At 48.4% G+C, this 57671-nt stretch carries 53 protein-coding genes (2 of these 53 cut by a window edge); 35 read left to right on the top strand and 18 right to left on the bottom strand.

Annotation, left to right across the window (positions count from 1 at the left end; all coding sequences use genetic code 11):
* Together AC50YG_RS19855 and AC50YG_RS19850 are read left to right on the top strand one after the other, a co-directional pair.
* Nucleotides 1–221: the 3' portion of a DUF423 domain-containing protein gene (locus tag AC50YG_RS19855; RefSeq protein ID WP_473761952.1), read on the top strand. It extends 166 nt beyond the left edge of the window; only the last 221 of its 387 coding nucleotides appear in the window; the start codon falls outside the window, past its left edge; its stop codon occupies nucleotides 219–221.
* 88 nt (nucleotides 222–309) lie between these two features.
* Nucleotides 310–2223: a putative bifunctional diguanylate cyclase/phosphodiesterase gene (locus AC50YG_RS19850; protein ID WP_494828950.1), complete on the top strand. Its 1914-nt coding sequence runs from the start codon at nucleotides 310–312 to the stop codon at nucleotides 2221–2223.
* Between the two features lie 77 nt (nucleotides 2224–2300).
* Here the strand turns inward: AC50YG_RS19850 and AC50YG_RS19845 are convergent, their stop codons facing one another.
* The gene (locus tag AC50YG_RS19845) at nucleotides 2301–2858 is read right to left on the bottom strand and encodes a hypothetical protein (protein WP_473761947.1); all 558 of its coding nucleotides are present in this window, start codon (nucleotides 2856–2858) and stop codon (nucleotides 2301–2303) included.
* A 174-nt stretch (nucleotides 2859–3032) separates the two neighbouring features.
* On the opposite strand from AC50YG_RS19845, the gene AC50YG_RS19840 reads away from it, so the two are divergent.
* The gene (locus tag AC50YG_RS19840) at nucleotides 3033–3338 is read left to right on the top strand and encodes a YunC family protein (protein WP_494828948.1); all 306 of its coding nucleotides are present in this window, start codon (nucleotides 3033–3035) and stop codon (nucleotides 3336–3338) included.
* A 60-nt stretch (nucleotides 3339–3398) separates the two neighbouring features.
* Here AC50YG_RS19840 and mtnA read toward each other — a convergent pair whose 3' ends face one another.
* Together mtnA and mtnK are read right to left on the bottom strand one after the other, a co-directional pair.
* Entirely contained in the window at nucleotides 3399–4454 is a 1056-nt protein-coding gene (mtnA, locus tag AC50YG_RS19835) for an S-methyl-5-thioribose-1-phosphate isomerase (protein ID WP_494828946.1), read from the bottom strand.
* A 40-nt stretch (nucleotides 4455–4494) separates the two neighbouring features.
* Nucleotides 4495–5712, bottom strand: coding sequence for an S-methyl-5-thioribose kinase (gene mtnK, locus AC50YG_RS19830; protein ID WP_473762378.1), 1218 nt, complete (start codon nucleotides 5710–5712; stop codon nucleotides 4495–4497).
* Between the two features lie 195 nt (nucleotides 5713–5907).
* Between mtnK and AC50YG_RS19825 the strand changes: the two genes are divergently transcribed.
* The 6 genes from AC50YG_RS19825 to sufB all read left to right on the top strand — a co-directional run bounded on the left by AC50YG_RS19825 (nucleotide 5908) and on the right by sufB (nucleotide 11852).
* A complete protein-coding gene (locus AC50YG_RS19825) occupies nucleotides 5908–6495 on the top strand; it encodes a DUF1802 family protein (protein WP_494828944.1) in 588 nt (195 codons plus the stop codon).
* A 186-nt stretch (nucleotides 6496–6681) separates the two neighbouring features.
* The gene (sufC, locus tag AC50YG_RS19820; RefSeq protein WP_046228741.1) at nucleotides 6682–7461 is read left to right on the top strand and encodes a Fe-S cluster assembly ATPase SufC; all 780 of its coding nucleotides are present in this window, start codon (nucleotides 6682–6684) and stop codon (nucleotides 7459–7461) included.
* 21 nt (nucleotides 7462–7482) lie between these two features.
* The gene (gene sufD / locus AC50YG_RS19815) at nucleotides 7483–8790 is read left to right on the top strand and encodes a Fe-S cluster assembly protein SufD (protein ID WP_473761940.1); all 1308 of its coding nucleotides are present in this window, start codon (nucleotides 7483–7485) and stop codon (nucleotides 8788–8790) included.
* A complete protein-coding gene (locus AC50YG_RS19810) occupies nucleotides 8787–10013 on the top strand; it encodes a cysteine desulfurase (RefSeq protein WP_473761937.1) in 1227 nt (408 codons plus the stop codon). Before sufD ends, AC50YG_RS19810 begins: the two co-directional genes overlap by 4 nt.
* Nucleotides 10000–10425, top strand: coding sequence for a Fe-S cluster assembly sulfur transfer protein SufU (gene sufU / locus AC50YG_RS19805; RefSeq protein WP_341281669.1), 426 nt, complete (start codon nucleotides 10000–10002; stop codon nucleotides 10423–10425). The genes AC50YG_RS19810 and sufU overlap by 14 nt, the downstream gene beginning before the upstream one ends.
* A 29-nt stretch (nucleotides 10426–10454) precedes the next feature.
* Nucleotides 10455–11852, top strand: coding sequence for a Fe-S cluster assembly protein SufB (gene sufB / locus AC50YG_RS19800; protein WP_473761935.1), 1398 nt, complete (start codon nucleotides 10455–10457; stop codon nucleotides 11850–11852).
* 92 nt (nucleotides 11853–11944) lie between these two features.
* On the opposite strand, the gene AC50YG_RS19795 is transcribed toward sufB, so the two are convergent.
* The gene (locus AC50YG_RS19795; RefSeq protein WP_494828940.1) at nucleotides 11945–13000 is read right to left on the bottom strand and encodes an HD-GYP domain-containing protein; all 1056 of its coding nucleotides are present in this window, start codon (nucleotides 12998–13000) and stop codon (nucleotides 11945–11947) included.
* Between the two features lie 206 nt (nucleotides 13001–13206).
* On the bottom strand, nucleotides 13207–13959 hold the full coding sequence (locus AC50YG_RS19790; RefSeq protein WP_494829370.1) for a molybdenum cofactor biosynthesis protein: 753 nt from the start codon (nucleotides 13957–13959) through the stop codon (nucleotides 13207–13209).
* 140 nt (nucleotides 13960–14099) lie between these two features.
* Between AC50YG_RS19790 and AC50YG_RS19785 the strand changes: the two genes are divergently transcribed.
* From AC50YG_RS19785 to yfkAB, 3 genes are all read left to right on the top strand, one after another.
* On the top strand, nucleotides 14100–15554 hold the full coding sequence (locus AC50YG_RS19785; protein WP_494828938.1) for a bifunctional metallophosphatase/5'-nucleotidase: 1455 nt from the start codon (nucleotides 14100–14102) through the stop codon (nucleotides 15552–15554).
* A gap of 68 nt (nucleotides 15555–15622) precedes the next feature.
* Nucleotides 15623–16747, top strand: coding sequence for an HD-GYP domain-containing protein (locus AC50YG_RS19780; RefSeq protein ID WP_473761931.1), 1125 nt, complete (start codon nucleotides 15623–15625; stop codon nucleotides 16745–16747).
* A 134-nt stretch (nucleotides 16748–16881) separates the two neighbouring features.
* On the top strand, nucleotides 16882–18045 hold the full coding sequence (gene yfkAB, locus AC50YG_RS19775; protein ID WP_473761928.1) for a radical SAM/CxCxxxxC motif protein YfkAB: 1164 nt from the start codon (nucleotides 16882–16884) through the stop codon (nucleotides 18043–18045).
* A 903-nt stretch (nucleotides 18046–18948) separates the two neighbouring features.
* On the opposite strand, the gene AC50YG_RS19770 is transcribed toward yfkAB, so the two are convergent.
* Nucleotides 18949–19824: a transposase gene (locus AC50YG_RS19770; RefSeq protein ID WP_494828935.1), complete on the bottom strand. Its 876-nt coding sequence runs from the start codon at nucleotides 19822–19824 to the stop codon at nucleotides 18949–18951.
* Nucleotides 19825–20084: 260 nt separating this feature from the next.
* Here AC50YG_RS19770 and AC50YG_RS19765 point away from each other — a divergent pair, with 260 nt between their 5' ends.
* Entirely contained in the window at nucleotides 20085–20765 is a 681-nt protein-coding gene (locus tag AC50YG_RS19765; protein ID WP_473761923.1) for an HAD family hydrolase, read from the top strand.
* 75 nt (nucleotides 20766–20840) lie between these two features.
* On the opposite strand, the gene AC50YG_RS19760 is transcribed toward AC50YG_RS19765, so the two are convergent.
* The 6 genes from AC50YG_RS19760 to AC50YG_RS19735 are packed head-to-tail and all read right to left on the bottom strand — an operon-like array spanning nucleotide 20841 to nucleotide 27584.
* On the bottom strand, nucleotides 20841–22028 hold the full coding sequence (locus AC50YG_RS19760) for a YheC/YheD family endospore coat-associated protein (RefSeq protein ID WP_494828933.1): 1188 nt from the start codon (nucleotides 22026–22028) through the stop codon (nucleotides 20841–20843).
* Nucleotides 21985–22494: a GNAT family N-acetyltransferase gene (locus AC50YG_RS19755; RefSeq protein WP_494828931.1), complete on the bottom strand. Its 510-nt coding sequence runs from the start codon at nucleotides 22492–22494 to the stop codon at nucleotides 21985–21987. Before AC50YG_RS19755 ends, AC50YG_RS19760 begins: the two co-directional genes overlap by 44 nt.
* Nucleotides 22494–23648 (bottom strand): YheC/YheD family endospore coat-associated protein, encoded by a 1155-nt coding sequence (locus AC50YG_RS19750; protein WP_494828929.1) that lies wholly within the window; start codon nucleotides 23646–23648, stop codon nucleotides 22494–22496. The genes AC50YG_RS19755 and AC50YG_RS19750 overlap by 1 nt, the downstream gene beginning before the upstream one ends.
* Nucleotides 23648–25024, bottom strand: a complete 1377-nt coding sequence (locus tag AC50YG_RS19745; RefSeq protein WP_494828927.1) for a YheC/YheD family endospore coat-associated protein — start codon at nucleotides 25022–25024, stop codon at nucleotides 23648–23650. Before AC50YG_RS19745 ends, AC50YG_RS19750 begins: the two co-directional genes overlap by 1 nt.
* Complete coding sequence (locus AC50YG_RS19740; protein ID WP_494828925.1) at nucleotides 25021–26208, bottom strand: YheC/YheD family endospore coat-associated protein; 1188 nt, start codon at nucleotides 26206–26208, stop codon at nucleotides 25021–25023. Before AC50YG_RS19740 ends, AC50YG_RS19745 begins: the two co-directional genes overlap by 4 nt.
* 11 nt (nucleotides 26209–26219) lie before the next feature.
* Nucleotides 26220–27584 (bottom strand): YheC/YheD family endospore coat-associated protein, encoded by a 1365-nt coding sequence (locus tag AC50YG_RS19735; protein WP_494828923.1) that lies wholly within the window; start codon nucleotides 27582–27584, stop codon nucleotides 26220–26222.
* Between the two features lie 149 nt (nucleotides 27585–27733).
* On the opposite strand from AC50YG_RS19735, the gene AC50YG_RS19730 reads away from it, so the two are divergent.
* The gene (locus tag AC50YG_RS19730; protein WP_494828921.1) at nucleotides 27734–28069 is read left to right on the top strand and encodes a YlbF/YmcA family competence regulator; all 336 of its coding nucleotides are present in this window, start codon (nucleotides 27734–27736) and stop codon (nucleotides 28067–28069) included.
* A 68-nt stretch (nucleotides 28070–28137) separates the two neighbouring features.
* Nucleotides 28138–28419: a hypothetical protein gene (locus AC50YG_RS19725; protein WP_473761903.1), complete on the top strand. Its 282-nt coding sequence runs from the start codon at nucleotides 28138–28140 to the stop codon at nucleotides 28417–28419.
* Between the two features lie 70 nt (nucleotides 28420–28489).
* Here the strand turns inward: AC50YG_RS19725 and AC50YG_RS19720 are convergent, their stop codons facing one another.
* Nucleotides 28490–28837, bottom strand: a complete 348-nt coding sequence (locus AC50YG_RS19720) for a helix-turn-helix domain-containing protein (protein WP_341281684.1) — start codon at nucleotides 28835–28837, stop codon at nucleotides 28490–28492.
* A gap of 180 nt (nucleotides 28838–29017) precedes the next feature.
* Here AC50YG_RS19720 and AC50YG_RS19715 point away from each other — a divergent pair, with 180 nt between their 5' ends.
* A complete protein-coding gene (locus AC50YG_RS19715; RefSeq protein ID WP_473761899.1) occupies nucleotides 29018–29506 on the top strand; it encodes a hypothetical protein in 489 nt (162 codons plus the stop codon).
* Nucleotides 29507–29540: 34 nt separating this feature from the next.
* Nucleotides 29541–30881 carry a DRTGG domain-containing protein gene (locus AC50YG_RS19710; protein ID WP_473761897.1) on the top strand — a complete coding sequence of 447 codons (1341 nt, stop codon included), beginning with the start codon at nucleotides 29541–29543 and terminating at the stop codon, nucleotides 30879–30881.
* 89 nt (nucleotides 30882–30970) lie between these two features.
* Here the strand turns inward: AC50YG_RS19710 and AC50YG_RS19705 are convergent, their stop codons facing one another.
* From AC50YG_RS19705 to AC50YG_RS19695, 3 genes are all read right to left on the bottom strand, one after another.
* On the bottom strand, nucleotides 30971–31267 hold the full coding sequence (locus AC50YG_RS19705) for a YtpI family protein (protein ID WP_430153993.1): 297 nt from the start codon (nucleotides 31265–31267) through the stop codon (nucleotides 30971–30973).
* Nucleotides 31268–31473: 206 nt separating this feature from the next.
* A complete protein-coding gene (locus AC50YG_RS19700) occupies nucleotides 31474–31989 on the bottom strand; it encodes a sporulation membrane protein YtrI (protein WP_473761895.1) in 516 nt (171 codons plus the stop codon).
* A 3-nt stretch (nucleotides 31990–31992) separates the two neighbouring features.
* The gene (locus AC50YG_RS19695; RefSeq protein ID WP_338556630.1) at nucleotides 31993–32319 is read right to left on the bottom strand and encodes a YtrH family sporulation protein; all 327 of its coding nucleotides are present in this window, start codon (nucleotides 32317–32319) and stop codon (nucleotides 31993–31995) included.
* Between the two features lie 126 nt (nucleotides 32320–32445).
* Between AC50YG_RS19695 and AC50YG_RS19690 the strand changes: the two genes are divergently transcribed.
* The 9 genes from AC50YG_RS19690 (at nucleotide 32446) to ppk1 (ending at nucleotide 44423) form a co-directional block, all read left to right on the top strand.
* Nucleotides 32446–36111, top strand: coding sequence for a DNA polymerase III subunit alpha (locus AC50YG_RS19690; protein ID WP_494828917.1), 3666 nt, complete (start codon nucleotides 32446–32448; stop codon nucleotides 36109–36111).
* Between the two features lie 310 nt (nucleotides 36112–36421).
* Entirely contained in the window at nucleotides 36422–36922 is a 501-nt protein-coding gene (locus tag AC50YG_RS19685) for a phosphatidylglycerophosphatase A family protein (RefSeq protein WP_341281690.1), read from the top strand.
* A 98-nt stretch (nucleotides 36923–37020) separates the two neighbouring features.
* On the top strand, nucleotides 37021–37209 hold the full coding sequence (locus AC50YG_RS19680; RefSeq protein WP_046229439.1) for a hypothetical protein: 189 nt from the start codon (nucleotides 37021–37023) through the stop codon (nucleotides 37207–37209).
* Nucleotides 37210–37249: 40 nt separating this feature from the next.
* Nucleotides 37250–38122, top strand: a complete 873-nt coding sequence (gene accD / locus AC50YG_RS19675; protein ID WP_099516502.1) for an acetyl-CoA carboxylase, carboxyltransferase subunit beta — start codon at nucleotides 37250–37252, stop codon at nucleotides 38120–38122.
* On the top strand, nucleotides 38112–39188 hold the full coding sequence (locus AC50YG_RS19670) for an acetyl-CoA carboxylase carboxyltransferase subunit alpha (RefSeq protein ID WP_494828914.1): 1077 nt from the start codon (nucleotides 38112–38114) through the stop codon (nucleotides 39186–39188). Before accD ends, AC50YG_RS19670 begins: the two co-directional genes overlap by 11 nt.
* 321 nt (nucleotides 39189–39509) lie before the next feature.
* Nucleotides 39510–41264 carry a pyruvate kinase gene (gene pyk / locus AC50YG_RS19665; RefSeq protein WP_473761887.1) on the top strand — a complete coding sequence of 585 codons (1755 nt, stop codon included), beginning with the start codon at nucleotides 39510–39512 and terminating at the stop codon, nucleotides 41262–41264.
* A 96-nt stretch (nucleotides 41265–41360) separates the two neighbouring features.
* Complete coding sequence (locus AC50YG_RS19660) at nucleotides 41361–41837, top strand: acyl-CoA thioesterase (RefSeq protein ID WP_494828912.1); 477 nt, start codon at nucleotides 41361–41363, stop codon at nucleotides 41835–41837.
* 46 nt (nucleotides 41838–41883) lie between these two features.
* Nucleotides 41884–42276 carry an FxsA family protein gene (locus tag AC50YG_RS19655; RefSeq protein WP_473761884.1) on the top strand — a complete coding sequence of 131 codons (393 nt, stop codon included), beginning with the start codon at nucleotides 41884–41886 and terminating at the stop codon, nucleotides 42274–42276.
* 86 nt (nucleotides 42277–42362) lie between these two features.
* On the top strand, nucleotides 42363–44423 hold the full coding sequence (gene ppk1 / locus AC50YG_RS19650; RefSeq protein ID WP_494828910.1) for a polyphosphate kinase 1: 2061 nt from the start codon (nucleotides 42363–42365) through the stop codon (nucleotides 44421–44423).
* 89 nt (nucleotides 44424–44512) lie between these two features.
* Here ppk1 and ppx read toward each other — a convergent pair whose 3' ends face one another.
* Complete coding sequence (gene ppx, locus AC50YG_RS19645; RefSeq protein WP_494828908.1) at nucleotides 44513–46042, bottom strand: exopolyphosphatase; 1530 nt, start codon at nucleotides 46040–46042, stop codon at nucleotides 44513–44515.
* Between the two features lie 297 nt (nucleotides 46043–46339).
* On the opposite strand from ppx, the gene AC50YG_RS19640 reads away from it, so the two are divergent.
* The 9 genes from AC50YG_RS19640 (at nucleotide 46340) to AC50YG_RS19600 (ending at nucleotide 56107) form a co-directional block, all read left to right on the top strand.
* Entirely contained in the window at nucleotides 46340–46678 is a 339-nt protein-coding gene (locus tag AC50YG_RS19640; protein ID WP_494828906.1) for a hypothetical protein, read from the top strand.
* A gap of 387 nt (nucleotides 46679–47065) precedes the next feature.
* Nucleotides 47066–48178: a citrate synthase gene (gene citZ / locus AC50YG_RS19635; protein ID WP_341281697.1), complete on the top strand. Its 1113-nt coding sequence runs from the start codon at nucleotides 47066–47068 to the stop codon at nucleotides 48176–48178.
* A gap of 48 nt (nucleotides 48179–48226) precedes the next feature.
* Nucleotides 48227–49522 carry an NADP-dependent isocitrate dehydrogenase gene (gene icd, locus AC50YG_RS19630; protein WP_473761874.1) on the top strand — a complete coding sequence of 432 codons (1296 nt, stop codon included), beginning with the start codon at nucleotides 48227–48229 and terminating at the stop codon, nucleotides 49520–49522.
* 29 nt (nucleotides 49523–49551) lie between these two features.
* Entirely contained in the window at nucleotides 49552–50493 is a 942-nt protein-coding gene (gene mdh, locus AC50YG_RS19625; protein ID WP_338555211.1) for a malate dehydrogenase, read from the top strand.
* A gap of 184 nt (nucleotides 50494–50677) precedes the next feature.
* On the top strand, nucleotides 50678–52885 hold the full coding sequence (gene recQ / locus AC50YG_RS19620; RefSeq protein WP_494828903.1) for a DNA helicase RecQ: 2208 nt from the start codon (nucleotides 50678–50680) through the stop codon (nucleotides 52883–52885).
* Nucleotides 52886–53123: 238 nt separating this feature from the next.
* On the top strand, nucleotides 53124–53555 hold the full coding sequence (locus tag AC50YG_RS19615) for a hypothetical protein (RefSeq protein ID WP_473761869.1): 432 nt from the start codon (nucleotides 53124–53126) through the stop codon (nucleotides 53553–53555).
* A gap of 80 nt (nucleotides 53556–53635) precedes the next feature.
* Nucleotides 53636–54592: a sugar kinase gene (locus AC50YG_RS19610; protein WP_341281701.1), complete on the top strand. Its 957-nt coding sequence runs from the start codon at nucleotides 53636–53638 to the stop codon at nucleotides 54590–54592.
* Nucleotides 54593–54594: 2 nt separating this feature from the next.
* Nucleotides 54595–55392 (top strand): DeoR/GlpR family DNA-binding transcription regulator, encoded by a 798-nt coding sequence (locus AC50YG_RS19605; protein WP_341281702.1) that lies wholly within the window; start codon nucleotides 54595–54597, stop codon nucleotides 55390–55392.
* Between the two features lie 142 nt (nucleotides 55393–55534).
* A complete protein-coding gene (locus AC50YG_RS19600; protein ID WP_494828900.1) occupies nucleotides 55535–56107 on the top strand; it encodes a TetR/AcrR family transcriptional regulator in 573 nt (190 codons plus the stop codon).
* Between the two features lie 131 nt (nucleotides 56108–56238).
* Here AC50YG_RS19600 and AC50YG_RS19595 read toward each other — a convergent pair whose 3' ends face one another.
* Nucleotides 56239–57671 carry the 3' portion of a glycosyltransferase family 39 protein gene (locus AC50YG_RS19595; RefSeq protein ID WP_494828898.1) on the bottom strand. 67 nt of this gene lie beyond the right edge of the window, so the window shows 1433 of its 1500 coding nt (coding positions 68–1500); its start codon lies off the right edge, out of view; the stop codon is at nucleotides 56239–56241.

Genomic DNA, 57671 nt, shown 5'->3' with positions numbered 1-57671 from the left:
TCGCTCTGCTTGCGGATCGCTTGGGCGAGAGCAAATTGCTGCTTTCAGGAGCAAGGCTGCTGCTTGCTGGCATCGTTATTTTCAGCGGCAGTCTCTATATCCTTGCATTAAGCGATATTCGCATGCTGGGAGCAATTACACCAATTGGCGGCGTGGCTTTTCTTGCTGGCTGGGTTTGCGTCATCGTCGCCACCCTAAAGTCTCGAAAAAAAGCCGTTTGATTTGCATAATATTTCTATGCCGAAACGGCGGTTTCGATTATAATAAGTCTAACCTTATTGGATTCGAACGAAGGAAGGAAGTTAGTGCGTGACGAAACGAACGTTTGGTCGGCCTGATAGACCGCCACGTGACGCGCTTACACAATGGTTGTCCAAGTTGTGGAATCCGTGGCTGCAAGGCAGCTTGCTGCTCATTATCGTAGGAGTATGGGTGGCAGCGATGATAGTAACAGCAATACCTTCGCTTTTTATTTGGCTAGCTTCTTGTTTGACTGTGGCATTCCTTATAGGAAACTTCGTCCTAATGGTCAGGCAGACCAAGACATCGAATACGCTCAGCTATCATAAACCAATGGTTGAGGCGCTGCTTCGCTCGGAAGCGGTCCCGCTGGCTATCATTGATCCACAGGGCGTTATAATGGAATTGAATGAAGGCGCAGAGCGCACTTTTGGCTATGAACGCGCGGAGTTAATGGGGAATTGGCTGGCCTCTATCGTAGATGCAGGCAGCCGCGATGCCTTACATACGATGCTGGAGCATTCGCTTACCGGTTGTCCGAAGCAGGGAAACATTCATATTATACACCGGTCAGGCTATCCGCTTGAGCTGCATCTCGTATGTTCTCCCATGGTGCAGGATGAGGAGGTCATCGGAACGCTGGTGGTGAGTCATGACTTAAGCGATCGCAAGCGAAATGTGGAACGGATTCGTTATATGGCCTACTACGACGATAGAACGGGATTGCCGAATCGAACGCTTTTTCAAGTGAGGTTGAATGAAAGCCTTGCTTTTGCCCACGATCATAACCAGCTTGTTGGGCTGTGTTATATGGACTTGGACCGCTTTAAGCTCGTCAACGCTTCCTTCGGCCGCGAATTTGGCGATATGCTGCTCATGCAGGTGGCAGAGCGCTTTACAAGTGTCATGTACGAGCAGGATTTTGCCGCCAGGATGGAAGGCGATGAGTTCGCTCTGTTGTTTAAGGATCTGGAGTCGGAGGAGCAGCTGCTGAGCCGTGCCCGCACGGTGCTGCAGGCGATTGAGGAGCCTTTCGAGCTTAAAGGCTTTCCGATCCAAATTACAGCAAGCATAGGTGCGGTCACGAGCCGTCTGGTCGAGGATGATGATTATGCGCTGCTTAATAAAGCGGATATGGCGTTAATGAAGGTGAAGCAGAATGGCAGAAACGATGCGCTGCTTTATTCCGAAAGCTGGAGCAATTATTCGTTTGAGCATTTGTCGATGCAGCATGAAATGTATCGTGCTATTCAGCGCAAGGAGTTCATTTTATACTATCAGCCGCAATATGATATGATTTCTGGCGGTATGATCGGCGTCGAGGCGCTGGTGCGCTGGAAGCATCCGATCCGGGGAATGATCCCTCCGGGCGATTTTATTCCTTTGGCTGAGGAGAGCGGTATGATTGTGCAAATTGGCGATTGGGTGCTGGAGGAGGCTTGCCGCCAAAATAAATGCTGGCAGGAATCAGGCTTGCCGCCTATGCCGGTTTCGGTTAACCTCTCCATCAGGCAGTTTGTCCAGCATGATTTGGCTAGCAAGGTGGCAGACGTTCTGGCCCGCACCGGTCTTGAATCGCAATATTTGGATTTGGAAATTACGGAGTCGATGACGATGGATGTGAACCATGTGTCGCGCTGCCTGCTGGATTTGACGGCGCTTGGCGTTGGCATAAGCATTGACGATTTTGGCACAGGCTACAGCTCTTTTCATTATTTGAAAAATTTCCCGATCGACCGGCTCAAAATCGACCGTTCCTTCGTCCGTGACATCCAGCAGGACCCAAGCGATGCGGAAATTGTAGCAGCTATTATTGCTATGGCCCATAATCTTAATATTCAGGTTATTGCAGAGGGCGTGGAGACGCAGGAGCAAATTGAATTTTTGCGCAAGCACAACTGCGACGAAATGCAGGGGTATTTCTGGAGTGCGCCAGTTCCAAGCGACAATATTGAGCAAATGCTGGGCGGCTATTACATGTAGAAAAAAGGTCTGTTTGAATGGCTGGGAACGCACCCGGCTCATTCAAACGGACCTTTTCAATTTGTGCTGCTTCATAATTAGGACGTATAGTCTTCTATTTCATTAAGCTTGAAGGTGTAGACTTGCTTCTCATCCACGTGGTAGACCGTAATCATGCTCGTTGCATCATCCACATTTAAAATACGGCATGGAATGCTGAGCGTAATGCCAAGCCCCTTGTTTACAATAAGACGAATGAGTTTATTGCTTTTCATAAATCCGCGAATGTCTGCAAATCCGTCATAAGGATCGGAGAGTGAAGGCTCAACAACCTTAGGTTTAGCGGCTTTAACAGGTGGTACGTCTTTTTCTTTGACAGACTGTGAAGGCTTGCTAGCTGCAGATTTATTGCTTTGTGCTTGTTTTTCATTCTGCGCAGGCGCTTTATTATCGATTTCCATAGGAACTTGAACAGCAGCATCAGCTTTGCGTTGATCGATAACTTGTCCCAGCTGAACACCTGATAAAATCCGATAATCCACAAATCCGCCAGCATTTAAGGCATGAATGACCTGCTCCAAGGCAGCAGCGTTGCTAACGTTCTCTACTAGCAATTCTACTTGGAGTACGTATGACTGTTTTTGTGTATTTTCCATCTGCTCTATAGTTCCTCCGACCTAATGTTAATTTTTGCATAACTACTATACCATTAATCAGATGGGATATATAGTGCTAAATTTTGCTAATCGTCCAATTCGATAAAAACTTTTTTGCATATAATGCTTTGGCAGCTTTGGCAGCTAATTGATGGCAAAGGAGGTGAGCGTATAATGATGCGAATGGTTCCTGCCACACTGCAAAATGGGCTGACCGTGATAGGTATTGAGGTAAAGCTTCCTAAGACGACATTGCTTGCTTGGACGACAGATAAAGGATATATCATGTGTGGTGCGCTTGATGTTGGCCTGCTGAATGAACGATTGCTTAATCGCGGGATTATCGCCGGAAGAGCCGTTGGCGTACGCACATTAGAGGAGCTGCTTGTTGCACCTTTGGAATCGGTTACGACAACAGCGGAAGGTATGGGAATTCATGCCGGAATGAAAGGAACAGATGCTCTTACCTTAATGGCATAATACAAAAGAGCCTTTATCCTTATCTTTTGGAAAGATGGGATATAGGCTCTTGATTTATATTTATTGGTTAAAAAGCTTTTTGAGATTGACATCATAAGGAGCTTGGACGATGCCTTTTTCCGTAATAATAGCTGTTACATATTCATTCGGTGTAATATCGAAGGCCGGGTTGTACACTTTCACACCTTGTGGTGCTGTGCGTTTGCCAAACCCTTCGGTAATTTCCTCGGCGCTGCGCTCCTCAATCGGAATTTCTGCGCCAGTCGGCGTATTGAGGTCAATCGTGGACAATGGGCAAGCAACATATACGGGAATGCCATGAGCCTTGGCAAGGACAGCAACGCTATAGGTGCCGATTTTGTTGGCGACATCTCCATTAGCGGCTACGCGGTCCGTTCCAACAATGACAGCCTGAATCCAGCCTTTGGACATGACCATGCCTGCCATATTGTCACAAATCAAAGTGACATCGACGCCAGCCTGCTGCAGCTCAAAAGCGGTTAGTCTAGCGCCTTGCAGCACAGGACGTGTCTCATCGGCGAATACACGCAGCGACATGCCGCGCTCAAGCGCAAGATAGAACGGCGCCAGCGCTGTACCGTATTTAGCAGTTGCAAGTCCGCCAGCGTTGCAGTGCGTGAGGACGCCCATGCCATCTTCAAACAACGTGAGCGCATGCTCGCCGATTAAACGGTTGGTCTCTTCATCTTCACTGTGAATGGCCAGCGCTTCATTAAGCAGAGCCTGCTTCACTTCATCGAGTGATAAATCGGCTGCAGCAAGCTGCTCCGCACAGGCTTTCATACGATCAAGAGCCCAGAATAAGTTGACAGCGGTCGGCCGTGAGGTGGCCAAATATTCAGCCTGGTTCAGCACTTCTTCAAGCCAGCGCTTAGGGGTTGTTTCATTTCGGCTGCCAAGCACGACGCCATATGCAGCCGAAATGCCGATTGCCGGGGCGCCTCTCACTTTCAAATGGCGAATCGCTTCCCATACATCCTCCGAAGTAACAAGCGGCAAATATACGATTTCTTCAGGCAAAAGCCGTTGATCCAGCAAATCCAGGCGATCTTCCGCCCAAATCAAGGATTGCAATGGGGCATTCTGGCTAGTCATTATGCAAATTCCTTTCTTCTCGAAACATAAGGATTTATTTTTAAGCGTGTTTTGCCGTTGCGGACAAAACAATATCAATTGCTTGCTCTATTGTAATCGCCTGGCGGTTCAGGTGAATGAGCGAGGTGCCGATTTCGAGTGCCAGGCGCTGTGCTTTCTCGCGCTCCGCAGCATTCTCAATGCGGTCGATATCCGCAACATGGGCAAGGCCTACAATGCGTCGTACCATTTTGCAGCCAGCGAAGCCGATCGAGTCCTGAAGCAGCTTGTTCATGTAATATTGCTTGTAGCCTGGTGCGCTTGATGCTAGTCGATCCACGTTATGCTCATCCCACAAAGCGCCAAATTTGTTCTCAAATTTGGTCCAAATCTCGCGTACGCTGCCAAGCAGGTAGCTGCGGAAATCGGCAAGCTCTGCCTCGTCTTTGATCCAGTGGGCTTGTCCCGCATAATTGAGCAGCAGGTTGGCAATAACTGCACCTACGTCAAAGCCAATAGGACCGTAATAAGCAAATTCAGGATCGATCACTTTCGTGGACTGTGCTGTAACAAATACGCTGCCGGTATGTAGATCGCCGTGGAGCAGCGCCTGGGCATTCGTCAAAAACTTGCTGCGCAAAATAGCGACTTCAAGATGAAGGGCATCATCCGTGCGAAGTGCTTCAGCGGCATCAGCGATCGCTGCTTCAAAGTTATTGTTTGGCGAATCGGTATAAGGATCATCAAAAATCAAATCTTCGGTTATTTTGCACAAATCAGGGTTAATAAATGCTTTGACGCGTTCTTTCTTATCCTGCTGGTTCATGCCCAAATCGGAAGTGTAAAAGAGTGTATTCGCCATAAAGGTGGAAATGTCCTCGGCAAATTTCGGATATTGGTTGCCGTCTACGAGGCCCTGGCGCATAATCACGTGGTCGCTGAGATCCTCCATTACCGTAAGGGCAAGCTCTGCGTCATATTGATAGACGGTTGGCACAAGTCCCGGAGCTAGCTCATTTTGCAAAATCAGCGCTTCGCTCTCAATGCGCGCCCGGTCAAGCGTAAGCGGCCATGATTCTCCGACAACCTTAGCGTAAGGGAGCGCTTGTTTGACAATCAGCCCTTTACCGCTTGCTGGATCGGTAATGTGGAATACCAAATTCAAATTGCCATCGCCGATCTCACGGGACGCAAGCTCAGCCCCAGCAGGGAAAAAGTCAGGTATGGAGCGGGAAAATTCAATAGCTTCTTGCTCGGTTAAAGGATGATAAGCAGACAGTTTGTCCACCTCCGACTGTATTTTTCAAAATATAAGCATTTCTATATGCTTAGTATATCGAATATTATTTCGACTTGGAATACCTACAAATGATAACAAATGATATAATGTTACGTAAAGTAGGCAAGGATTTTGTCCGCTAAGCGCGAATGGCAACGAAGGGATTGGCGGATCTGCTGGAGTGGAGGAATTGGCATGAGTAACAGCATGACGCGGGAGCCGGTCGCTCTGAAGGAGTGGGCTGTAACCGTTAACGCATTGCGTGATGGCGAGCTTATTATGGTTTTGCGCAAAGGCGGAATTGAAGAGGAAACACGTGATTTTCAATTGGTTAGCAAAGGCTTCTACTTAATGCCTGCATATGAGCATCAGAAGGAGCATCTGCTTAAGGCGCCGTATCAAGGCAGGATCGAAGGTATAATGGAAGGCTGGTCGCCTGATATGGATAGCATTACGCTTGGCGCCTATGCGGAAGCCATTCATGATATCGAGATCAACGATCAGGAAACGCTTGACCGGCTGCGGGAATTTCATATTTGGACGGATAAATTTTCCGAAGAAAGGCTAAAATGGAAGCGGACGAAGCCGTTGCATTTGCTGCTGCTTCGCGTATACCGGCTTGCAGAGCCTGCTGAATTAGAAATGTTCCCTGCCTATACGGGCTGCAAATCTTGGGTAAAGCTTGAAAGGGATCTAGCTGATGCTGCAATGGTTCCCGTATTATCCGATGAGGAATTTGCGTCGCAAGTGGCCCAAATTCAAGCTGCGCTGTGCCAGCAATAGAGATAAAGGCCGATTTATGGCGGTTTCTTGTACATTGAGTGGTCTTAGCGTTGCTTTATAACAAAACTTATAATAAAATGATTATTGAGAAGACATTGAGAATTATATTGAATCACATTATAATAGAAGCTTTTTTGATTATAGGTGATTAGGTAAATAGACCAACCATGGAGGGATCAGCATATTATGGCAACGCATTTTGTCATTGATGGCCTGAAAGCGGCTATCGAAGGAAAAGAGATTTTGAAAGGCATTAACCTTGAAATCAAAGGCGGAGAAATCCACGCGATTATGGGACCAAACGGTACTGGTAAAAGTACGCTGGCTTCCGCTTTGATGGGCCACCCGAAATATGAAGTAACAGAAGGCAGCGCATTTTTGGATGGAGAAGACCTGCTTGAAATGGGCGTAGATGAGAGAGCACGCGCAGGGCTGTTCCTTGCTATGCAATATCCAAGCGAAATTCCTGGCGTAACGAATTCCGATTTCTTGCGCAGTGCGATTAACGCTCGTCGTGAGGAAGGCAGCGAGATTTCCCTCATTAAATTCATTCGCCAAATGGAAGGCAAAATGAAAGCTTTGGAAATGAACCCTGAGTTTGCACATCGTTACCTGAACGAAGGCTTCTCGGGCGGCGAGAAAAAACGTAATGAGATTTTGCAAATGACGCTGCTTGATCCGAAAATCGTCGTTCTTGACGAGATTGACTCGGGTCTTGACATCGATGCCTTGAAAATCGTATCCAAAGGCGTTAACGAAATGCGCTCCGAAGATCGCGGTTTCCTAATTATTACTCACTATCAGCGTTTGCTGAACTATATTACACCTGATTTTGTACACGTAATGATGCAAGGCCGCATTGTGAAGTCCGGTGGTCCTGAGCTTGCTGAGCGTTTGGAAAATGAAGGTTATGACTGGGTTAAAGAAGAACTGGGCATCGTGGACGAAACGGTTGGCCAGGCCTAAGCGGAGAAAGGGGTATAACGGATGAGTACACAACTATCGACTCCGACGGACCGCCAATCTGCAGAAGCTTTGTCCCGTAGCAAAAACGAGCCTAATTGGCTGGTTGATTTGCGCGGCGAAGCAGCTGAGCTTGCTGGTACATTAGAATGGCCAAAGCCGGAGAAAGTCAAAATTGAACGCTGGAACCTGACAGCTGTAGGCAGCTACGATCAGGCAGCTCCAGCAAATGCACTAACCGATTTGCCAGAAGTTGTACGTGAATTGGTTTCTGAAGGCACTGAAAACCTCGTTATTCAGCAAAACTCAAGTCCGGTATGGACGCAGCTATCTGCTGAACTGGCAGCTAAGGGCGTTATTTTTACCGATTTGGAGACAGCTTGCAAGGAGCATGGCGATCTTGTGAAGCCTTACTTGTTCCAAGCGGTTGCCAAGGATGAGGACAAATTAACAGCTTTGCATGCAGCATTGTGGAATGGCGGCGTATTCGTATACGTTCCTCGCAATGTAGAGGTGGAAATTCCACTGCAGGCTATTCTATTTAATACAAAAGCAGAGGCTTCCTTTGCACCGCATATCGTAATCGTAGCAGAGAGCAACAGCCGCGTTACTTATGTCGATTATGTCGTTACTGAGCCAGGTGCTGTTACTGAGCCTTTCGTCTACCACTCCGTAGTCGAGGTTTATGTAAAAGCAGGCGCTCACGTTCGTTTCGGTTCCATTCATCATCTTGGTGGCAGCGGAGTGGATCTGACCGTTCGCCGCGCTATTATTGAAAATGATGGCGTGATGGAATGGGTACTCGGCGATTTGAGCGATGGCTCTACGCTTTCAGATACGAAGTCCGTGCTGAAAGGCAACGGTTCGCAGTCTGATGCTAAAGTAATCAGCATCGGCAAAAACGCTCAGCAAATGAGCTTGACGACGCAGGCTGTACATTTTGGCCTTCGTTCGGACAGCAACATGGTTACACGTGCAGTGATGAAGGATTCGGCTTCGGCAATTATTAACGGCATCACTAAAATCGAGAAGGGCGCTACGAAAGCTAATGGCGTTCAAACCGAAAAAGTGTTGATGCTTAGCCCGAAAGCACGCGGTGACGCGAACCCGATTTTGCTAATTGATGAAGATGATGTTACAGCAGGCCATGCAGCGAGCGTTGGGCAGGTCAATCCTGAGCAGGTTTATTATCTGATGTCGCGCGGTATTAGCAAGCAGAATGCGGAACGCCTTGTAATCTACGGCTTCCTTGCACCTGTAGTATCTGAAATTCCGATCGATGCGGTACGCGAACAGCTTGAGAAATTGCTTGTGCGGAAGCTCGAAGGATGAATATAGCAGCAATTCGGGAGCAGTTCCCGATTTTGCATCAAGAGATAAATGGGCATCCGCTCGTTTATCTGGACAGCGCGGCATCTTCCCAGAAGCCGCGCTCCGTCATTGATGCGATTAATCGCTATTATGAGATGGACCACTCCAATGTGCATAGAGGCGTTCATACGCTTGGTTCGCGGGCGACTGACGCTTATGAGGGCGCAAGGGAGAAAGTGGCTTCTTTTCTGAACGCGGCACTGCCGGAAGAAATTATTTTTACGCGGGGTACGACAACCGCGCTGAATTTAGTTGCTTCAAGCTATGCCAGAAACGTATGTAAACCTGGCGACGAAATCGTTATTACGCAAATGGAGCATCACAGCAATCTCATCCCGTGGCAGCAGGTTGCGAAAGCAACCGGCGCGACGCTGAAATATATTCCGCTTCAGCCAGATGGTTCATTCACGCTGGCCGATGCTGAGCTATCGATTACAGCGAATACGAAGGTCGTTGCGATGACTTATGTATCGAATGTGCTTGGCATCGTCAACCCCGTTAAGGAGGTTGCAGCTATTGCGCATCGCAATGGCGCCGTAATGGTTGTGGATGGCGCACAAAGCACGCCGCATATGCGTGTGGATGTACGTGATTTAGATTGTGATTTTTATGCTTTCTCGGGCCATAAAATGTGCGGTCCGACAGGGATTGGCGCCTTATATGGCAAGAAGGCGCTGCTCTCCAAGATGGAGCCTATCGAATTCGGCGGAGAAATGATCGACTATGTTGACTTGTATGAGTCAACATGGAAGGACATTCCGTACCGTTTCGAAGGCGGGACACCGATTATTGCGAACGCCGTAGGGCTGGGCGCAGCAATCGATTTTCTGCAAGAGGTCGGCATGGATGAGATTGACAAGCATCAGCGTCAACTGGCGGCATATGCTTATGACCGATTATCAGAGCTTGAAGGGGTTACGATATATGGCCCTAAGGCAGATCGTGCTGGTCTCGTTACGTTTAATTTGGGCGACGTGCATCCACATGATGTGGCGACAGTTCTTGATACGGAAGGCATTGCCGTTCGGGCTGGGCATCATTGCTGCCAGCCGCTTATGCGTTTTCTGAACGTTTCTTCGACAGCCAGAGCAAGCTTTTATTTATATAATACCGAGCAGGAAGTTGATCAGCTCATTGCTGGACTGCTCAAAACAAAGGAGTTCTTCGGTCATGCAATTGGATGATTTATACCGTAGAGTCATCATGGATCACTATAAAAATCCACGCAACCATGGAACATTGGAAGCCGATGCCGTTACGATTAAACTGAACAACCCGACCTGCGGCGACAGCATTGCACTCCAGCTTCAGGTGGAGAACGGTTTAGTCACAGACGCGAAGTTTAGCGGAGAAGGCTGTTCCATCAGCCTGAGCTCTGCCTCCATGATGACGGAAGTCGTTAAAGGAAAAACATTCGATCAGGCGCTGGAGCTAGCGGATAAATTTTCTTCCCTAATGAAAGGTGAACCAGTCGAATTTGAAGGTTATGAGGACATTGAGGCGTTGTCTGGTGTCAATAAGTTCCCAGCACGAATTAAATGTGCCACCCTTTCGTGGAACGCTTTGCGTAAAGGAATCGAACAACAGCAAGATTAACATCATTATGAAAGAGGAGAGTGAATACGATGGCTAAAACAATGCCGGAAATGGAAGAGTATAAGTATGGTTTCCGCGATGAGCATAAGTCGATTTTCCAATCAGGAAAAGGCTTGACGCCTGAAATCGTTCGCACTATTTCGGAAATGAAGGGCGAGCCGGAATGGATGCTCGATTTTCGTCTGAAATCACTGGAGCAGTTCAACAAAATGCCAATGCCTGATTGGGGCGGCAACATGGATGATCTGGATTTCAATGATATTCAATATTATGTAAAGCCTTCTGAGAAGCAAGGCAAGACGTGGGAAGAGGTTCCTGCTGAAATTAAAGAAACGTTTGACAAGCTTGGTATCCCTGAAGCGGAGCAAAAGTTTCTTGCGGGTGTATCCGCACAGTATGAATCAGAGGTTGTTTATCACAGCATGCAAGAGGATCTGGAAAAGCAAGGCGTATTGTTCACTGATATGGATACAGCGCTTCGTGAACATCCTGAAATTTTGCGTGAATATTTCAGCACAATCATCCCACCGAATGATAATAAATTCGCTGCTTTGAACAGTGCGGTTTGGTCCGGAGGCAGCTTTATTTATGTACCAAAAGGCGTAAAATGCGAAGTTCCGCTGCAAGCCTATTTCCGGATTAACTCCGAAAACATGGGACAATTTGAGCGTACACTGATCGTTGCTGACGAAGATAGCTTCGTTCACTACGTTGAAGGCTGTACAGCTCCAGTCTACAGCACTAACTCACTGCATAGCGCCGTCGTTGAAATCTTGGTTAAGAAAAATGCCCGCGTTCGTTATACAACGATTCAAAACTGGGCACCAAACATTTTTAACCTCGTTACTAAACGTGCAGTTGCTGATGAAAACGCGACAATGGAATGGGTAGATGGCAACATCGGCTCTAAATTGACGATGAAATATCCTGCTGTTGTGCTTCGTGGCCGCGGTGCGAAAGGTATGGTATTATCAATCGCAGTTGCTGGTAAAAACCAGCACCAGGATGCAGGCGCGAAAATGATTCACCTTGCTCCAGATACGACCTCGACAATTGTTTCCAAGTCGATCAGTAAGCATGGCGGTAAAGTAACTTACCGTGGTCTTGCTTCATTCGGTCGTAATTCAGATGGTGCGAAATCTAATATTAAATGTGATACATTGATTTTGGATAATGAATCCACTTCGGATACGATTCCTTACAATGAGATCATGAACGATAACATTACTTTGGAGCATGAAGCAACAGTATCCAAAGTTTCCGAGGATCAATTGTTCTATCTGATGAGCCGTGGCTTGTCGGAAGCGGAAGCGACACAAATGATCGTTATGGGCTTTATCGAACCGTTCACGAAAGAGCTGCCGATGGAATATGCGGTAGAAATGAACCGTCTCATCAAGTTTGAGATGGAAGGTTCTATCGGTTAAGCAAACATGCTTAACAACTTAAACGAATAAACGACAAAAATGCCTGTTTCCTCACTGGTTGGTTTCAATCAGCTAAGGGAACAGGCATTTTGTTATACGAAAATTTCTTTGATTTTGAGATGACGTTCAACGGTCAAATCAATAAATTCATGATTGATTTGCAGCAGTGGCCTGAAAAACTCGGTTGGGTGTGTCATGACGATAATTCCGGTCTCGCCGGTTTCCAAATAAGCTTTTTTTCCAATGAAGTTGGGGATCATATGCTTTATGAATGTATGTGTAATATGTGGATCTAGCTCTCTGAAGCTCAGCTTGTAAAGTTCCTTCAATACATAAAACAAATCGCGTTTTTTCTGATAAACTCGTTCGGAAATCATAGCGCTATAAATATCGACAACCGAGATAAGCTTGGAAACAGGCTCAATTTGGTCGCCATTAAGACCTTTCGGATAACCGCTGCCGTCATTACGCTCATGATGCTCAAGTGCACTTAAGGCAATGTAGCGTTCATCAAAGGATTTTTTTATAATGTCATAGCCATATGTCGTATGTTTTTTGATTTCATCGAACTCTTCCTTTGTAAGCTTACCGGGTTTGTTAAGAATAGTTTCAGGGATTTGACTTTTTCCGATATCATGAAGGAATCCGGCTTTACCAATTTGCACCGATTTTTTTACGGAGTAGCCGAGCCAGGTAGCCAGATAATAGGCCAGCATGCCCACTTGTACGGAGTGTTGGTACGTGTAGTCGTCTTTCGTGTTAAGCAGCAGAAGCATAGATACAACGTCTCGCTCCATATTAAGATGCTTAATTAGCGGCTGGAAGGCATCTTCGACTTCTTGCTCATTAATGGTCTGATCCTCGCTTGCCTTAGCAAAAAGATTATGAAAGCCTTGAATTGCATTATCATAATCCGGTTGTACAGAAGGAAGCCACTTGGGGTTAACGGTTTGCTCCAATGTGCGCTCCGGCAAATTAACAATAGAGACAGATTCGACTTCAACATAATCAATTTGATGTTGAAGCAGCTTTGATATTTCTTTATTTTCCAGCAAGGTGCCTTTAGAAAGCACATGCAGACCGTATCCATTAAAGGTATCTTTTAATAAACGGTCTCCCGTTTTTAAATCAGTTACGTGAACCTTCATCGCTGCACCTCTATTGAATAGTTGATCACTTAAGTAGTATAGTAGCAATGATTTGAGGGTATGGCAATATGAGGGACTTTAATTTGAGTCTAAAGACCTACAAATTTCGACAAAAAACGCTCATTATTTATCTTGATAATGTTTTAAATAGTCTATAGACCTATTTTTAATGCTTTTGAATAGAAAATTTTTACAATCGCTTGGTATTAGGCTTCATCTGGAAAATTTGCTAGCGGCATATCAGGATTCCAAGGGCCAAGCTGATGGCCTTTCCACTCTGAACCATCCTCCCAAATTTCTTTTTTCCAGATCGGAACAATTTGCTTTAATCGTTCAATAGCGTACCGGCTGGCATCATAACAACTGGCTCGATGTGGTGAGGAGATCGCAATGACTACACTAATCTCTGCGATGTCGACAACGCCAAGCCGATGTGTAATAGCACACAAAGTCCCTGGCCACTTCTGTGCAAGCTCATCACCGATTTGCTTCATCATTTTAACAGCCATCGCTTCATAAGCTTCATATTCCAAGCGAACGGTACGCTGTCCTTTCGTCCATTCTCGCGTCGTTCCGACAAAGGCAAGGGAAGCACCATGCTCGGGAACAATAACTTTAGCTATAACCTCCTCCGTCGTAATTTTCTCATTAGTAAGCATGTACAATTGTTCTAAGGGGGAATTTTGTTCATCTTCATTAGATTCTTCTGCTTGTCCTCCCGAAACCGGGGGAAGAAGCGCAAGCTCATCAGAGGCGCTTACAATGCTGTCTTCATGAGCGTAAGCATGGTTGCAGGCAAGAAAAGAAATGCTTAAAATATCCGCTTGTTCGGGATAGGAAGCGATCAAATGCTTCTTCAGTTCTGCCACCGTCATATTTTGCTCAGCAGTCTCTATAATAAGAGAACGCACACCGAAGCGCTCTGACAAACCTGCAAATAAATCAATTTTCCATTCCATAATCATGTTATTTAACCTCACGTAATGATATAGGCGTACTATAACAGCATACCATAATCTATAGAAAAATGTTATGCTAAAGAGACAGTCTAAGACAGTTAGGCGACCGTTTATAACTTTTAAAATTAGGGGAGGCAGGCATGGGTTCCAAACTACGATTAGAGCAAAATATTGTTATTTTACACACCAATGATATTCATAGTCGCTTGGAAAATGCCGCACGAATTGCTTCCTATATAGCTGATCAACGTCGCGTTCATGGTAAGGACAACTTGTTAGTCCTCGATATCGGCGACCATATGGACAGAATGAGAAGTGAAACAGAGGGCAGTGATGGCTTAGTGAATGTCGCACTGCTTAATGAAGCAGGTTATGATGCGGTAACTATTGGTAATAATGAAGGACTAACTTATTCTAAGGAAAGATTGGCCGAGTTATATGGTAAACATGCCAAATTTGCTGTTTTAGGGGCGAATTTGTTGGATGCGGCAACGAACAAGCAGCCTTCGTGGCTGCTGCCTCATATTATTGTAAATAAAGGCCATTTAAAAATTGGTTTAATTGGTGTTACGGCAAATTTTACGGATTTTTATGTTTTGCTCGGTTGGAATGCAACGGACCCTTTCGAAGCTATTCAACAACAAGCGGAGCAAATGCGTAAAGATGTGGATTTGATAATCGTATTGTCACATCTAGGGCTGGCGAATGATGAACGGATGGCGCAAGAATTGACTGGAGTTGACTTGGTATTGGGTGCCCATACTCATCATTTGCTTGAGGAAGCACTGCAAGTCAAACACACTTCAATTTGCGCGGCCGGAAAATTTGGCGAGCATATCGGGCGTATCGAAATTTCGCAGGGGACTGCTGATGCAAAACCGCAATTTAAGGCGGCTTGTGTCCCGACTGCTGCTTTTGAAGAACACCCTGACGCTTCAGCTATTATCGCAAAACATAAAGAAGAAGGGCTCGCACGACTCAATCGTACAGTCGCGTATATAGATGAGCCTCTTTCGACAGCTATTGCGGCAGAGTCGCCGCTTGCCAATTTGCTTGCAGCGGGTCTAAAGAGACATACGGAAGCAGAAATCGCGATTGTCAATACCGGACAACTGCTAGGCGGCTTGCAGCAGGGAGAAGTAACTGCTGGACAATTGCATGCGTTATGCCCATCTCCAATAAATCCTTGCAAAATGCAGCTTACAGGCAGGCATATCAAGGAGGCTCTTGAGCAATCTCTCTTGCCGGAGTATACGGAAAAGCGAATTAAAGGTTATGGGTTTCGCGGCGAAGTATTAGGAACACTTGCTATAGATGGTCTTCAGGTTATTTTTGATTCTGAGCGGCCGCCACTGGACCGAATCGAGAAGATAATGGTCAATGGGCAACCTCTAATGGAAGAAAAATGGTATAATGTAGCTTCCATAGATATGTTCACTTTCCATATCGGCTATTTGTCATTAGGACAAGGAATCAATATTGTTTATTTTCTGCCGGAGTTTATTCGGGATGTATTGGCTGAATCATTGAAAGAAGAGGCTAATATTGCTGACTGCAAGCTGCCAAGGTGGAATAATCTAGCATCATCGATATAACATTTTTATTAATTTTATCCGATGTATTAATTAAGAAGAAACCACTCAGTCAAGGAAGGATCGAGAAAATGCGTTTGATGCCTATAACAAAGACTCAGCCCGGCATGCGATTGGCCAAAAAGATTTTCTCACATGATGGTTTAGTGCTGTTAGGGGAAAATGTTGAGCTGACCAGTCGGCTTATTACCCGGCTCAAACAATGTGGAATACAGTATATATATATTCTTGATCCGAAAACCGATGATATTACGATGCCAGAGATTATTCGCGAGGAAACGCTATTAGTTGCCTTGAAGGAAATACGTACGAATTTTCGTGATATGATGGATCGACCAAAGCGTAAAAAAGGGGTTACGTATCCGTATATTGGCCAAACCTTCAAACAAATGATGAATTTGATTATTGATGATTTGTCCGCACATAAGGATGCGATGATTATGCTGATGAATATGGGAACGGTAGATCATTATTTATATCAGCATTCTTTAAATGTGTGCGTCTACACGACCATTCTTGGCATAGCTTACAATTATTCACATGAAGAACTAATGACGCTCGGGATGGGGGCCTTGCTTCATGATATTGGAAAAACACAAATTCCAATCGATGTCCTCCAAAAACCTGGATCTTTAACCCCAGAAGAATTCATTATGATGAAGAATCACGCTCGTTTCGGCTTTGAGCTTTTAAAGGATGAGCCTAATCTGCCGCTTATTGTGGCTCATTGTGCTTATCAACATCATGAACGGCTGGATGGCAGCGGATATCCAAGAGGAATTAAAGGCAATGAAATTCATGAGTATGCAAAGTGGATTGGGTTAGTCGATTCGTATGACGCTATGACGACTAATCGAATATACCGCGCACCGATGCTTCCGCATCATGCTATTGAGCTTCTGTATGCAGGAACAGGAACTTTATACGAACAGCATATGGTACAGTTATTTCGGGATAAGGTAGCCATTTATCCGATTGGTATTATGGTGAAAATCAATACAGGCGAATCTGGTGTAGTAGTGGACTTTAATCATGCCTATCCGCATCGGCCCATTATTCGTATATTAAACAACGAGGCTGGGGAAGAACTTACTGTGCCTTATGAAATCGATATGTCCAAGCAGCTTAGCATTATGATTATAAGCGTAAATGATGAGCAAAATGATTTGCCTGCACTATCTGCTAAAAATGGGTAATTGCATGAGGAGCCTGCTATTGTGGGCTCTTTTTTCTTTTTTCATGTCCATTTTATTGCTTCTTTCGGGCTCGAACATTACAATGGTACTAGAAATTATACAATCGAAAGATGCAGAAATCAGGTGTTGATAAAATGAATACATTAAATGCTATAGCAACAAATCCGTTGGCTATGAATGGCAGCCCCAAGGTTTTGCCTCAGCTAACCCCAGTTAATGACCCATGGGATCCTATTCGTTCAATCCAGAAGTTCGGCAAGCATCAATTGACGAGCGTGGAAATGACGATTTCAAACTTATGCAATATGCGCTGCGAGCATTGCGCGGTTGGCGATACGCTAGTTATGTCGGAGCCGGCCAAATTGCCTTTAAAGGATATGCTCAAACGTTTGGATGAGGTTGAACATCTACAGACGATCAGCATTACTGGCGGAGAGCCCTCCTATTCGGCTAAAACGGTCAAGGAATATATGCTGCCGCTGCTTCAATATGCCAGAGATCGCGGCGTTCGTTCCCAAATCAACTCCAATGTAACTTTGCCTTTTAGTCGCTACGAGGCGATTATTCCTTATTTGGATGTCATGCACATTTCCTTTAACTACACGAATGCGGATGATTTTCACCAAGTAGGCTTTGCTAAAGCGGGGCATCAAGTTTCCTACGAAGCCTCGGTTAAGCTGTATGAGCGAATGATTGAAAATGCGCGTCTTCTAAGCAAAGCAGGCGTATTAGTTTCTGCCGAGTCTATGATTAACTTCCGTACACATGATAAAATCGATGAAATTCACCGACTGATTGTAGAAATGGGTTGCGAGCGACATGAAGTGCATCCTATGTATCCAAGTTCATTTGCTAAAGATTTGCCAGTCATCACCCCTGTGCAAATGCGTCAAGCGATTGAACGATTATTGGATAACCGGGACCCGTCAGTGTGGATGTTGTTTGGAACGCTGCCTTTTTATCAATGCAGCAATCATGCAGAGGAGCGTGCACTGCTTAGCCGCCTAGCTGCGGAGCCAAATGTCACAGTGCGCAATGACCCAGATGGGCGCAACCGCCTTAATGTCAATTTATTTACGGGGGAAGTATTCGTTACCGATTTTTCGGATGTCCCATCGTTTGGAAACATAGCAAGCTCTAAGCTGGATGACTTGTTCACAAAATGGCTGAATCATTCGCTAGCTCAAGACGTAAACTGCTATTGCCCTGCTGCCTCTTGCTGCGGCCCCAACTTACTGGTGAAGGACATGTACTATAAAGAAGTAGATTTCCACCAACGCACCGCCCGTTTCGACTAAAGTAGCTATTTATAAAAAAGCCAATAAAAATGACTGACGCCCCTTCGCGAGTGTCAGTCATTTTTGCGTGCTTGTATTCAAATAAAGGAAATATAAATTTCAGTGTATCATTCCCAAATACAGTGAATGTACGTTTATTACAGATCTGACATTCTGGATGGTGCCCTCACTGTAAATTTTGCTTTAGCCCATTATCCCCTTAGCTCAGAAAAACGACCGTAAAACCTATAATCTTCTAGACCAAAGACCAAAGACCAAAGACCAAAGACCAAAGACCAAAGACCATGGTCTTTGGAACGTGGAACGTGGAACGTGGAACGTGGAACGTGGAACGTGGAACGTAGAACGTAGAACGTAGAACGTAGAACGTAGAACGTAGAACGTAGAACGTAGAACATTAGTTCATTCAAGCAATGATTATATGGATCATTAGATTATAAGAATAATTTATGAAAATAGAAAAAGCTCAAAAGTACAAAAGCTCAAGAGCTCGTGCTTTGGGAGTGATGTACTTGTGGATTGGAGGAACTATAGAGGAGAGGAACAGATTTGTATTTTCGGTGGAGGATGGATGAATTAATTAAACTTGTTGTCAATAAAAAGCTTGAATTAAAATAGGGGAATGTTAACGAATATGATCATCAGTGGTTATAAAAATTAAATAGAAAACTCGTACCAAATCTAATATATTATTTGGCTAGTGAGAATAACGAACCTCTCAACATTTATGAAATATTGAATTGTGTGAAAAGAAAAACTCAATCTAATATTGCGTTATTTTAGTTCCTTGGAGTTTAAAACAACAGTAATAAGACCAGCCCCAACAAGGAGGAATAATTAGTTATGTAGGGATAAATTGTATTGATTTATGGTTACCGTATAATAATATAAAAGTTGGAGATGTTAAATTGCCAGCGGCAGTAGGGTGTTCTTTGATATTGGTCTGTTAAGACATAAAGATGTAAGTTTGTGTAAGAGGGAATGCTGATCTAGGTTGGGATTATTCAGGAAAAAGCAAATGTAATCAAGATAAGACTGCAAATGAAGAACGCCAACTCCCTTAAAACAGGCTTTTAATTTAATGATGGAATGTTTATATTGCCTTCTAAGAAATCTCGAATCTGCCATACGGTACAAAGGATGTATGATTATATCATTAGTACATGAATGGGTAACGTAGTTGCGTGTAAAGTCCATTACACCAGAGCGTAATAAGCGCCTTTCATTTAAATGAGCAGATGGGATAACCTTGAACTTAAAGTGCGATGCGGAGCAAAAGCTGGAAGAGCAGGCTATAACAATTGAAGATTCTTTAGATGAGTCATACTTAGGTGAATGTTGTTCTTTAGCATATATCTCTACTGCAGCTTTAATAACACCAGATAACTTTTCATGTTCATCGGCGTGGCTTATCAATTGACGAATTTTATGGAGCATGCTCCAGGCGGTTTTATAAGTTATTTGCAGAGCTAATGCTACTTGAGCCGCGTTAATCTGAATTTGGTGCAGGGAAATTAGAAACAACACAAGCAACCATTTGCGTATTGGTGTTCGGCTCTTGTCCATGAGAGTGCCAGCCGTTAATGTCGTCTGATGTCGGCAGGAATAGCACTGATATAAAATAGAGCAGCGCGAAGCAATTCTATAGGCTGAATGGTGATTGCAACGAGGGCAGCGAAAACCTGCTGGCCATTTAATTTTATACAAAAAGGAATAGCATGCTTCATCAGTGGAAAAGCAACTATCAAACTTTGCAATAGAATCAGAAATGGCTTGCATCGCGATCACCTCTCATTAATGAGAACTTATGTTCTTATTTTAACGAAGTTATCGCGTGAAGTCAAATGTTAGGTCGGTTGATAGAAAAAGTTTTCTGAGCTAAGGGGATAATGTCTGTAAGCAACAAAAACAGCAAAGCTATTTTAGGATAGAGTTCATTTTCGATAGAGAACCAATGATAGAATGAGCGGGGAGGGGAGTTGCGGGGGCTTTGCATAATTAGTATGATAAGGACACACAATTCGAGGAGGCACTTACATATGGCTGGAGCGAAATGGACGAAGCCGGAAGCGGTTATTTTTGATATGGATGGCACGTTGTTTGAGACGGATACACTGCTAGTATCTGTTCACGAGCGATTGTTTCAAACTCTGCGTGAAGAAGGACTTTACAATCAGCCAACACCGCCAATTGAGCGGCTGCTCAGCTGCCTCGGCATGTTGCTGGAAGATATATGGCGAAAAGTAATGCCTGATGGCTCAGAGGAGGCCCATAGGCGTGCTGATGAGCTCATGCTGCGCTATGAGCTGGAACAGCTGGAAGCAGGAGAAGGTAGATTGTATCCTCAAGCGGAGGAAATGTTGAAAAGGCTTAAGGGGCATGGTATCAAATTGTTCGTAGCCAGTAACGGACTGGAAGAATATGTGCGCGGGGTAGCGCGCTACAAGGGCATATACGATTTGTTCGACGGGTTGTATAGCGCAGGGGAATACCAGACGGCGACCAAAGTGGATTTGGTTGCTCAATTGTTGAATGACCATCAAATTGCAACGGCATGGATGGTTGGAGACCGTTCTTCTGATGTGGAAGCGGGAAAAGCAAATGGACTTAAAGTAATTGGCTGTGCTTATGCAAGCTATGGACGGGATACCGAACTTGTGGGAGCAGATGTGCTGATCGCCAAGTTGCCGGACATCGTTGATCTGTTGGTTGAGGGGTAAATGAAGTGAAATAATAAGAACCTGGAAATGGCGTCTATATGGACGTCAAAGCCAGGTTCTTTTTTATTTGAATCATTAGGCGGAATCGGTCGTGGATTTGCTTAAGCCGTCCATATGGGTCAAACTGCTGTTGTTGGTATTCGTAATGGTATTTTTGGCTTTTCCGGATTTTTTCTGCCGATAAAGCCATAGGGCATATTCTAGAGGTTTAATAATCGCTTGGTTATAAGCCTCTTTCTCGCCCGCTTGGGCGAAAACCTCCCTTGCAGGTTTTGGATTGACCTCAAGCAGCCAGATTTGGCCCTTGCGGTCAATAGCCAGATCGAGAGCAAGCTCACATAGCCGCCCATAAACCTGCTCGAGATGTTTGGCGACATTAATGCTGAATTGTTCGGCGTCAGCCTCAATATCTTTAACGAGTGAGGCATCGCTTACCCACTGCTGCAGCAGTTCAGTCATGGGAACGGCATGGCCACCTCCGTGAAGATTGGAAGTTACACTGCCAGAAGGCCCTACTCTGCCTGCACAGCCTGTTACACTCCAAACGCCTTCTCCGTTTTTTTGGACGAGCATCCGGTAATCATGCACGCGTCCGCTTGGCAGCTTGAGGTGGATGCCCTGCTGGGCAATGTAACGTGTACCTTTTAAATCCCATGCGGATAAATAACCGTTTAAGGAGGCAGCGTTTATTTTTTGCGGACTAATAATTCGTCTTGCTTGGTCGCGGCCTTGAATCAGAAGGTTTCCGCTTTTTTTTCGCTCAATACGCAAAATGCCTCTGCCGCCTGTGCCGTTAATCGGTTTAAGGTAAATAAGCGGATATTTGCGCAGCATCTCGGATACGACCTGGGCACTTTCTGCAATACGTGCTGCAGGAAGATAGCTTTTAAATTGGGAGTCCTTTATCAACGTTCGGTGTATCGTCCACTTGTTGCGAAGCGGACGGTTGAGGAAGTTGAGGTGACTATAACGGGAACGGAAATGCAGCAGTTGATCGAACCGATAAGTACGTTGAATGCGACAGCGGTCAAAAATCATGTGTGGAAATGCAGTCCATTTTCGCGACCATTTTTTGGACGCCTCATTATAAATTAAAGCATGGATGCGATTTTGTTTGTAGTTGACGTCTTGAGGGGTGAAAATAATAATGTCGAGCCCCAGCTTTCGGCCAGCAGTCGTCATTTTACGGTAAATATCTCGTTCTTCAAGCAAACCGTTCTCATTGAGATATAACGTCAATATTCCGAGTACAGGCTGCGTCATTAGGAGTTCTCCTTTCAAAACGGAGCGTCGGCTTGCCGGTCGGTCCGGTGAACATAGATACTGCTTCCATTCCAAGGCGGAAGCAGAGCGCCATGCTTGGGACATTGTCGACCGCAACATGACAAGTTAATTGACCCAATCTTCTAATCAGACTCCGAGCGACAGCCGTTCCGACCCCAAGTTCGCGGGCTTCGGGTTGGACGACGAAAAAGCATTCCTGCTTATGCTTATCGCCATTTACTGCGAAGCCCACGCCAAGTAACCGCGAGCCTTGCCTGGCGATTGAAACGGCTGCCTCGGAATAGCCAGTTTCAACTGATGTGATGAGCTGGGCAGAATCCAGGGCGCGAAAGGCCTGAATGGAGGCAGCTGTCAGCCTTTTATCGCTATACTGAACAGCAAACTCAGCCAGTCGCTTGCGATAGCTGTTCCATTGTTGTGGAGTGAGCAGCTGCACTTCCATCATTATGCGCCTCCTACCTTGCTTGCTTTTTTATTTGTTAAATATAATCCATATTGAAAAATACGCTCCAGCGATTTTTGGCGAATATGTGGTTCGTCGAACTTCATTGGTTTGGAGTTGGCTTCGAAAAACCAAACGCTGCCCGAGCTGTCTATTCCAAGATCCATCGACATTTCGCCAAGCGTCTGTCCAGAGGCACGCTCGATTTGCCTCGCAATCAGCAAGGCGGTGCGTTTGGCTTTCAAAAGTATTCTACGCGCCTGTTCTACATTAAAAGAACTAATGAGCAGCTTCTCAGGATCTTCAATCATTCCGCCGCGAGGCACATGAGTTGTAATGCTTGAGGAGCCGGCGACCCTTGCGCCGATTCCTGTCATTTCCCATCTGCCATTACTGTTCTTCTGTACAAGCGCACGGAGATCGAAGCGGCGGTCATTGAAGGAAGCGAGCTGGATACCCTGTTGTGCGATGTAGGCCTCGCCTGCGCTTTGCTTTTGGATGCGGCTCCACAGCTTCGTTATCGTGGCGCAATTATAGGTAGCACTTTTGCGCTCCTCCTGGATTTTCAAACGAAAGGGCAGCTGTTTCTCGGCTTTAACGGTAATGGTCATGATGCCTTTGCCTGCTTTTCCGCTTTCTGGCTTCAAATATAAAAAGGAATGTTTTTGCATCATTTTGCCCAGTCCGGAGAGGGACATTAACTTGCGGGTCAAAGGGATGTAGGGCTTAGTAGTTTTGGATTGGCGAAGCCATTCGAATAAATGCCACTTGTTGAAAAAGAAGGGGTTGAATAATGTCACCCTTGGGTCTTTAATACAAGCATTGATTTTGTTTTTGACGGCTGGCAGCAGCTCATCCTCCCGTTGAGGGATGCGATTGTAAATGATGTCTGGAAAGGGGAGCAGACGCTGCTGCCATATTTCCTGCTGCTCGTCAAAAATAAAGCCCTTCAGACTGGTACGGCTTAAATATAAGTTTTTTGCAGTAAGCACATAAACGATAAAACCCTGCTCACGACCTACACGAATTAAATCAGCAAAATTACTGCGGTTGCCACGAAATAGCTGGATATCATCCTCTATGGTCAAAATAGCGAGTACGGGCCTTCCGGCCCGGATCTCCGCTGTTGATTCCTGTTCTTTAACCAGCTGCTCCATCAGCTGTCACCCCCTTGGAACTTGCTGAGGTACAGGCAATGTTCAATAATATAATCCAGTGAGGCGCGACCTTCCGATTTTAAGGAAGGATGCTTAAAAATAGAACGTCCAGGCTTGGCATTGGCCTCAAACATCCATATCTCGCTATTTTTATCGATGCCGATATCAAGCCCCAGTTCGCCAAGACGGTGAGGATAGTTGCGTTCAATGGCTTCCGAAAGGTTGATGGCTACTTGTTTCGCTTTGTCCAGCACATCGGCGGCTTCGCTGCCGAAGGTCCGACTTAGTGCCTGCTGCGGTGTCATGAGGGAGCCGCCGTTTTTGACGTGGGTAGTGACGCTGCCCCGTCCGGCTTTTTTTGCGCCAATTCCTGCGGGCACCCATTCGTTCTGGCCATTTTTATGCATATGAAAACGGAAATCAAGCGGACAGCCGTCAATTTCGGCGAGCCGTATTCCCTGTTGGACGACATAGTTATTTAGAGAGCTGCCATGGCGGGCATGCAGCATGCGGATCATGCTCTGGAAGTTCGTAAAGCGCAGCAGCACATTTTGATTTCCTTTGCGGTACCTTGCGAAATAGCCCCGCTTAGGATGGTAGGTCAAGCGATAAATGCCGATGCCAAGGCTGCCGGCTGTAGGCTTGAAATATAAGAATTGATGCTCTTCTAGCATCTCCTTGATTTTATCGGGTGTAGGACCCGACACCGATTCAGGCAAATGCTGCAGGGCTTCTGGGTCTTTATCGAGCAATTTATAGACATCTGATTTATTGAAAAAGCTCCAGTTGAAAAACGGGATTTTCTTCCTTACAAACCGTTCGCGCAGCGAGTTGATCATGGTCGAGGTTTCCGCTTTTCGGCTGGGAAGCCGATTGTACACAACGTCAGGAAGCGGCACCGTTTTGCGATACCAATTGCCTTGGGCGTTCAAAAAGTAGCCATTGACGGTTTCCTGCTGCCAGTTGATGTCGTTTGGAGTAAAGCCGAACAGATACGCTTTGCGCTCTCCCGACCGGATGACTTGCTTAATGAAGCCGGTTCTTGCGCCAAATGGCGCACTATCAGAGGAAGGGGATCCAATATCGCTTAAGATCCCGACCAAGGGTCCAAGCTGAATTTCATTATTTCCAGATTGAAGCAAATAAATATTGCCAGTCTTCGGTACTTTGATAGACTGGCGGACGCCCGCCGATAAATACAGATGGTTGCCTTGGCGCTTGACTGGGCGAATGGCAGCGGTAATGACTTCTCTGCCTAGCTTGAGGAGCATCGTTTTTTTGCCTGACAGCTTCAGTTCTTTAAGAAGCGGACTGGACAGATAGACGACTCGATCGGTTTGTTGGGAAAAGTGTACGTTGCAAGTTGTCAAACTCATGGAAGAACCTCCTGAACGTTGTCATACCGAGAACGGTCTAATACGGGTGATGGAGTAATTAACGGCGTATGGAGACGGCGGGCCAGCATTTGGGCATAGCCTAGTGGCCGCTCAAGAGATTGTGCAGCACATCCCTCAAGGCCAAGTCGCCTAAACGCCGATCTTCCTGGTCTGGAGTTCGCTTCCAGAAGCCATAATCGTCTGCCCTGCTCAATGCCAAAATCAAGTCCAAGCTCAGCAAGTCTGCCGAATCTCTGTTCAAGCTGTACTGCTGCATACAGGCTTATTTCGTGAATTTGCTTCAATAGATGATCATTTACCGCTTCGCTGTATTCAGCTATAAGCAGTTCCTTCGCAGATCTGACTCCGCCCCCACCGTGCAGGTTGGAGGTGATCGAGCCGGTCTGTCCGCAGCGGGCTGCAAGGCCAGTTACTTGCCAGAGGCCTAACGCATCTTTCTGTACCAAAGCCCTTATATCGAAAGGTTCGCCCGTTTTTAGCTGGAGCTGCAAATACGGCTGAATAATATAGCTGGCAGTCCCGATAAACTTGGCTAGCCATTGCTCCAGAGCGTCCTGACTGCCTATCCGCTTCTGAAAGGAGAGATTGCTTTTGCTGCGCCCTGAGACGGACCAGTAGCCGGCAGCATGACGCTGGAGCAGCAATGCGCCTTTGCCCTGCATGCCTGAGGCGGGCTTGAGAAACAGCCCGGAGCCTGGAGCTGAGAGTCGGCTTCGCAGCATTGCGCCATGGCTATAACGCTGGGTAGCTGGCAGCAGCGGCTGGATACGCTCATCATTCGCAAGCGCCTCGTAAACGTCCAACTTGGACGGGAGGCTGCCGTTCAAAATGATGTGCGGCTTGCGGGCTGCAATAGCCTGCAGAGCGCTGCGACAGGCAAGCTGCTCTTCTGTGTTTTTGCAGAAGCGCCGATCGTAAATAATATCGGGCAGCTTGCAGATGCCCTTCTCCCAGCGCTCATTTAGAAAACGATAGCCCTGAAGCTGGCCGTTATCTTCGTTAAATTCGCAGGGAGAAAAGACGTAAAGATCAATCTTTTTCCTTCTAGCGGTTTCCGCAAGTTGCTTGTAAAAGGCAGGCTCGGGAAGCTTCGGCTCCTCCTGTGAGGCATGCATCTCAATGGAAGCAACATATAATCCAATCGTCATGCCTTCTGCTGTCATAGGCGCCTCCGCTAGAAGCCCGATAAAAATCGGGAATATTGAATAACCATGCGAACGGATGGACGAATTTTGTTATCATTCAGTGGCGTATTGTCATTTTTGGAAGGCTTGGAGTTGACCTCTAGCAGCCATACTCTGCCGCTTGCATCAATAGCCAGATCGATGCCGAGCTCACCGAAATGGGCGGGGATATGCGTCTCAATCCCTTTGGCAATGAGGAGCGCTGCTTGCTGCAGCCTGCTTGAGGCATCCGCTCGGCCGCTCGTCAGGTTGGATTTGGAAATCGCCTCGCTAACGGTACTTAATGTGCCGCCTCTTGCGAGGTTAGAAACAAAATGCTGACCGCCAGCTGTCCGGGCAACAATCGAAGTGATTTTCCATTTGCCGCTGACATTTTTCTGTACAAGTGCCCGGAAGTCGACGGGCCGTTTCTGGATTTCAATCAGCTGGAGGCCTTGCTGTACCTGATAGCGGACGGTTTTCATTTTCGCTGAGATGGCAGAATACAGTTTGAGCTGGTTTGGATAAAGCTGCTTTCGGGAGCCTGTGGTTGTAGTAAATTGGGCTTGGTAACCGCCGTTTTCAGTCTTTGATACTCGGATGATCCCTTTGCCAAGGCTTCCTCTGACAGGCTTCAAAAAGATGTTGGCATGTTTGCTGCACATGCCTTTAAGAGTGGCAAAGCTGCGCAATGAGTAGGACTCTGGCAAATAGCGGAGGGCTGCTTCATCCTTCTTGAGCGCTTCGAAAACTTCCGTTTTATCAAGAAACTTTTCATTAAAAACAGTCGTCTGAAACCTGGATTTTACTTCTTTGAAAAAATGTTGTACGCTGGGTTTGTTCTCTAGTTTTCGGGAAGTAAGTCGATTGTTAATCACATTTGGAATGGGAAGCGACGCCCTTTGCCAGCCACCCGCATAGATCCAGCCTTCCACGGTTTGCTGCTCGCCAGTAATTTGGCCGGGAGTGAAGAAACACACATGCCCGCCTTGCGCGGCACAGCCATCAACCAGCTCTTTGCAGAACATGGTGATAGAACCGAACGGCTTATCGGGTGTCCCTGGATAATCCCTGCTGATCAGAATACCGATAAGCGGGCCGAGTGAAAGTATTGCTGATCCGGATTTATAGTTGATTCTTAATGCAGCGCCATTCGCAATGCCCATTTTGCGCGCTAGGCTCTGGCTAATTCGAATGCCATCATAACGTGCGACGGGTAATACTTTGACATGTTGCTTAAGTGAGCCGAAAGTCATCACTACAGGCTGGCCCTGAGGGATTTTCCACTGTTTCATATAGGCCTCGCCCAGCATGAGCGTATCCTCGGCGAGCATGCCTGAGCTGATAACCTGGACGGCTACTTTCGATTTGAGCATCGTAAATCTCCTTCCAAGCAGGAGGATTCCGGCAAGCGGGTTAAGAGCCGCTGGGTGTTTTGCACGAATTAATTCATCATATGAGGACATCTATCCCTTGGTGATTAGATACCATCAGCTGTTTAAGCAAATAATGGAGGGGAAAAGCCATGAATGTATACGACAAAACGTATGAACTGGCCAAAGCGTTAAAGGATAGCGAGGAAGCACGTTTGCTGAAGGAAGCAAAGCAGGCTGCTGAGGCTGATCCCGATGCAAAAGGGCTGCTTGATAACTTTCGCGAGCGCCAAAACGAGCTGCAGCAGAAAATGATGGCGGGCGAGGAGCCTTCCGCTGCCGATATGGATACGCTGAACAAGCTGTACGAGGTCATTTCGCTGAATCCGCTCGTCAGCGGCTTGATGGAGGCTGAGCGCCGCTTCTCCATCGTTTTTGAGGACATAAACCGCATTATGTCCGATGTGCTAAAATCCATCGTTGATTAACGCCTGCGGTCATATCCCTCGTCCTTGCCTCATATAATGTGAGGAGTGCTACAGAGGAGCTGAGGAATATGAGAAAAGGCAGGAGCCGTCATGTATTATATTTGCTAGCTGCGGTAGCGATGCTAGTCTACGGGGTACCAAGACTGGATTTGGGCGCTTCATGGAGCGGGACAAGCCTGTTCGGCATCGTCTGGCTGGTCTTTTCGCTAGTCATTGTGGCGGCGCAAATTGATGCGCTGATGCAAGGTGAGGCGAGGAGGCAGCAGATGCAGCGCATTAAACGTGTCAAACGCCAGGCGCTGGAGCGCAAGCTGCAGCAGGTCGTTGCTAGGCGGGGCGCGCGAGGCTAGCTAGCAATAACGAAACAAAAACAAATAAGGCCCAGCGATGGTCGCTGAGCCTTATTTGTTTTTTCAATCATTAATCCAATTCTTTGAACTGGACGAGCTGCTTTACGAATTTGTAAACCGCTTCTTGTTCTTTGACGGTTAGTCCATGTAGTTGATGGGCGATTTTGTCAGCGTAACTATTGTCTTCTGGGCTTGTCTGCTGCGAAGCATCCAAATGAACAAGCTGTTCCAGTGGAGAGTCGAGCGCTGCGGCAATTTTGCCGAGTACATCGACGGTTGGACTTTTCTCTCCTCGCTCGACTTGCCCCATATACGAAGCATTAATGTCCGCTCTGAGCGCCAGCTGCTCCTGGCTAAGCCCTCTTATTTTGCGCAGTGTGCGGATGTTATCTCCAATGTATCGGGCAAATTTACTCAAATTGTTCACCTCAGCCTAAAGATAGAGCTTTAGATGCCAACCAACAACGTTCTATAGAACCTATTAAATATAATGACTAAAGTCATTGACGAAAATACTCGACTTCACTATAATTATGTAAAATGGTCCTTATTAAACTTCTTTTTACTTAAAAGGTTCTTTTTACAAGGAGATTGGAAGATGGTAGACGAATTTGAGTTTTTTCGAAAAGTGCAGCTGCATTACCGTCAAGTACGCTTCCACGTGCGCTTGAGCTATACGATTTTTCATAAAAAGGAGAAGCTGCTGCTTGCGCATGGTATTTTGCGCTGCCGGGTTGAGCCCCATTCGCAATTGGTTGAGTATCGAATCAGCTTGGAATCGGAAGTGGCATCGCGTCCTTATAGCGAGAAGGCCTCTATTTTATTTTCCACTGTATACGAGGAAATTCCGCAGCAATCGCTTAAGCTGACAGATGTGCCTGCCTATCAGCTGCGATACTCCGTACCGATTGTTTATGATTGGCAAGCTTTTATTATTGAAGGAATGAGTACGGCTTTAAGCAAGAGTGTATTGCAGCCTGTTTTCGATAAATATAGATTTGTGAATAAGCAGGGCCAGGAAATAGACGCCAAACTTAAGGTCGCCGCCGTTATGGTGGATTGGTATAATGAAAACATTAAAAGTTAGCCAGCAGTGTTGAAAGCCAGAGGGAGGTACAGGTGTGTCTAAAGTCGGTTCCGGTTCAGAGACCAGCACCAAGCATGAACTGATTCTTGCACATATACAAGAGCTGAAGATCGGAACAAAAATCTCGGTCAGAGTAATTGCAAAAACGCTGGGAGTCAGTGAAGGAACAGCTTATAAAGCCATTAAAGAAGCGGAAGCAACCGGACTCGTCAGCACAAAGGAACGAATTGGGACGGTACGCATCGACCGTAAAAGAAAAGAAGCACTTGACCAGCTTACGTTCGGCGAAGTGGCGGAAATTGTAGAAGGCCAGCTTTTCGGTGGCGCATCAGGCCTTGAGAAAACGCTGCATAAGTTCGTCATTGGAGCCATGGAGCTTGATGCTATGCTGCGTTATATTGATGAGGACAGCCTGCTTATTGTCGGCAATCGGATCGGTGCGCACAAGCGGGCGCTGGAGCAGGGAGCAGGCGTGCTCATTACAGGCGGCTTCGAGACGAGCGAGGAGGTTAAAGCACTTGCTGATGAGAAGGGGCTGCCGATTCTCTCTTCGCGATACGATACGTTTACCGTTGCATCCATGATTAACCGCGCTATGTATGACCGCCTTATTAAGCGAAAAGTGATGCTGATAGAAGATTTGGTTACGTTCAGCAGGCCCGCCGATGTGCTGCATCCGAGTGAAACGGCAGGCAGCTTCAAGGAGCTGCGGCGCAGAACAGGTTATTCGCGCTTTCCCGTGGTGGATGACCGTGGTAAAGTCGTAGGCATGATGACAGCAAAGGATGCTTCCGGTGCAACAGATGAGCAGACCGTGGATAAGCTGATGACCCGCCATCCGATTACGGCTGCACCGAATATTACCGTTACATCCGCTGCTCATACGATGGCGGCGGAAGGAATCGATTTGCTGCCCATCGTTGATCGGCATCGCAAGCTGCTTGGTGTCATTAGCCGCCAGCAGGTAATTGATGCGCTCCGGTTTGCGGGCAAACAGCCGGAATCGGGCGAAACGTTCGATGATTTAATGTGGTCAAGATTTATGGCTAGCGAAGATGCAGCGGGCGAGTTTGTTTATAAAGGGGTCGTAACGCCGCAAATGTCAGGCTCGCTTGGCATGATATCGGAAGGCGTGCTCGTTACGCTTATGACACAGGCGGGCAGAAGAATGATTCGCGAGACGGGGAAACGCGACTATTTGCTTGAGAGCATGACGACTTATTTTGTTAAGCCGGTTGAAATGGACAGTGAAATAACGATTATACCGCGGGCGATGGAGATGAGCCGCAAGTCAACGAAGCTGGAAATTGAAGTGTGGGATCGGGGCGGGCTGGCAGCGAAAGCGATGATGTCAGCCCAGATGATTGATCCTTAAACATAAAGCAACCGGGGCGGTTGCTCTGAAGAAGGCAAGCGGAGAATGAAGCTAAGTTATAATAGCGCAGCGTTCGCCGCTGCCTTTCATTAGCGGCGCGTCGTGCGCAGCATGCTGAGATTGCGCAGGCCAGCGAAAAGATTGAATAGGCCAATGACCATGAATAGCGTCCCGATAACGATGCGCACGGTGGATTCATTGGACAGAAAGAGCTGAACGCCGGCGATAAATATGAGCATGACGCCCATGCTTATATTCATTCTAGCCCCGTACAGCATACGCATTGCGCCATCGGTGGCCCTGCGGGATCTGTAGCTGAAAATAACCGTCAGCAGTAAGGTGAGGAAGATGACGGGTGCAAATAAATATTGCATCAGTGAGTCCATTGGTTTTAAAGCAGCTCCTTTGCAAGCGGAATGATGATGCTTTATTCCGTATTTCTGCTGCTATTGTAGCATGAATACCTTCCAAAACAGAAGCAGTGCAGCGCATGTCTTTATGCTGCACTGCTTTTTATAATGAATCACTAGAAGCGTGGTGAAAAAGGCGAAGCGGAATGGAAAGGTTGAGCTGGAGAAGCGTCAGCGTTCTTCTAGCTCGGTCCGCGATCATGCAGGCGGACTTTAATCCACAGATGCAGCACGTTCTCGACGACAAGCATCGTTTTTACCTCGACCTCGTAATCCTTCTCCAGCACATCGTTGTATACTCTCTTGCTTAGCAGCTTCCTTGCAAACTGGGCATTGGAATCAATTTCGTAAATGCTTTGCCCGATAAACACGGAAAGATCGGCTTTAATCCGCCGAATCAGATCGGCCTCCGTCATTTTATCCAGCTGCGGGCGACCTGCGTTTTGCCCGGCTTCCAGCTCGATTCGCGGCAAAATGCTCTTAATGACCGTATGCTGATGCTTGAAATCCTTCAGGTTGTTAATGTCCTGCTCGTACTGCTCCAATTGAATTTCGAGCTCGCTTTTGAGACTGACTAGCGCCTCGAATTGCGCTTGATAGAGGGAGTTGTAAACGACCGCGCCGACAATCATGCCGAGCAGAAGCATGCCGAACATTTGCAGCCCTTTCATATATCGCTCAAACGGGGGCAGCCGCATCGCTTAGCCCGTCCCTTTGCAAATGAGCTTGACTAGCTCTGTGCCCATATGAGCCCCTAGAAAAGCAGCGATAATATAGCCGACCTGCTGTGCCGCGGGGGACAGATGCCCCTCCATAATGTTGCTTTCTATGACACGCATTGGATCAATGGAGCCGCCTACTGCGGCTACTATAGCCCATATTTTTAAATTTGCCGCTGTATTGACCATCATGGAGGTGGGGGGCATCAGAAGAAACACCGATCCAATGCCAGCAAGCATTGAGCCGCCTAATACGACGCCAAAGGCAATAAAGAAATCGAGCCCTGCCTTCATCAAAAAATAATTCACTTCGCTCACCAGCTCTCTTCGCCAAGTGGAGCCCGTCCGGCTCCTATTATCATTGTATGGGCGGTGCCTTGGCGATTATGATAAAATAGACAAATAGAGATGGAACACCTGAGGGGGCGAGGCGCAATGACCGCTAATGAGTCGCCATTCGTGCATTTGCACGTTCATAGTGAATATAGCTTGCTTGATGGCGCGGCGCGAATACGCGATTTGACAGCCCGCGCTGCGGAGCTGGGGATGAAGGCGCTGGCGCTTACGGACCATGGCGTCATGTATGGAGCCATTCCGTTCATCCGTGCCTGCCAGCAGCATGGCATTAAGCCGATTGTAGGCTGTGAGATGTATATGACCGCAGGCTCGCGGTTTGAGAAGGGCTCGCGCAAGGAAAACCCGATCTATCACTTAATTTTGCTTGCCAAAAATGAAACCGGATATCGCAATCTCATGAAGCTGAGCTCGATTGCCCATTTGGAAGGCTTTCATTATCGGCCGCGCGTCGATCCAGAAATGCTGGCTAAGCATGCGGAGGGCATCGTCTGCCTGAGTGCCTGTCTTGGAGGCGAGGTTTCGCAGCATTTGCTGCATGACCGTCCGGAGGAAGCGCGCAAGGCGGCACAGCGGTATCGGGACATTTTCGGCGATGATTTTTATTTGGAGCTACAGGACCATCATTTGCTGGAGCAGAAAAAAGTGAATGCAGCAATGATTGAGCTGGCACAGGAAACTGGCATTCAGCTGGCGGTTACGAACGATGTTCATTATATTACTGCTGCTGACGCGGAAATGCAGGATGTGCTTATTTGCATTGGAACGGGCAAATCCGTCGATGACGAGGACCGTATGAAAATGCAGACGGACCAAATGTATTTAAAAAGCGGGGAAGAGATGGCTGCCCTATTCCGCCATGTCCCGCAGGCTATTGCCAATACGGCAGCCATCGCAGATAAATGTACGCTGGAGCTGGCTTTTGGACGGGCGCCGCTTCCGGTATTTCATCCCGTGCCAGAGGGGGCAAGCTCAGCAGGGTATTTGCAGCAGCTATGCAGCGAAGGACTGCTTGCGAGATACAGCTTGCTGCCAGAGTGGACGCAGGAGCCGGACTTCCGCCGGCAGGCTGAGCAGCGGCTAGCCTATGAGCTGTCTGTTATTGAAAAAATGGGTTTTAGCGATTATTTTCTAATCGTCTGGGATTTTATTCGTTTTGCCCATGAGCAGGGCATTCGTACAGGCCCGGGACGGGGCTCTTCAGCCGGCTCTCTGGTTGCTTATGCACTGCGGATCACCGACGTAGATCCGCTGAAATACAAGCTGCTCTTTGAGCGTTTTCTAAATCCGGAGCGCATATCGATGCCCGATATTGATATCGACTTTAATGATGAGCGCCGGGATGAAGTCATTGCCTATGTCGCCAAAAAATATGGCGAAGGGCATGTTGCCCAAATTATTACGTTCGGCACAATGGCGGCGAAAGCAGCGGTCCGCGACGTCGGACGCGCGATGAATGTGCCGTTCGCCGAGGTGGATCGCGCGGCGAAGCTCATTCCGCGCCAGCTCGGCATTACGCTTGCCGAGGCGCTGCGGACGACTGAGGGACTGCGCGAGGCGGCGGAGCGCCTGCCTAAGACGGCAGCGATGCTGGATATGGCGCTTAAGGTAGAGGGCATGCCCCGCCATGCCTCTACGCATGCGGCTGGAGTTGTTATTGCCAGCGAGCCGCTGACGGAGTATGTGCCGCTGCAAGCGGGCGGCGAAGGGGCTGTTTTGACCCAATATTCGATGGAGCATCTGGAAGCGATTGGTCTGCTCAAGATGGACTTTCTGGGACTGCGCACCCTTTCGATTTTGGAGCGGACGCTGAATTGGGTGAAGGAGCAGTACGGAGAGACGATTGATTTTCGCACGATTCCAGACAACGACCCGGAAACGTATGCGATGCTCGGCCGCGGCGAGACAACGGGTATTTTCCAATTGGAGTCTTCCGGTGTGCGCCGCGTGTTGCGGGACTTGAAGGCGTCGGAGTTTGAAGATATCGTATCAGTCCTGGCTTTGTATCGGCCTGGTCCGATGGAATTTATTCCAAAATATATTCAAGGCAAGCATGGCGAGGTGCAGGTGGAATATCCTCATCCATCCCTAGAGCCGATTCTTGCTGATACGTATGGCATTATCGTGTATCAGGAGCAAATTATGCAGATTGCCTCCAGCATGGCGGGTTTCTCGCTGGGCGAAGCAGATTTGCTGCGCCGTGCCGTTTCGAAGAAAAAGCGCGAAGTGCTGGATGAGCAGCGGGAGCATTTTGTGAAGGGCAGCGTGACGCAGGGCTACAGCGAGGACGAGGCGAATCTCGTTTACGATATGATCGTGCGTTTCGCAGACTATGGGTTCCCGCGGGCGCATGCGGCTGCTTACGGCGTACTGGCTTTTCAAACGGCATGGCTGAAGGCACATTATCCGGTTCCATTTATGGCTTCGATGCTGGCGTCCGTGAATGGCAACCAGCGGAAAACGGCGGAATACGTCGATGAATGCCGCCGAATGGGCATTCAGGTGCTGCCGCCCGATGTCAACGAGAGCGGCGTAACGTTCACGCCAGTTGAAGGAGCGGTGCGCTTTGGGCTCGCGACGGTTAAAAATGTTGGTACGCAGGCGATCGAAGCGCTGCGGAAGGAGCGGGAGGACAAGCCGTTTGTGAGCTTGCTCGACCTATGCCGCCGCGTCGATTTGCGCGTCGTGAACAAGCGCGTGCTGGAGTCGCTGATTCAAGCAGGAGCCTTCGATTCGCTGCCGGGACACCGGGCGCAATTGCTCGGTGCCCTGGAGGAGACGGTCGAGGCGGCGGTGAAATGGCGCAAGGAGCGCGCTGAGCTGCAGATCGAGCTGTTTGGCTTCGATGAGGTGCAGAACTGGGATGTGGAGCTGCCGGATATCAGGCCGTTCTCCACAGCTGAGCAGCTGGAGTTTGAGCGCGAGCTGCTAAGCATGTACTTGTCCGGGCATCCGCTCGACGCCGTGGAGGAGCAGCTTGCACCGCTTGGGCTCGACCGGCTGTTCGAGCTTGCGGATGCGGCGGAAGGAGCGCCGGCGGTAGCGGCGGTGCACATTGTGTCGCTGAAGCCGTTCACGAACAAGAAGGGCAATGCGATGGGTTTTCTGGAGCTGGAGGATCGCATCCTCCGCGTCGAAGCCGTTGTGTTCCCGGCCGTGTGGAAACGCTGCGGGGATAAGCTGGAAAAGGGAGGCCTCGCCATTGTGCAGGCGACCGTGCAGCATCAGGATGAGGAGTTTAAACTCATCCTGGAGGATGTTGTGCCGCTTGCAGGCGGAGCTGCTGCGGCCGGGGCGCCGCTCGCAGAGCAGGCGCAGCGCTTGCAGCGGCAAGCGCAAGCCCGCGCCGCGAGAGGCGCGTGGCCCGGTCCCGGGCAGGCGAAGCCGTCCGGGCAGGGCCAGGGCGGGGCGCGGGCGGCAGCGCCAGCCGCCCCGGCGGGCCGCGGGCCCGGCACGGCTGCTGCGGGCGAAGCGCAGCAGCAGCCGCGGGCACCGCGGCAGGAACCCGCTGGACGAAAGCGCCAGCGGGTTTACATCAAGCTCGCAGCCGCGCGCGAGCAGCTTGCCGCGCTGGAGCGGCTCAAGCAGCTGCTGGCCGAGCACCCCGGCCAGCTGGACACCGTTCTGTTCTACGAGCGCGAACAGAAGCTGATCGCCCTTAGCGACAGCTACCGCGTCAAGCCATCGCCGGAATTGTTCGGCGAGATTGAGCAGCTGTTCGGCGAAGGCGCGGTCGTCGTCAAATAGGCGCAAGCAGCAAATCATGGCATAGCGATCCCTCATAGGGCTGGTCTTCGCTGTCTAGAGCGAAGACCAGCCCTATTTTTAACCCTATCCAGCCATGTGACCTCTCCGCAAGCGAATTCAAAATGATGCACATATCTTCTGTTATCCGCATACATTTAGGGATACAAGCGGAGAAATGCGGGAGGCCAGCTGCTGCTTGCGGGCTTAGGGATACAGCTTCCGCGAAAGGCTGCAGCATTAATAGGGCCGCGAAATCCGCATTGCCGCTGCTTACGCTGCATTGCAGCGTACAAGCATGGGAGGGATGGACATGGCTTCGACATCCAAAATTGAAGCGTGGCTGGGCAAGCGCGGAGTGAAGGTTGATGATATTGCTGAAATTGTATATACACTACAGCGGCCCTACAATGCGAGCTTATGCATGAAGGAATGCGAGGATAGCGTCCGGGCTGTACTGGGCAAGCGAGAGGTGCAGTATGTTCTATATACGGGCATCGCACTAGACGAGCTTGCGGAGCGCAAGTTATTGCCCGAGCCGCTTCAGGCGATTATGGAAAATGACGAGTCGCTGTATGGCGTGGACGAGACGCTGGCGCTTGGCATTACGAATGTGTACGGGATGATCGGCTTGACGAGTTTTGGTTATTTGGATAAAGTGAAGCCTGGCATTATAAGTCAGCTTAATCTTAAGGGGCGGCATATTCATGTGTTCCTCGATGATCTCGTAGCAGGACTTGCGGCAGCAGCCTCAGCAAGAATTGCACATCAGGACCCGAAAGCGCAGCAATACCATTTGCCCGATTCCCCATGATTATGATACTATTATAAGATCATATGACCTGTTAACGGGACTTAGCTATGTTTAAGATGTAAACTTTGCCCGTAGCAAAGTTTTCAGGAGGTACCACAATGTGGACGGTCATTTATATCGCGCCAACAGCAAAAATCGCAGAGAATATCAAGAAACGGCTTACGGAAGAAGGATTTCTTGTGAAGATCCGTCCAGTCAATCTGTCTAAACAGCAATTCGAAATATTGGTGCCGTCGGGTGAGCTGGAGGAAGTTCAAGAAGTATTTAACTCCTTGTTTCAGCCGTAATGGATTCCCTTATTCGATTGCGCCTTGAGAGGTGTCATACGTGCAAATAAAGGACTTGTTTACGAAGAAGAAATACGCGACAGTACCTTCGGAGCGCCCTAAACGCGACATTCCAGAAGGACTGATGAATAAGTGTACGCGGTGCGGAACGATTCAATACAGCAAAGAGCTGGAGAAGAATCTGAAGGTCTGCTCCTCCTGCGGCTATCACTTCCGCCTTTCGGCTTGGGAGCGCATTGCCATGACGCTTGATGAAGGACAGCTAACGGAATACGATACCGATCTTGTATCGGAAGATCCGCTTGGTTTCCCAGGTTATGCGAGCAAGCTGGAGCAGCAACTGGCTAAGAACCCGAACTTGCGTGAAGCAGTTGTTACCGGCGAAGGAACTATCGGCGGTCTTCCTGTCGTTGTCGCTGTCATGAGCTTTGACTTTTTCAGCGGCAGCATGGGCTCGGTCGTAGGGGAAAAAATAACGCGGGCTGTAGAAGCGGCGCTTGACAAGCGCCTGCCGCTTATTATTTTCTCGACATCGGGTGGCGCACGCATGCAGGAAAGCATTCTCAGCCTCATGCAAATGGCCAAAACAAGCGCAGCGCTCTCGAAGCTTCATGAAGCGGGCGGCTTGTTTATCTCGGTATTCACCGATCCAACGATGGGTGGCGTCTCGGCGAGCTTCGCAAGTCTTGGCGACTACAATTTGGCCGAGCCTGGCGCGTTAGTAGGCTTCGCAGGCCGCATTGTAATCGAGCAGACGATTCGTCAGAAGCTGCCGGACAACTTCCAGACGGCGGAATTCAATTTGCAGCATGGACAGCTTGATATGGTTGTACACCGTAACGACATGAAGCATATGCTGACCAAACTGCTTGATATGCATACCGCAGGGGAGGGATTGTCTAATGGCGGGTGAGCTTCCGTTCGAGAAACCGCTCAGTGATTTAAGAGAAAAGATAAAAACGCTGGAAACGCTCGCGGCGGGCAATGGCATGGATTTTTCCGAGGAAATTGCCCGGCTTGAGGAGCGCTGCAAGCAGCTGGAACAGGAAATGTACCAGGAGCTGACCCCCGCGCAAAAAATGCATGTAGCGCGCCATCAACAGCGTCCCACGACGCTGGATTTCATTCAGGCGGTGTTTACCGATTTCATCGAGCTGCATGGCGACCGCCTGTTTGCCGATGATTTGGCTATCGTAGGCGGACTTGCCAAGCTGAACGGCGTACCGGTAACGGTTGTCGGACACCAGCGCGGCAAGGATACGCGCGATAACATCGCCCGTTTCTTCGGAAGTCCCCACCCGGAAGGTTTCCGCAAGGCGCTGCGCTTCATGCAGCAAGCCAATAAATTTAATCGTCCGATTATTACTTTTATTGATACGAAAGGCGCTTATCCTGGCAATACTGCTGAGGAACGGGGCCAATCGGAAGCAATTGCCCGTAATTTGCGAGACATGGCTAGTTTCGGGGTACCGATCATTTGCGTCGTTATTGGCGAAGGCGGCAGCGGCGGCGCACTTGCGCTTGGCGTAGGCAACCGGGTGCTGATGCTGGAAAATGCGATCTATTCTGCGATTTCGCCGAATGGAGCAGCCTCGATTCTCTGGAAGGATGCATCGAAAGCTGATCAGGCCGCAGAAGCAATGAAGATTACAGCCAAGGATTTACTCGCGTTTGAAGTCATCGAGGACATTGTAGAGGAGCCGCAGGGTGGTGCGCATCGTGATCTGGCTTTTACAGCAGAGCACTTGAAAGCCAAGCTGTGGATCCATTTGCAGGAGCTTCGCGCCATGACTCCGGAAGAGCTGAAAGAAGACCGCTACAGCAAATTCCGCAAAATCGGCAAGTTCCAGATTGCCCAGCAGACGCTGGCAGAAGAGAAGCAATCCGCTGAGCTGGCAGACGAGCCTACCGAGGCTGAGGCAGCAATCGGAGAACCAAGCACCGAGAAAGCAGTGCAGCCGGAATCGGCACAGGTATAGTTTACAAATATTTTATACTGTACAAGCTGTCCGTAATCGTGTAATTTAAGTTGTGGTCAAGGTGAAACGGCTTTCGCCGTCCTTTGGTGGCGCGGCGCGTTTCAGTCCGAGAAATAGAGAGAAAGTATGGCGAAATGATATACTTTCCTATATTTCAAGGTGAATCGGCTTTCGCCGTCCTTTGGCGGCGCGGCGCGTTTCAGTCCGAGAAATATAAGCCTATTTATATGTGAACAACTTATAAATTCTTATATTTTTAAAAGAAGATCAACTAGCTAGGCCTACCATTTAAGCAGGCAATATAACGGAGGAAAACTAAACATGCGTAAAACAAAGATTGTATGTACAATCGGACCATCCAGCGAATCACTTGAAAACACGAAGAAGCTTATTCAAGCGGGTATGAACGTCGCTCGTCTGAACTTCTCCCATGGCGATTTTGAAGAGCACGGTAACCGCATCAAGAATATTCGTCAAGCAAATATCGAACTCGGCAAAACAACAGCCATTCTCCTTGATACGAAAGGTCCAGAAATTCGTCTGGGCAAATTGAAAGAAGAGCCAATTGAGCTGGTTCAAGGCGAGAAAATCGCTTTGACAACAGAAGAAATCCTTGGCGATGTAACGCGCATTCCGATTACGTATACGGATCTGCCTAACGACGTTTCGGTTGGTTCGACCATTTTAATCGATGACGGCCTCATTGGCTTGACGGTTGAAGATGTGCAAGGAACAGAAATCATTTGCCGCATCGTCAACAGCGGTCAAATTAAAAGTAAGAAGGGCGTTAACGTACCAGGCGTAAACATCTCGCTTCCTGGTATTACAGAGAAAGACGCTAATGACATCGTCTTCGGTATTGAACAAGGCGTAGATTTCATCGCGGCTTCCTTCGTGCGTAAAGCAAGCGATGTTTTGGAAATTCGCGAGCTTCTGGAGCGCCACAATGCGGGCCATATCCAAATTATTTCTAAAATTGAGAACCAGCAAGGTGTAGACAACCTTGATGAAATTTTGGAAGTTTCCGACGGCCTGATGGTTGCCCGTGGCGACCTTGGCGTTGAAATTCCGGCAGAAGAAGTACCACTCGTACAAAAATCGATGATTCAAAAATGTAACCGCGCGGGCAAGCCCGTTATTACAGCAACACAAATGCTGGATTCGATGCAGCGCAACCCGCGTCCGACTCGTGCTGAGGCGAGTGACGTAGCGAATGCGATTTTCGACGGTACAGATGCGATCATGCTTTCTGGCGAAACAGCTGCTGGTAAATATCCAGTTGAATCGGTACAAACGATGGCCCGTATCGCTGAGCGTGCAGAATCGGCTCTTGAATACCGTGAAATTTTCACGAAACAAGCGAATGCACAGCAAACAAGCGTAACGGAAGCGATCTCCCAAGCGGTAGCTAATTCCGCATTTGACCTGAAAGCGAAAGCGATCGTTACTTCGACGCAAAGCGGCTTCACTTCCCGTATGGTATCCAAATACCGTCCGAAAGCGCCGATCATTGCCGTAACAACAGAAGAGACGGTTATGCGTCGCCTGGCACTTGTATGGGGCGTTATTCCGGTTAAAGGCGCACTCGTTGATTCCACAGACGGTTTGTTCGAAAATGCAGTAACAGGTGCTCTCAGCACTGGCTTACTTGCTCTTGGCGATACTATCGTTATTACTGCTGGTGTGCCAGTAGGTCGCTCTGGAACAACAAACCTGATCAAAATTCACCACATTGGCGAGCTTTTGGCAAATGGACAAGGTATCGGCAGCCAAACGGCTACTGGTAAAATAGTCGTTGCCCGCACGCCTGAAGAAGCGATTGCAAAAACAACACAAGGTTCGATTCTTGTAACCGTATCGACGGATAAAGAATATATGCCTGCATTCGAGAAAGCGGCTGCTGTTGTAACGGAGCAAGGCGGCATTACTAGCCATGCGGCTGTTTGCGGCATCAACCTTGGAATTCCAGTTATTCTGGGCATTTCTAATGCTACAACTATTTTGGAAGATGGCATGGAAGTTACGCTTTACGGCGAAACAGGCGTTATTTACTCCGGCCAATCCAAGTCTGTATAGTTTTAACTTTATATTCTCTGCTCGTATAGACAGAGCAACAACAAGCGATGGTGAATTCACCGTCGCTTTTGTTGAACTTAAAGGGAGGTTTACATGATGAGCAGCCCATTGTCCGGGTGGTTCGCGCATCCGCTGCGTGTCCGGTATCAGGAAACGGATCAGATGGGTGTTGTGTTTCACACAAACTATTTGAACTGGTTTGAAATTGGGCGCACCGAGCTAATACGATCGGCAGGCTTTGACTATAAATCTATTGAACAAAGCGGCATGCTGCTGCCTGTCATCGATTTGCATTGCCATTATGCTTTGCCGGCGCGATACGATGACACGCTGCTTATTTGCACACGCATATCGGACTTCACCTCCGTGCGCTTAGCCTTCGAATCTGAAGTTCGCAAAGTGGATGAGGCGTCGTTTAAGCCCGCTTTTTACGAGCTGCAGGAAAGCCTTCCGGGGGAGCGGCTCGTTACGGGAGGAACGAAGCATGTATGGGTGAATAAGGAGTGGCGCCCCATGCGTTTGGACAAAGGGCTTCCTGCGCTGTATGATTTATTAAGGCAGATAATAAGCTAAAGGATGACGGCTGCTGCCTGCATAAAGTGGATGGGAGGAATTTGTAATGAAAAAGTGGATAATCGCAGCATTAATCATATTGCCTTTGATTGAGTTTTGGGGCATCGTACAAGTAAGCGGCTGGCTTGGCGGCTGGCAGACATTTGGGCTCATTGTTCTGTTCAGTATGGCGGGTGCTTATTTAACGCTGGCGGAAGGACGCAAGGTGTGGACAGAGGCGCAGCTTCAGCTGCAGCAGGGTCAAATACCTGGGCGCAAGCTGCTTGAAGGTTTATGTGTGCTGGCAGGCGGCTTGCTGCTGCTGATTCCCGGATTTTTCACCGATCTGATCGGAATTACCTTTCTGCTGCCGTTTACACGTTCATTTTATCAGCAAGTTATGCTGCATTGGCTGGAGAAACGGATACGCGGCGGGTCTTTTTCCATACGCAAGTTCTAAGATATTTACATTAGCTTTACAAATTAATAATATGACACGAATAGTTGTAGCGCATAATAGGGGCATATATGAGGGAGGCGCACATAATGACAAAACATTTGTCCCACTATGTTAACCGAGATTTGAGTTGGGCCGAATTTAACTGCCGAGTGCTTCAAGAGGCTCAGGATGTAAACAATCCGCTGCTGGAGCGGGCCAAGTTTCTTGCCATTGTATCCAGTAATTTAGATGAATTTATGAGTGTTCGTGTAGCGGGCATTCAAGAGCAAATCAAGGCGGGCTATTCTAAAATTGATTTTACAGGTTATACTCCCGCCGGCTTATGGAAACGATTAATTAAACGCACGAATCAAATGGTGCATGATCAATATAAATCTTATCGGGACGTGCTGCGCGGCTTGGGACGGGAAGGCATCACTATTCGTTCAATGAGCGAGCTGAATATGACGCAGTCCAAGGCCGTATCGGAGTATTTTCATGAAATCGTATTTCCTGTCCTGACGCCGATGGCGGTCGATCAGAGCAGGCCTTTTCCACTTGTACATACGAAGGAATTATATTTAGCTGTTTTATTGCGCCATCCGGAAGCCGCACCTGAGGAAGACCCACTGTTCGCAATGGTACAGGTGCCATCGATTTTAGCGAGATTTGTGCCGCTGCCTGAGCGTCCGAATAGCAAAAAGCGCGAATATGTGCTGCTTGAGGATCTGATTGAGCAATTTATTGATACCCTTTTTAATGGTTATGGAGCTTATGAGGTACATGCATTTCGTTTGACGCGCAATGCTGATTTTACGCTTAATGAGGATGCCGAAGACTTGCTGGAGGAGATTGAGAAGGAGCTGCGCAAGCGCCGTTGGGGTATCTCCGTACGGCTTGAGGTTGCTCGCGGCATGCATCCGGAGACACTTAATATTCTCAAGGATGAGCTGGAAATCGAGGATAACCTGATTGAAATTGATGGTCCACTCGATTTAAGCTTCTTGATGAAGTTCGCCCAGGCCATTCCAGGCTACGACCATTTGCGTTATGACAAAATGGAGCCTCTCTATCCGATGGAATTTGACGACACGGACGATATGTTTGAAGTGATTCGTCAGCGTGATGTGTTGATGTACCATCCGTATGAATCGTTTGATGCGGTTAATGATTTTGTGATGCAGGCAGCGATTGATCCGGATGTGCTTGCCATTAAAATGACGATGTATCGGGTCAGCGGCAAGTCTGCGCTCGTTCAGGCGCTGGCTGAAGCGGCCGAATCCGGCAAGCAGGTGACGGTTGTTGTAGAACTGAAGGCGCGATTCGATGAGGAGCGCAATATTGCCTGGGCTCGCCAGTTGGAAAAAGCAGGCTGTCATGTTGTTTACGGTCTGATTGGGCTGAAAACCCATGCGAAAATACTACTTGTCGTGCGCCGGGAGCAGGACACGCTGCGCCGATATGTGCATGTTGGCACGGGTAATTACAATGACAGCACAGCGACGCTGTACACCGATATTGGCCTGTTTACCTCGCATCCGACAATCGGCGGCGATGCATCGGCGCTGTTTAATGAGGTGACGGGCTATTCCGATCCGTATGACTGGAAAGCTTTTGGTGTAGCTCCCACGGACCTCAAGCAGAAGTTGTTCCGTCTCATTGACCGGGAAATTGCCCATGTAGCGGCTGGCAAGAAGGGCCGTGTCATTGCGAAGATGAACTCGCTCTCCAATCAGGAGATGGTCGATAAACTTTATGAGGCATCGCAGGCAGGCGTGAAAATCGATTTGATTGTCCGCGGCGTATGCTGTTTGCGTCCTGGTGTGGCTGGCCGAAGCGAGAACATTCAGGTGATCAGCATTGTAGACCGTTATTTGGAGCATGCACGGGTCATGTATTTCCACAATGGCGGGGAAGAGGAAGTGTATTTATCCAGTGCCGACTGGATGACGCGCAATCTGATGAAGCGAGTGGAGCTGATGTGTCCGGTGTACGACGCGCATTTGCGGCAGACGCTCATCAACATGCTGAACTTGAATTTGAATGACAATGTCAAAGCGAGGAAGCTCCTGCCTAGCGGCACTTACGTTCATGTTGAAAATGAACATAAACCGTTTCGCAGCCAATTCGAGGCTAGACACATTCCAGGCTGGAAGGTACAAGTATAGAAAAATTAAAAAGCGCGGTGAAAAAGGAATGCTACTTTCCTTTTTCACCGCGCTTTTTATGTATGAGAGGAAAGTACCGCCGTCTACGCTTAAATATAATCAGGCAGCTCAAGCACAGGAGTCAATTTCCATAGCTTGGAGAACTCAGAAGCGAGCTCGCCTACCTCCAGGCGCTCAACGGTCAGCGAGCTGCTAGGGCGTACGGCATGCAGCTTAAGCTGCTCAGGAGCAAGGGAGACGCTCAATCTGCTCAGCGCCTGTGTCTCGCTGCGGTCAAGCGCTGATGCGAGCTGCAGCAGCGTACCCAGCTTGCCGATTAACTCATAGTCGGACTCGACAAGCATCTCTTTGTAGGGGCGAAGCTGCTGCCGTGCCCGACTTTTGCTTTTGTAGGAAGCGATCGAAGCCGTAATCAAAATTTCTTTATGGGACAATCCGTTCAAATGCGAGTTGACGATCAAATAAAACGTATGCTTGGCATAGTCGTAGTAGTCGATGGAAGCGCCGATTCGAAACAGGCTTGAAGCGGCATCAAGCAAGATCCGCGCTCGGGATGGCATTTGGTGCAACTCTCTCAGCTCATCGTACAGCTGCAGTGCAAGCCGGTTCACCTGCGATACATGCTGCATCGGTGCAGCGGGATGGAGCATGCTGATGTTATGCAGGCTGAAGCCAAGCACATCCTGATGCTGAGACCCTTGTGGAAACCTAGTATCATGGAAAATACCGTCGCGAAGTCCAGCACCGCAAATGATATAGCCGGAAGCTTTAGTCAGCTTGTAAAGCTGGCGCAGCACGGCTAGGCCGGGCACAATAACGTCCACCCGATCTTTGGACAGGCCGGGGAACTTGCTGCGCTTGTCCAGCGGCAGGGCACGCAGCTGATCAAAAACCATTTCGGCGTCTCCGCCGGGTATGTCATAATTATGCGTTTGATGAAAAGGGTAGCTCGTCGCCGCTTGATGAATTTTGCCCAGCGCCCTGGCGGTGCCGCCGACGCCAATCATAGGCAGTCCCTGTGCTTTGGCGAGCCATGGAACGGACTTGAAGGCCTCAAGCGCTACGCTGTCGAGCGCGCGCAGAGCCTCGTCGCTGAGCATGCCTTTCGCCGCGAAACGACGGTTCAGGCTGACGCAGCCAAAAGGAAAAGAGACGGAGTGCTGCAGCTTGCGTCCGCGAAACAGCGATACCTCCGTGCTGCCGCCGCCAATATCGACTAACAGACCATCCTCCAGGTCCATTGCATTAATCATCCCAAGGAAGCCAAAGGCTGCCTCCTGTTCGCCGCTAAGCAGTTCTATGTCAAGTCCGGTTTCGGCTTTTATCGCTTCCAGCACGACCGTGCGGTTCGAAGCATTGCGGATCGCCGCCGTTGCCACTGCGCGAATTTCACCAGTGCGGTTATGGGCGCAAATTAAGCGGAAATGGCTGAGTGTGCCGAGCAGCTCGCTTATTGCCTCAGCCGATAGATTGCCTTGCTCGTCAATTCGCTCACTTAGCCGTGCCGGACGTTTGCTCCCATCAATGACGCGGTGGGCTCCGTTTGCTGTTCGCTCATAAACGACGAGCCTCACCGAGTTGGAGCCTATATCTATAATACCAATGCGATGTTCATTCATAGCGAACCTCCGTTTTTTTTGAAATATAGAGAAAGTATAATCTGACGATATCCTTTCTCTATATTTCTCGGAATGAAACGCGCCGCGCCACCAAAGGATGGCGGCAGCCGTTTCATCTTGCAATACTTTATTTTAACATAGCGGCTGCTGAATGTCTTAATAAGCGTAAAGGGACATTAAGGCCAGCTTCTAGGCTTAACAATCGCAATAACCGAAATTTGTCGAATCAAGAATAAAAATGGATGTTCAAGTCATATTAAAGGAGGCAGTTTATTAAACCATTTGGAGGTTTTACGAATGAATCAGTTTTCACAAACGAATATTAGCCAACAGCTTTCACAATGCGAGCAGCTTCTACAGCAGCTGATGCAGCAAACTCAGCAAGCATCAGGCATGTATCAGCAGCTCCTTAAGCAAGAACAAACGAATGCTGCACAGTTGGAGCAAATTGCGCAGCGTGAGCATCAAGCGGCTCATATTATCCAAACCTCATTGCAAGGTCACCAAAAGGCGATGCAGCAAATGCAGCAAATTTCTAGCATTTGCAATCAAATCTCCAGTTCAAATGCGAATCAGTCCTTCGCTTATCAACAGCCACAGTACCAAAGCTCATCTTTCGGAGAGTTAAATCATTAACCACCAAACACCAAACAATTTCTTTTTTTTAAATGAAGCTGCGGCTGTTTCCCGGTATTTTGCCGGGGAGCGGTCGTTTCGTCTATTTACAAACGTTTATTATAGCTTGTATCATGATCGGTTAGTACTCTGCCTGTTTTTCTGTTAAGATAGAAGACAGGTGTTTACATCTAACTACATAAGCAGGAACCAGATCTGTCAGGATGTCGAAAGGTGAGGTTATTTCACATGACAGCTGACCCATCACAATTTTCTTTCTTACTGATAAAGCATTTTTATATGTGCTTTTGTTCACTTTGTTGTCAAAATCATTTATGATTATACGGACGACATGGATTCGAATGATATTTTGCGATGTGAAATTTCCAAGCTAAAGGAGAGAGAACGATGACAGCAACTAAAGGTCTGGAAGGAATTGTCGCCGCTTCTTCGTCAATCAGCTCGATTATTGACGGAGTGTTGACATACCGCGGTATAGATATTGATGATTTGGCAGAAAATGCGACATTTGAAGAGGTTGCCTATTTGTTATGGTATGGCAAACTGCCTAATCGTTCTGAGCTAGCAAAACTGCAGGAGCAGTTAGATGCATACACAGCAATTCCTGAAGGCGTTATCGAGCAAATCAAGCTGTATCCGAAGGATACGAATTCGATGGCGGCACTTCGTACAGCCATTTCAAGCCTTGCTCTATATGATGGGTCGGCTAATGAAATGACTGCTGAAGCTAATCAGTTGAAAGCGATTAAGTTGCAGGCGCAATTGCCAGCCGTTGTAGCAGCGTTCGCTCGCATTCGTGAAGGCAAGGATCCTGTTGCTCCGAAGAAGGGCGTATCCATCGCTCATAATTTCCTTTACATGCTTACAGGCAAAGATCCTGAAGAGATTGCCGTGAAAGCGCTTGATCAGGCGCTTGTGCTTCATGCTGATCATGAGCTTAACGCCTCTACCTTTGCTGCTCGAGTAACGGTTGCGACTTTGTCCGACATTTATTCTGGTGTGACTTCGGCAATCGGAGCGCTTAAAGGGCCACTGCATGGCGGTGCTAATGAGGCGGTAATGGTTATGCTGGAGGAAATCGGTACATTTGCAAATGTTGAGTCTTATATCAACAACGCGCTTGCGAACAAGCAGAAGATTATGGGCTTCGGTCACCGCGTTTACAAAAACGGCGATCCGCGCGCCAAGCATCTGCAAAAAATGTCGCAAGAGCTCGGCAAGCTGACTGGAAATTTGGAGCTTTATGAAATGTCGATCAAGATCGAGGAGCTCGTTACGGGTCAAAAAGGCCTCAAGCCGAACGTTGATTTTTACTCAGCTTCCGTCTATACGACACTAGGCATTGCACGTGATCTATTCACGCCAATTTTTGCGATTAGCCGCGTTTCCGGCTGGAGCGCTCATATTCTTGAGCAATACGAGAACAATCGCTTGATTCGTCCTCGCGCCGACTATATCGGTCCAGTCAACGCGAAATATATTCCAATCGACGAGCGCTAAGCGCTGCTGTTTTTACGGTTACACAAATTAAAGGAGGAATTATAAACAATGGCTCAATTCGAAAAATTCGCATTACCTACTGAAGGCGACAAAATTACAATCGACAACGGTGTACTTAACGTACCTAGCAATCCAATCATTCCTTTCATCGAAGGCGACGGCACAGGCCGCGATATCTGGCGCGCTTCGAAACGCGTGCTTGACGCAGCTGTTGCGAAAGCTTACGGCGGCGACAAAAAGATCGCTTGGTACGAAGTTTTTGCCGGCGAGAAAGCATTCAATGAATACGGCGAGTGGCTGCCAGCAGATACGCTGACAGCGATTCGTGAATATATCGTAGCCATTAAAGGTCCTTTGACTACGCCAATCGGCGGCGGTATTCGTTCCCTGAACGTAGCGCTTCGTCAAGAGCTTGACCTGTATGTATGCCTACGTCCTGTTCGTTACTTCGACGGAGTTCCTTCCCCTGTAAAACGTCCTGAGCTGGTAGACATGGTTATTTTCCGTGAAAACACAGAGGATATTTATGCGGGTATCGAGTACCAAGAAGGTTCCGCAGAAGTGAAAAAAGTGATTAACTTCCTGCAAACTGAAATGGGCGTTAACAAAATCCGTTTCCCTGAAACTTCCGGTATCGGCATCAAGCCGGTTTCCAAAGAAGGTTCCCAGCGTCTTGCCCGCGCAGCAATTGAATATGCGCTTAAGCATGGCCGCAAGTCGCTTACACTTGTACACAAAGGCAACATCATGAAATTCACAGAAGGAGCTTTCAAAAACTGGGGCTACGAAGTAGCTGAAACTGAGTTTGCGGAGCAAACCTTCACTTGGGGTCAATACGACCGCATTAAAGAAGCAGAAGGCACTGACGCTGCAAATGCAGCACAAGCAGCTGCTGAAGCGGCTGGCAAGCTGATCGTGAAGGACGCTATTGCGGACATCGCTTTGCAGCAAGTTCTGACTCGTCCGACTGACTTTGACGTAATCGCAACGCTGAACCTGAACGGTGACTACCTGTCCGATGCACTTGCAGCGCAAGTTGGCGGTATCGGTATCGCTCCAGGAGCTAACATCAACTACTTGACTGGACATGCTATCTTCGAAGCTACGCATGGTACAGCTCCTAAATATGCAGATAAAGACGTTGTTAACCCAGGCTCGGTTATTCTTTCCGGCGTAATGCTGCTTGAGCACCTTGGCTGGCAGGAAGCGGCTGACCTGATCTACAAAGGTCTGGAAGCATCGATCAACAACAAAACCGTTACTTATGACTTTGCCCGCTTGATGGATGGCGCTAAAGAAGTGAAATGCTCCGAGTTCGCTGACGAGGTTATTAACAACTTCTAGAACCAACAATGGCTGGAGGTAATGAGACAATGGCAATCAAACGCAGAAAAATTACTGTTGTCGGAGCAGGCTTCACCGGCGCTACAACTGCCCTGATGGCAGCACAAAAAGAGCTTGGCGACGTTGTGCTCGTCGATATTCCGCAATTGGAAAACCCGACTAAGGGCAAAGCGCTTGACATGCTTGAATCGACACCAGTACAAGGCCTTGATGTTAACATTATCGGAACTTCTGACTATGCAGATACGAAGGATTCCGATGTCGTTATTATTACAGCGGGCATTGCCCGTAAACCCGGCATGAGCCGTGACGATCTTGTTAACACAAACGCGGGTATTGTGAAATCCGTTTGTGAGAACGTAAAGGCAACAAGCCCTAATGCTTATGTCATTATTCTTAGCAACCCGGTTGACGCTATGACTTACGTTGCTTATCAAGCGCTTGGTTTCCCTAAAAATCGCGTTATCGGCCAATCCGGCGTTCTTGACACTGCTCGTTACTGCACATTTATTGCGCAAGAGCTTAATGTTTCCGTGGAGGATGTTCGCGGCTTCGTGCTTGGCGGTCATGGCGACGATATGGTTCCACTTGTTCGTTATTCCAACGCTGGCGGCATTCCAATCGAAAAGCTGATCTCGGCTGAGCGAATTGAAGCTATCGTACAGCGCGCTCGCGTTGGCGGCGGCGAAATCGTTAATTTGCTTGGCAACGGCAGCGCTTATTATGCGCCTGCTGCAGCGCTTGTGCAAATGACAGAAGCGATTTTGAAGGACAAAAAACGCATTATTCCAGTTATCGCTTACCTTGAAGGCGAATATGGCTATGACGATCTGTTCATGGGCGTACCCGCTGTGATTGGCGGCGATGGCATTGAGAAAGTGCTGGAGCTTGATTTGACGGCAGACGAAAAGGCTGCGCTTGATCAATCGGCGCAATCGGTTCGAACGGTCATCCAAATCGTGTCTGCTTAATTGATTTAGCCAAAGCAAGCTGGCTTTTATAAAAGATTTGGTACGGGAGGACCCTGACACTTTGCTGGCAGGGTTTTTCCGTTTGAAATATAACCATTTATAAGCTTCACACTTATTAATCGGCTTTTATTGGTAAATGGTCTATTGTATAGGATGCTTATCGTAAAAAGGGAGGGAAAGAAGCATGCTGGAGCAAGCTAGAGCCGAGCTGAAACGGGTGTACGGCTATGACTCGTTTCGACCTGGACAGGAAGCCATTATTCAAGGAATACTGGAAGGCCGGGATACGCTTGCCATTCTCCCGACTGGCGGAGGCAAGTCCGTCTGTTACCAAATACCGTCCTTGCTGCTGAATGGAACGACGCTTGTTGTTTCTCCGCTCATATCGCTAATGAAGGATCAGGTCGATGCGCTGAACAGACTTGGCATTCCAGCGGCTTTTCTGAACAGCTCGCTTGGGGCTGTTGAATATCGCGAAGTGCTGCGGAGCGCGTTCAGAGGCGATTACAAGCTGCTGTATGTGGCACCAGAGCGGCTTGATGCGCCGATGTTCAGCTCGCTTAGCGAGCAGATGGAAATTCCAATGATCGCCATTGACGAGGCGCACTGTGTTTCTCAGTGGGGTCATGATTTCCGCCCAAGCTATCGCCAGCTCGCAGGCTGGATCGGACAGCTGGCTAATCGTCCGTTAGTTGCAGGCTTTACCGCAACGGCAACGGATGAGGTGGCGCGGGATGTATCGGTTATGCTGGGCATGCATGATCCAAATATTTTTGTCAGCGGCTTTGCAAGGCCGAATTTATCGCTGTCGGTCATTAGCGGTGCGGACAAGAAGAAGTTTTTGCAAAAGTTTATTTCCGAGCGCGAGGAGCAGTCGGGCATTATTTATACGGCTACGCGCAAAGAAGCCGAGTCCGTACATGACCAGCTCGTACGCAAAGGCATTGCCGCAGGCAAATACCACGGCGGGCTACCCGACGAGGAACGGGCTACGACGCAGGAGCGCTTCCGTTTTGATGAGCTGCGCGTCATGGTCGCAACGAATGCGTTTGGCATGGGCATCGATAAGCCTAACGTGCGTTATGTGCTTCACTGGCAAATGCCAGGCGACGTTGAGTCGTATTATCAGGAGGCGGGCCGGGCTGGACGCGACGGCGAGGAAAGTGAATGCATTTTGCTGTTCGAGCCTCAGGATGTGCAGGTGCAGCGGTTTTTGATCGAGCAGGGTGTCGGCGATACAGAACGGAAGTCGATTCAGCTGTCCAAGCTGAATACGATGATGAACTACAGCCGGACGCATCGCTGCCTGCAGCAGTTTATCGTCGATTATTTTGGCGAGAAGAATGTGGAGCCGTGCGGAAAATGCGGCAACTGCCTCGACAAAAGCGAGCTCGTTGATCGTACGTCGGAAGCGCAGAAGGCCCTTTCCTGCGTTGGCCGAATGCGCGGGCGGTTCGGTGTGACGATGGCAGCCAAAGTGCTTAAAGGCTCACGCGACAAACGGCTGCTGGAGTTCAGGCTGGATGAGCTCACGACATATGGGCTGCTCAGCAGCTGGCCGGAGAAGGAAATTACCGATTGGCTGTATTGGCTTGTAGCCGAGGGCTATTTGCGGATGAGCGATGGACAATATCCGACCGTCTCGCTTACGACGAATGCTCTGCCTGTTCTCGAAGGCAAGGAGACGGTCATGCAGCGTCTGCGGACAACGGTGAAACGTCGGGATTCGGGGCAGGGCGGAATGGCTTCGCCGCTGTTCGATGCGCTGAAGCAGTGGCGCAAGGAGACGGCAGCCCGCGAAAATGTGCCGCCGTTTATGCTGTTTTTTGATGCAACACTCAAGGAACTGGCCGATGCAAGGCCGCTCACGGAAGATGAGCTGCTGCAAACGAAAGGGATTGGTGCAGCCAAGGCGCGGAAATATGGTGCTGAGGTGTTGGCTATTATCGGCGAGCATGCAGGCAAGCCTTATGAAGCAGCTGGTAGTGCACAAGGGGGAGCCGCTTCCTTTGGCTCCGGGCAAGCGTCTGGTGGTGGGTCATCGAGGACAACATCCTCAGAGTCGCCTGGCAGGGCGGCGAGCGATGAAACGCCTAGCCATGTGCTGACTCTAGAGCTGTTTAATGAAGGCAAATCGCCGCAGGACATTTCCGCAGAGCGCGGCCTCAGCCGGGTAACGGTGGAAGGGCATATTATCCGCTGTGCGGAGGAGGGCTATGAGCTGGACTTTAGCCGTATTATTCCTGCCCATCGCGAAGAGGAGATTGTGGCAGCTATTATGGAGCTGAGTCCCGAGAAGCTGCGTCCGATTAAAGATGCACTGCCGGATGATGTCGATTATTTTGCGATCCATGCCGTTATTTTTAAATATGGTCTGAAGGCAGAGGATTGAGCGGAAGATCACTTTTTAACGAATGAAGCGAATCGCTTAATGGAAGTTCTTTGTATTTGATAGGTTCATTTAGTATACTGTGTTTAGTAGAAAAACGGTGCAAGTGCAGCGCTGGCGGGCACTCTTCGCAATGCAACCATGAAGCTTACGCGACTTGCGTAAGCTTTGCCATGCGAGAATTGGGTCGATGCTTGCCAAGCGCATGCTGCCCCGCAATATTTTTTAGGAGGAACGCTGAATGTATGACGTAATGGTTTTGCTGCATTTATTGGGTGCAGGGGGGATGGGTTTTTATATCGTGCTTCCGATTATGATTGGCCGCGCATCGAAGCTTGCTGGAGTAGGACAGGAAGGGCTTGCTGAGGGCCTGCTTTCGGCAAATCGGATCGCGCAATATTTTCTCATTGTCCAGCTGCTGACAGGCGGATATATGATGTCGAAAGGCGATTATGCGGTTATTTGGATGATTATTGTAACGCTTTTGTTTTTGGGGATTGCTGCACTCGGAGGTATTATTACAAAGCCGCTGAAGCGAATTGTGTCCTCTATTCGTGAAGGTCAAAGCGCTTCCGCACATATCGGCAAAGCTCGCATCATGAGCCTTATCGTGCTTGTGCTGTATGTGGTTGTGATTTATTTTATGCGTTATCCAATTATGGCTACCGTGTAGAAAGTCGGCAAGTGAATACAATGTTTGTTTGATTATGGAAGGAAAGTAAGCTCAAATCAACGTTGCAGGGGGCGGAGAATGTGGGACAAGCATCACCAGACATCATTACATTCGGAGAATCGATGGCGCTATTTATGCCGCAGGAGCATAAGGCGATTGAAAGGGCGACTACACTAGAGCAGGGCTTCGGCGGTGCAGAAAGCAATGTCGCCATTGGTCTTTCACGCTTAGGCAGCTCGGTAGGCTGGTTCGGCGCACTTGGTAATGATCCTTTCGGCCGGATTATATTGAAAACGCTTCGCGGTGAAGGAGTAGATGTAACCCGCGTTAGGCTGAGTGATGAAGCACCTACAGGTATGATGTTCCGCGAGACGGTAGCAGGCCGTATGGCGGTGCATTATTACCGCAAGCATTCCGCTGCCAGCCGAATGGAGCCGGAGCATCTTGATGAGGCGTATATTCAGGGAGCGAAGCTGCTGCATGTAACAGGAATTACAGCGGCGCTTAGCGATAGCTGCCGCCGGACCGTACGCAGAGCCATCGATATTGCCAAGGATGCGGGTGTCAAAGTAAGCTTTGATCCCAATTTGCGGCTGAAGCTTTGGTCGATCGAGGAAGCGCGGGAAGTGCTGCTGCCATTCGCTGCGGATGCGGATTATTTTTTGCCGGGATGGGATGAGCTGATGCTGCTGTACAGCACAGATAGCTATGAAGCGGTGAAGCAAAAGCTGCTTGAGCTGGATGCGGTGACGATCATTAAAGGCAAAGATGATGCGACAATTGTGCTGGAGGGCAGCGAGGAGACGGCTGTTCCTTTCTATAAGGCGGAGAAGGTAATCGATACGGTCGGAGCGGGCGATGGTTTTTGCGCTGGCTTTTTAGCTGGCATTATGAAGGGAATGACGCCTGTTGAAGCTGTAAAGCTTGCCAGCATCAATGGCTCACTCGTCGTTCAGATGCGCGGAGATTGGGAGGCGCTTCCAGAATGGAGCGTTGTCGAGCAGCGAATGAGCGATAAAGCGTGGGTGGAGCGTTAATTATGGCAGAACCGAATGTTCCGTCGTCTAAAGGACAGCGCCGCCGCGAGGCGATTTTGCAGCTGCTTAAGCAGCAGGGGCGCGTTACGATTTCCGAGATTGTGGAGCAATTCGATTGTTCGGAAGCGACCGCAAGAAGAGACTTAGAGCAAATGGAGGCCAGCTATCCGATAATTCGTACGATTGGCGGGGCGATGTATGACGGGCTCAGCGTCGTTCGTGATATGGGTTTTTCGGAAAAGCAGGATATTTCGTACCTCGAAAAAGAAAGAATTGCCGCGAAGGCGGTATCGCTTATTCAGGAGGGCGATGTCATCGGCCTGTCCGGCGGCACGACCAATTATTTGATCGCTAAGCAGCTTAAGCTCAGAAGCGGTATAACCGTCGTGACAAATGCGGTCAATATTGCGATGGAGCTGGCGGGAAGCCCAATCCAGGTCGTTGTAACGGGCGGCATTATGCGCCATAACAGCTTTGAGCTTTGCGGGCCGCTGGGAGAAGGCATGGTCGAGCATTTGAATATTGGCAAAATGTTCATTGGCGTCGATGGCGTATCGGCAGGCGGGGGCATTACTACGTATTCGGAACAGGAAGCACAAATTGCCAAAGCGTTAATCAGACGCTCCACCCAGACGTATGCCGTATTCGATCAGACGAAGGTTGGCAAAATGTCACTGTTCTCGATTTCGCCGCTTGCAGCGCTGCAGGCTTTCATTACAGACCAGCCGATTGAAGGCGAGCTTAAGTCAGCGGCACAGCAGCTGAATATTGACGTCTATGTAGCAGATACGAATGGTTAGCAGGGGAGGCAGCGGGAGCTGGAAAGGTGGCTCCTGCTGCCTCCTTTTGCATGAATTAGCCTATCCCATGTAAGGGCGGCATTGTAACGATTAGCTTTCGTTTAGTATTGACAATAAATAAACGATCGTTTATTGTTGACGCATGAGACTAAGAGATGAAAATAAAATCGAATACATTTTTGAAGCTACGATTCAGTTGATTAATGAAATTGGCATTTCGGAAACGTCAATTTCTAAAATCGCCAAGCGGGCGAATGTGTCTGCGGCTACGATTTACATTTATTTTGAGAATAAGGAGGATATGCTCGGCAAGACGTATTTAAAAGCAAAGAAAATAATGAGCGATAAGCTGTTTAATGGGGTCGACCATTCCGCACCGATTCAGCAGCGTTTTGATCTGTACATTCGTAATTTTATCCAGTTTATACAGGAGCACAAATCCTATTTTTTGTTTATGGAACAAATCTCGAACTCTCCATTGCTGCAAAATTGGTGCCTGGAAGAAACCGCGGCGCTGTATTTACCTATATATGAGTTTTTTGAGAGTGGCAAGCAGCAGCAGCTGTTGAAGGATGTAGATAATGATATGCTTATTACGTACTCTATTTTTCCGATAGCTGAACTGGCTAAAGAGCAGTTTAAAGGTGATTTTGAGTTTACGCCTGAAAAGCTGGATATAGCGATTAAAATGAGCTGGGACGCTATAAAAAGATAAGTTTTTTGACGCTATATAAATGATCATTCACTTATTATATGAGAAGCAGTGGAAATCGTTTTTAGACCGAGAAATCCACGTCCAAAGACGATTTTCAATGCTCCTGTTCGGTATTTAAAGCTCGGCTGCCTTTATTCAAGGGAGCCGAGCTTTATTTTATGCCGCGCAGGTAGTTTCGATTGCATTAAATACATACCGTAGCTCTGTAATAAAATAAAGCAAGGGAGCAAATCAAGCCGATATCTTGCCTGTATTTCAATCCAAAGCTGCACGAACGCATAGCCTAGCAGTAAAATCAGAAACAGCATATAGCTGGCGTTCTGCTGCAGCGCAAATCGGCTGCGCCATAAGCTGTACAGCGAATACACCCCGGCTGCGCTCATAGCCGTGAAGAGGAAACGCTCCGCTATTTTAAGGGTAGCAGCAAGCTCTATCCGGTTCATATCCTTCAAGCTCCACATGACCGCTGAATCCTCTTCGCCCCAAAAAACAGTGAGCTTGCGTGCGAACAAGGAGGCGACGGCGACTGGATCACCGAGACGCTCCTTAATTAATGCCAGCTCTGCTGCATCGCGCTCCTCGCCAAGCTTAAATTGCAGCACATATTTGCCATCCTCAAGCGACCATCTGCCATCGGTTTCCGCATTTAGCCCCACGACGAATTTCCAGTAAGGCTCCCGGTTAGAAAGGGGGTATTGCGAGGCTCCGCTTTGCACGAGTGCAAAGCTGGCCAGAGATTGCACCATATAAAATATAATAAGCACCCCAGCGGCACGGGCAAGCATTCCGGTAGAGACTTTGCCAATCGATAGCCTGGCAGACCTGCAATCGTCCGAGTTAGCTTTAAACAAGCGAAATAACAGTAGAAAGGCAACAAAGCCAGCTATATAAACGAGGCTGAGCGGCCTCATGATGTTTCCTAGTCCGAAGGCGAGCCCGATTAGCAGCCAGCCATAGTTGGATTCGAAGCATTTATTTATAATAAGCAGGCAGCCGAGTGTGAAAAAAAAGGTCGACCAATGCTGATTCGTCAGCACCGAGCACATGATGATAGTAGGAATATATAAGGCATAAAGCATTCCTGCAATTCGCGCCGTATGCTCGTTAAACAGCTCTAGCGCAGCGTAATAAACGAGCAGCACGGTTGCTGTACTGAATAGTACATTTACTAGCTTAAGCATGAACAGCGCTGCTCCGCCAAATAGCTTGATCATGCCCGCTTCATACATCGTAAAGCCAAACTGGTATACCCAACTAAGGAAATATTCATCCTGATTAAATGAAAAATCGCCTGCTGCTGCGAGCTGGGCAGCATTATACATAAACAGGAAATCGGAATCGGGAGGCGTATCGATCCAAATCATCCAGCCAAGCCGGCTCAGCAGGCTGACCGCCATTAGTGCAAGCAAATAGCCTTTAGCCGATAGCCTGCGCCCAAGCAGCCAAGAGGCGGCAAGTATAAGGCTGAACGTAAGTAAAATGCCGCTAGCGGCGAGCAAGGGGTTTTGGAGCAGCTGCGTTGTATTCATAAAGGAAGCAGTGAAAACGACAATGAAAAACAAGC

It is taken from the genome of Paenibacillus sp. J31R34 (assembly GCF_059383715.1).
This window is presented reverse-complemented; position numbering and strand designations above follow the sequence as displayed.

Bases quoted from the DNA above. Each gene is read 5' to 3' on its own strand.
- AC50YG_RS19685 (WP_341281690.1), top strand. From the start codon at position 36,422: ATGGCTTCGACATCCAAAATTGAAGCGTGGCTGGGCAAGCGCGGAGTG.
- AC50YG_RS19600 (WP_494828900.1), top strand. From the start codon at position 55,535: ATGAGACTAAGAGATGAAAATAAAATCGAATACATTTTTGAAGCTACG.
- AC50YG_RS19705 (WP_430153993.1), bottom strand. From the start codon at position 31,267: ATGGACTCACTGATGCAATATTTATTTGCACCCGTCATCTTCCTCACC.
- AC50YG_RS19615 (WP_473761869.1), top strand. From the start codon at position 53,124: ATGTATGACGTAATGGTTTTGCTGCATTTATTGGGTGCAGGGGGGATG.
- AC50YG_RS19740 (WP_494828925.1), bottom strand. From the start codon at position 26,208: ATGACAGCAGAAGGCATGACGATTGGATTATATGTTGCTTCCATTGAG.
- AC50YG_RS19825 (WP_494828944.1), top strand. From the start codon at position 5,908: ATGAGTAACAGCATGACGCGGGAGCCGGTCGCTCTGAAGGAGTGGGCT.
- citZ (WP_341281697.1), top strand. From the start codon at position 47,066: ATGACAGCAACTAAAGGTCTGGAAGGAATTGTCGCCGCTTCTTCGTCA.
- AC50YG_RS19840 (WP_494828948.1), top strand. From the start codon at position 3,033: ATGATGCGAATGGTTCCTGCCACACTGCAAAATGGGCTGACCGTGATA.
- AC50YG_RS19640 (WP_494828906.1), top strand. From the start codon at position 46,340: ATGAATCAGTTTTCACAAACGAATATTAGCCAACAGCTTTCACAATGC.
- sufC (WP_046228741.1), top strand. From the start codon at position 6,682: ATGGCAACGCATTTTGTCATTGATGGCCTGAAAGCGGCTATCGAAGGA.
- AC50YG_RS19680 (WP_046229439.1), top strand. From the start codon at position 37,021: ATGTGGACGGTCATTTATATCGCGCCAACAGCAAAAATCGCAGAGAAT.
- AC50YG_RS19700 (WP_473761895.1), bottom strand. From the start codon at position 31,989: ATGCGGCTGCCCCCGTTTGAGCGATATATGAAAGGGCTGCAAATGTTC.
- AC50YG_RS19790 (WP_494829370.1), bottom strand. From the start codon at position 13,959: ATGGAATGGAAAATTGATTTATTTGCAGGTTTGTCAGAGCGCTTCGGT.
- AC50YG_RS19845 (WP_473761947.1), bottom strand. From the start codon at position 2,858: ATGGAAAATACACAAAAACAGTCATACGTACTCCAAGTAGAATTGCTA.
- AC50YG_RS19755 (WP_494828931.1), bottom strand. From the start codon at position 22,494: ATGATGGAAGTGCAGCTGCTCACTCCACAACAATGGAACAGCTATCGC.
- AC50YG_RS19750 (WP_494828929.1), bottom strand. From the start codon at position 23,648: ATGGAGCAGCTGGTTAAAGAACAGGAATCAACAGCGGAGATCCGGGCC.
- yfkAB (WP_473761928.1), top strand. From the start codon at position 16,882: ATGAATACATTAAATGCTATAGCAACAAATCCGTTGGCTATGAATGGC.
- ppk1 (WP_494828910.1), top strand. From the start codon at position 42,363: ATGACAAAACATTTGTCCCACTATGTTAACCGAGATTTGAGTTGGGCC.
- AC50YG_RS19770 (WP_494828935.1), bottom strand. From the start codon at position 19,824: ATGCAAGCCATTTCTGATTCTATTGCAAAGTTTGATAGTTGCTTTTCC.
- AC50YG_RS19715 (WP_473761899.1), top strand. From the start codon at position 29,018: ATGGTAGACGAATTTGAGTTTTTTCGAAAAGTGCAGCTGCATTACCGT.
- AC50YG_RS19605 (WP_341281702.1), top strand. From the start codon at position 54,595: ATGGCAGAACCGAATGTTCCGTCGTCTAAAGGACAGCGCCGCCGCGAG.
- mdh (WP_338555211.1), top strand. From the start codon at position 49,552: ATGGCAATCAAACGCAGAAAAATTACTGTTGTCGGAGCAGGCTTCACC.
- AC50YG_RS19730 (WP_494828921.1), top strand. From the start codon at position 27,734: ATGAATGTATACGACAAAACGTATGAACTGGCCAAAGCGTTAAAGGAT.
- AC50YG_RS19780 (WP_473761931.1), top strand. From the start codon at position 15,623: ATGCGTTTGATGCCTATAACAAAGACTCAGCCCGGCATGCGATTGGCC.
- AC50YG_RS19765 (WP_473761923.1), top strand. From the start codon at position 20,085: ATGGCTGGAGCGAAATGGACGAAGCCGGAAGCGGTTATTTTTGATATG.
- icd (WP_473761874.1), top strand. From the start codon at position 48,227: ATGGCTCAATTCGAAAAATTCGCATTACCTACTGAAGGCGACAAAATT.
- AC50YG_RS19785 (WP_494828938.1), top strand. From the start codon at position 14,100: ATGGGTTCCAAACTACGATTAGAGCAAAATATTGTTATTTTACACACC.
- ppx (WP_494828908.1), bottom strand. From the start codon at position 46,042: ATGAATGAACATCGCATTGGTATTATAGATATAGGCTCCAACTCGGTG.
- sufB (WP_473761935.1), top strand. From the start codon at position 10,455: ATGGCTAAAACAATGCCGGAAATGGAAGAGTATAAGTATGGTTTCCGC.
- recQ (WP_494828903.1), top strand. From the start codon at position 50,678: ATGCTGGAGCAAGCTAGAGCCGAGCTGAAACGGGTGTACGGCTATGAC.
- AC50YG_RS19760 (WP_494828933.1), bottom strand. From the start codon at position 22,028: ATGACGCAGCCTGTACTCGGAATATTGACGTTATATCTCAATGAGAAC.
- AC50YG_RS19660 (WP_494828912.1), top strand. From the start codon at position 41,361: ATGAGCAGCCCATTGTCCGGGTGGTTCGCGCATCCGCTGCGTGTCCGG.
- AC50YG_RS19795 (WP_494828940.1), bottom strand. From the start codon at position 13,000: ATGAAGGTTCACGTAACTGATTTAAAAACGGGAGACCGTTTATTAAAA.
- AC50YG_RS19735 (WP_494828923.1), bottom strand. From the start codon at position 27,584: ATGCTCAAATCGAAAGTAGCCGTCCAGGTTATCAGCTCAGGCATGCTC.
- sufD (WP_473761940.1), top strand. From the start codon at position 7,483: ATGAGTACACAACTATCGACTCCGACGGACCGCCAATCTGCAGAAGCT.
- sufU (WP_341281669.1), top strand. From the start codon at position 10,000: ATGCAATTGGATGATTTATACCGTAGAGTCATCATGGATCACTATAAA.
- AC50YG_RS19655 (WP_473761884.1), top strand. From the start codon at position 41,884: ATGAAAAAGTGGATAATCGCAGCATTAATCATATTGCCTTTGATTGAG.
- mtnA (WP_494828946.1), bottom strand. From the start codon at position 4,454: ATGACTAGCCAGAATGCCCCATTGCAATCCTTGATTTGGGCGGAAGAT.
- AC50YG_RS19670 (WP_494828914.1), top strand. From the start codon at position 38,112: ATGGCGGGTGAGCTTCCGTTCGAGAAACCGCTCAGTGATTTAAGAGAA.
- AC50YG_RS19745 (WP_494828927.1), bottom strand. From the start codon at position 25,024: ATGAGTTTGACAACTTGCAACGTACACTTTTCCCAACAAACCGATCGA.
- AC50YG_RS19810 (WP_473761937.1), top strand. From the start codon at position 8,787: ATGAATATAGCAGCAATTCGGGAGCAGTTCCCGATTTTGCATCAAGAG.
- AC50YG_RS19725 (WP_473761903.1), top strand. From the start codon at position 28,138: ATGAGAAAAGGCAGGAGCCGTCATGTATTATATTTGCTAGCTGCGGTA.
- pyk (WP_473761887.1), top strand. From the start codon at position 39,510: ATGCGTAAAACAAAGATTGTATGTACAATCGGACCATCCAGCGAATCA.
- AC50YG_RS19690 (WP_494828917.1), top strand. From the start codon at position 32,446: ATGACCGCTAATGAGTCGCCATTCGTGCATTTGCACGTTCATAGTGAA.